A 57,447-nucleotide genomic window follows, 5' to 3' on the forward strand; every position below is an offset into this window, starting at 1 on the left:
TGCCCCTAGGAAGGGGCACGGCGTCAAAGGTATCAAGCAATAACAGATAACTTGAATCGTGCCTTGCCCCTAGGAAGGGGCACGGCGTCAAAGGTATCAAGCAATAACAGATAACTTGAATCGTGCCCTGCCCCTAGGAAGGGGCACGGCGTCAAAGGTATCAAGCAATAACAGATAACTTGAATCCTGCCCTGCCCCTAGGAAGCGTCACGGCGTCAAAGGTATCAAGCAATAACAGATAACTTGAATCCTGCCATGCCCCTAGGAAGGGTCACGGCGTCAAAGGTATCAAGCAATAACAGATAACTTGAATCCTGCCATGCCCCTAGGAAGGGTCACGGCGTCAAAGGTATCAAGCAATAACAGATAACTTGAATCCTGCCGTGCCCCTACATGCACCCAACTTGCCTAAACAGAGACAAAATTCGCCGCCGTCAAAGTAGTAGTATTCACACCATTCAACACCGCTAAAGTTTCAGAGCCAAACATAATACTATTGCCCGACAAAGTTAACTGACTGAAAGTTAAACCGCCCGACAACCCAATCCGATCGATCAACCTGAGGAAGTCCTTCACAGTATCCGTTCCCCATCCCGCACCCAGAACGAAGACATCTCGGTTAAAATCGCCGCCACCCATGAGCAAGTCATTACCAGCACCGCCAACCAGAGTATCGCTGCCACCGCCGCCCCGCAGGGTATCGTTACCCATCCCCTCACCCGACTCGCCATCGCCATACAACAAATCGTTGCCATTTTCCCCTTCCAAGTAATCATTGCCATCGCCGCCAATCGCAGTATCATTGCCACTGCCGCCATAGACGGTATCGTCGCCGCCCAGAGCTTCGATGTTGTCGTTGCCAGCACCACCAAAGAGCAAGTCGTTGCCGCTGGTACCAGTGAGACTCTTTCCGGCAACGGCAGTCACATTTACCGTCACAGTACCCGTACTGGCGAGACTGCCATCGCTCAGAGTGTAGTTAAAGTTAGCGTTGCCGGTAAAATCATTGTTAGGAGAAAACACAATAAAGTCATCGCTACTGATAGTGGCGGTGCCATTATTGTTCAACGTCACCGTACCGCCAACACCAGCCCTAACTGCTGTGATACTGAGGGCATTTGCAGGGCTATCCACATCCGTATCGTTCGCCAGTAAGGTAGCGACTGGAATATTGAGGGGAGTATTTTGAGGTGTGGTGGTGCTGTCGTTCACCGCCACCGGGGGTTGCTGCGCGGCATAGCCAAACCCGCTCTTGCTGCCAAACACTACATAACGCGGCCCCGCATCGCTCTTGCCGTTGGGGGCACCTAATGCCCCGATAATCACGTCATCAATGCCATCGCCGTTGACATCCCCGGCGCTGCTGACCGACCAGCCTGAGAAGTCAGCTACCGCGATGCCGTTAATCGCAAAGCCGTTGCTGCCGTTGAGGGATGACAGGTTGAGGCTCGCACCAAACCCGCTCTTGCTGCCAAACACTACGTAACTCTGCCCCGCCAAATAGCTGCCGTTGGGGTCGGCACCTCTTGCCCCGATAATCAGGTCATCAATGCCATCGCCGTTGACATCCCCGGCGCTGCTGACCGAGTTGCCTGAGAAGTTAAACGCCTTGATGCCGTTAATCGCAAAGCCGTTGCTGCCGTTGAGGGATGACAGGTTGAGGCTCGCACCAAACCCGCTCTTGCTGCCAAACACCACGTAACTCTGCCCCGAATTGCTGCCGTTGGGGTTGGCATTGCTTGCCCCGATAATTACGTCATCAATACCATCGCCGTTGACATCCCCGGCGCTGCTGACCGAGATGCCTGACCAGTCATCCGCCGCGATGCCGTTAATCGCAAAGCCGTTGCTGCCGTTGAGGGATGACAGGTTGAGGCTCGCACCAAACCCGCTCTTGCTGCCAAACACCACATAACTCTGCCCCGAATTGCTGCCGTTGGGGTCGGCAAAGGGTGCCCCGATAATCAGGTCATCAATGCCATCGCCGTTGACGTCCCCGGCGCTGCTGACCGGGTTGCCTGATCTCTCATCCGCCGCGATGCCGTTAATCGCAAAGCCGTTGCTGCCGTTGAGGGTAGAGAGGTTGAGGCTCGCACCAAACCCGCTCTTGCTGCCAAACACCACGTAACTCTGCCCCGAACTGCTGCCGTTGGGGTCGGCACCGGATGCCCCGATAATCAGGTCATCAATGCCATCGCCGTTGACGTCCCCGGCGCTGCTGACCGATTGGCCTGAGAAGTCACCCGCCGCGATGCCGTTAATGACAAAGCCGTTGCTGCCGTTGAGGTCTGAGAGGTTGAGGCTAGGACTAAACCCGCTCTTGTTGCCAAACACCACGTAACTCTGCCCCGAACTGCTGCCGTTGGGGTCGGCACCGGGTGCCCCGATAATCAGGTCATCAATGCCATCGCCGTTGACGTCCCCGGCGCTGCTGACCGAGTTGCCTGAGAAGTCATTCGCCGCGATGCCGTTAATCGCAAAGCCGTTGCTGCCGTTGAGGGATGACAGGTTGAGGCTCGCACCAAACCGGCTCTTGCTGCCAAACACCACATAACTCTGCCCCGAATAGCTGCCGTTGGGGTCGGCATTGCTTGCCCCGATAATTACGTCATCAATACCATCGCCGTTGACATCCCCGGCGCTGCTGACCGAGATGCCGTCCAAGAAACCCGCCGTGATGCCGTTAATGGCAAAGCCGTTGCTGCCGTTGAGGGATGAGAGGTTGAAGGTTGGATTAGACATAGTGTTAGTTATTGGTTGTTAGTTATTAGTTGAAAGTTCTCACATCGGCGACTTCTCAACAGAAGTCAGAATTCTAGCTTTAGCCCATCGTGATGACGCGACGAATCTCGTCTGTTCTAAAACCAATCGCCATCGGACGCCGCACTCCGGGCAACACCTGTACGTCGTATAATTCCTCCACCACTCCTTCCAGGCGCAAGGAGTGAACTACGTCTCCGCTTCGCAAGTCGATGACTAATAATCCGCACCGAGGCGAAGCATTTTTCGCCAACAATTCCCCATCTAGCGGTAATCCGCTAAAGGTTTTGTTGTGCCTGGGTTGAGAAATTCCCACTACCGCAAAGTCGCCGTGAAATGCTAACCCGCGCTGGTATCCCGGACAAAAAGCCACGGGTTCAAATTTGCCTTTGTCTAAGTCTGCATAACCAAATTCCCCCGTTCCTGAGTTGAGCAACCACAGTTTGTCTCGATACCAACGGGGGGAATGAGGCATCGACAGTCCGGTGAGGAGGATTTCGTTACTCTGCACATCGATGACGCAACCCCCATCCACCCGCTTGTCTCGCCACCCATCTGCTACATCCGACTGGCTGACGGCAGTTACGTATCTGGCTTGTCCATCCCGCACCGCTAAACCATTGAGGTGACACCTGTCCTCCGCTGCCAATTTGGAGATAAACGGCGGTTGCCACACTCCGATGAAACTGTGGGTTTCGCTGATAGTTGCGAGACAGCTAAATAAGGTATTGACAAATATCAATTTCTGTGTATTTGAATCTTGCCCTTCTGCCTGAACCAAGGCAATATCGTGGATATCCAAATCCCCCGTGACATAACCCACTTGGGGCAAATAAAGCGCATCGTAATTGTCGTAGATTTGTCCGGGTTGGAGGATGTTTTCCAATCGCCAAAGTTGATAGAGAGAACTCATATATAGGCTGGAACCTTGGGCATATAAGCCCATGCACCGCTCAAATGTGCGCTCGAATACCGACAGTCGCCCGTCAGGTTGCAAGCCGATGAAAAATAGCTTTCCGGCTTGATAGGTGGTAAAGGCGAGGCTGAGATTTTGCTCGAACAGCCAGGGGGTGAATTGGCGGGAAGCGTTGATTTCTAGACCTTTAGCAGGGGCGGTGGGGGTTTGAGTCATGGTTGGTTTTTGGTAAGTTATTAAAGCTGTTTGTAATTTCGCATTATTAGATAACCCCAGTTGCTAGTTATAATTATCGTGGGTTGCACAGCAGAAGCTAATCGCAAGCTTGCTAATTGCTGATGGGAATATTTTTCTGTTCTACCAGCCATTAGCTATTAGCCATTAGCAGTCCTAAAAAGATAACTAGCAACTTGCGTTAGATAGTTAGGTGGCTTTCAGGATACCTAACTGTTTTATTGTTTGTGTTGGGTGGTGCTGTGCTTAACCCAACATCCAGTTCTAGGATTTATATCGTTGACCGTTGCATCGGAATTACGACCTGTAGGGGCTTTTCTTGCAATTAGCAATTAGCAATTACCAATTACCAAGAAAGCCAATCATTCCGATGCAACCGGATTTGATATTATTTATATGCTCGCCAACTTTAACCTAAGTTTTGCTGAAAAGTCTGCCATTTTGGCAATTTTCCTACTTTTCCCACCTTTCCTACTTTTCCTAGCTACTGTTGTTCATGAAAATTTAAAAAATATCTCTATTTTTTACATAATTTGTCCGGATTATTTATATTTGTAAATTAAAAAATATATATTTTAATAACGCAAGTTGCTAGCCATATCGTGTCCGGAAAGCGTGCTGCACGTGCGGGGCGGGTTTATTTATCCTTGGCGCAGCTAGCAACGATCGCATAGGGCGTATTCGCAGATAACGAGATAAAATCTAGGGTTTTAAACATAAATTGTCGCCCAAATGCTAATGCCTCCGGCACGAGTAGATCGAACAACCCTACATCTATAAAACAGCTTAAGATTCTTTTTTGGATAGGTCTATTTGATTTGTGAGAAAGACTTTTTTTAACCCCAGAGGACACAGAGGAATAAAATAGAGAGAGTTTCATAATTAATTTAGCAGCGGTATGACGATGGATATTGTTTTTACTCCTTGATTCGTTCGCGCACCATCTCTTCAGTTGAAGTGCTGGATGCCCATCCAAGGCAAATTGCTAACCATAATTCCAAACTCAATGCTATCTGCACGCTTGATGAAGAACGCGCCCGTCAACACGCTATAAAAGCAGATAAAGCCTTAGCACGCGGTGAAAATTCGGCGTACCTATCACAATTAAAGATGCGCTTGAAACCGCTGGACTCCGCACCACTTCGGGCTACAAACTGCTCAAAGATTACATTCCTAAAGAAGACGCAAAAGCAGTAGAGCGACTGCGTGCGGCTGGAGCTATTATTTTGGGTAAAACAAATCTGGCGAAATTAGCAGGTTACTAACGCAAGTTGCTAGGTAATAGGTTGTGAAATTGGGAATTGGGAATTGGTAATTGGATTCATTGGCAGTCTACTCTTGATATCATGTCCGCGAGAGATCAGTTGTGTATAGTTGATTGTGCGAAAAAGCGTTTTTTCTCCCCCATCCCCTTTGCTCCCCCATCCCCTTTGCTCTCCAAACGCAACCGATGCAACCGGACACGATATGAGTCATCAACCCGGTTTCTGCGTCGATTTCTCCCTGTCAAACCCACGATTTTTCAGAGAAACCGGGTTTCTTTGGCGCGATCAACCCGGTTTCTGAGTAGATTTCTCGCTGTCAAAACCACGATTTTTCGGAGAAACCGGGTTTCTTTAGGGTCAAAACCCCGATTTTTCCCAGAAACCGGCTTTCTTTAGCGTCAAACCCCCGATTTTTCAGCTCGCCAAAGTTTCTGACGCCAGGGATGTAACTAGCAACTTGAGTTACTAAGCTGCTACGCATTTAAATCCAATAAAGAGGCGGGCTTTCCGGCCCACCCCACAAGAAGAAGGGAAAATTTGGCTCTCAAATTAGGTGCGTAGCAGCTGATCAAAGCACCAACGATTTCAGGACTTACGCACCACGAGCCTAGAAACCCGGTTTCGACCGTCGAACGCGAGTGCGGAAGGGAGGCATATCGCTGATTCCCAAACCAACGATTTTTCGGATCGCCCTTTGTTTCTTTGCGTAAGTCCTAGATTTGTTTCCTCGCGTCAACAATCCTTGGAACTTGAATTGTACAGCAGGCGGAAGTTCTGGAGGTAGTGCTGCTGCTGTAGCTGCGGGACTTTCTCCACTCGATATTGGCAGCGATATTTCAGGTTCAATTCGTCAACCTGCTCATTTTTGCGGCGTGTATGGACTCAAACCAACCGAGGGGCGATTGTCTACAAAATCAATGAAATTTTACAAAATCTTGACGGGATCTTTATTTATTTTTTTCCAAAATATGTTTTGAGTTTTTCTAGGTAAATTCCTTGTTTTTTCAATAAAATTTTGATGAAGATTAAGTAAAGACACTAGACAAAAAAAATAAATGCGGAAAAATTAAGTAAATTGTCTAAGGCGGATATTCCATCTAATGGCAGGATAAGGAACTAAATAATCTCGAAAATATCTTGGCAGTTGCCGTAGATAAAGAAAGAGATTTTTAGCAACTGCTGATAGAAGAGTTTTGGCAATTTTTCGGCTCAGATGCTAGCCGCTTAATTGCTATTTTCTAATTGCGGCGATCGTGGGGTTCAGTACAATCGCGCTCTTTGGAGTACACCAACCTTTAACTTTGATCCAGATCGGGAGTGTTGATATGAAACTTCTTTCTCAGACCTTGACCTCAGTAGCTGTTGCTATGACTGCTGCCATCAGCTTGTCAGCGGGGGTAGAGGCAGCTACTTTTGGCTCAAATTCTTCGCGCAGCGTTCCATTTTTTCTCGATATTCCAACAAGCAAGCTCGCCACAGTCGGTGGGAATATTGACAATTCCAACTTGTCAAATTCTACAACCCCCTCTCAACTCGCCATCGGACTCAACTTTACTGCTAGTACGCTTTTTGACAGTGGGTTCATCCCGCCGGACACAATGGGTGCAGTTGGTAGCGATCGCATTGTCGAACTAATCAACGGTAAGTACTCGGTCTACGATAAAGGTACTGGTGCCCTGCTGCAAGCTAGCTCGCTCAACCAGTTTTGGAGCGATGCCGGAGTAACGCCCAGTGGCTTCTTAGCTTTTGACCCAAGAGTAGTATACGACCCCTTCAGTCAGCGCTGGTATGCTGTTTCTGCGGACAATCCCTTTGGGGAGAATAACTTTTTGTTTGCCGTATCAAAGTCTTCCGATCCAATAACGGGGTGGACTGGTTTTGCCATTGATAGCGACTCAACAAACCAGCGCTGGGTAGATTATCCGACGCTGGGTTTCGATCGAGACGGCGTTTATCTGGCGGCGAATATGTTTCCTATCTCTGCTTCTGATTTAAGAACGACTATTGTGGCGCTGCCAAAGAACGATCTGCTGGCAGCAACGCCGACGGTTGCTAATGCGACAAAATTCGAGAATATCTCTGTGGGCGAAACTGGATTTACCCTGCAGCCCGTTGTCAATCTAGACAATACGGGATTGCCAGCTGCTCTATTATCTAGCTTCAATACATTTGCAGGCGAATTCAAGCGCTCAAACATTGTCGGGGATATAACTTCACCCACACTTGATACTTCAAATGGATTGATTTCTGTCCAACCCTTCTTTTCTCGATTCAGCGCTGAGCAACCGGGTGCGAAACAGAATATCGAGATAGCCAACGGCAGCATCTTCCATTCAAATATAATTTTACAGAACGGAGCTTTCTGGGGCGGACAAACTGTTGATAACGGAGGACGTGCAGCGCTTCGCTGGTTCCAAATCGATGCCACCACCAACCAACGCTTGCAAGAAGGTTTAATTGCCGATCCAAATCTGGATTTTTACTATGGTTCCCTTGCTGTAAACGATTTTGGCGATGTTGTAATTGGTTTCAATGGTTCGGGTGAATCGCAATTTGTCAGCAGTTATGCAGTGCTGGGTCAAACTGTCGGGGGTGTCACAACTTTTGGCAATCCTTTGTTGCTCCAAGCTGGTGCTGCTGATTACCAAGTCGGAACTGGTCGCAACCGCTGGGGAGACTACAGCGCCACCGTCCTCGATCCAACCGATCCGTTTACCTTCTGGACGTTCCAAGAGTTTGTTTTCGCTGAAAATGTGTGGGGTACGCAGATCACCCAACTCAGAGTCGTTCCCAACACTCCTAACGCAACAATCATCAACGGTGGCTTTGAAACTGGCAATTTTACTGGATGGACAACAACAGGCAACACTAGCATCCAAACCTCAGCTTTTGGCAGTGGGCCAACTGAAGGAACTTTTCAGGCTTTACTATCAACCGGAGGATTTACAGTTTCTGACTCGGCTTTGGAAACATTCCTTGGGTTAGCACCTGGAAGCTTGGACAATCTTAGCAATGGAAATGCTACCGCAGGCTCCGCAATTCGACAAACGTTCGCAGCCAAAGCGGGAGACATTTTGACTTTTGATTGGAATTTCCTGACGGATGAGTTCACGCCAACCTTTTTTAACGATTTTTCTTTCGTATCAATCAGTTTTCTAGAGGAACTGGCTGACACTACTTTCCCAACTTTCATCAGTTCTCTGACACCATTTAACGAAGAGACTGGCTTGCAAAAGTTTTCTTTCAAGATACCGACGACGGGAACATATACATTGGGACTAGGCGTTATAGATGTGGCAGATAGCATTGTCGATTCGGGATTATTGGTTGATAATGTTAAGCTGGTTTCCGTTCCCGAACCCACTTCTGCGTTCGGCTTCTTGGCATTTGGTGCGTTTGGCGTCGGTTCTCTGCTGAAGCGAAAACAGCAACAGAAAGTGTAAAATAACACTTTTATTGGATTGGGTTTCTTGACCGCTTGACGGGTGCGATCGCACTTCCAGTACTAGATATCAGACTGGTTGCGATCGCCCGTACCAATAAACCAATTGCACAAGATACAAAAGCGATATGCCGACCGCACGCACTCGCGTTCGCATCGCTTCATATAGTTTCCGGTTGCATCGGAATTACGACCTTTAGGGGCAATTAGCAATTAGCCATTAGCAATTACCAATTACCAAGAAAGGCCGCTCATTCCAATGCAACCGGATTTGATATCACCTGGCAATGTTTAGCGGTAAAGGTGGAGTCGGAAAAACCACCCTTGCTTGCGGTTTTGCGCGGCGTTGGGCAAAGTTGTTTCCTAATGAAGAAATCCTCTGTCACGAATGTAGGTTGGGTTTCCTGGCATAAACCCAACCTATGGCAATGGCAGATCCTACTATATCCTCAAGCAAAAATTAGCAGTAGAACCTAACCAAGTTTAACAATTAACGTCGCAAGGCAACGCGCTCTTTTCAGCCATTTTAACCATCCACTGGCTCCATTCCAACAGCTAACAAATTGATTGTATATGCTTGTGGCTTGTGAGCCTGCGTTAACTACACAAGCAGCCAAAGCACTCCAATTTTTGGCAATGGCTAAAGCAACACAAGGCCCTGCTACTGCTGCGTATGCAGGAGGTATCAACGTATCGCTGAGATTTTGCACCATGTCGGAAACAACAATGCCAGCATAATTAGCTGGTGTGATGCGTGTGTTTTCTGGCAAAAAACTTTGGTAGGTTGCAGATGTCTCGTTAACAGATTTTAGCTCTTTTTGAGGTGCGGTTGATACAGATTTAAATAAATCCGGTTGATTTTGCAGATAAATCTGTCTTGCTGGTGCTTGTAGAGAGTCAAACAACTCGCGACGTTCTGCAACTGATAACCTTTCTATAGCACGTCTATCAACTCTGATAGCTCCTGCTTTAATTTTGTTATCGATATTGTTTGCCCTTTGTTCAAGTTGTTCCAAACGCGGCTGATTAGCTTTTTCTGCTTGCTCAAATGTATCGAGAGGAGTGATGCTACCTTGTGTGCCTTGGCTATTTGCTAAAGTCTGAGCATTTTGTAAGGCATTGTCCAAAGCAGCTTTCATTGCTTGTGCGTATTCAAGTGTAGCCTGACTAATTTCCTCCGAGTCTCCCACAGCGAATACATTTTGCCTTTCTATTCGGTTGAATGCCGTTTCAATCCTATTCAATCTGGCTGTGGCATTTCCTAATTGTAGTTGAATTGTTTGCCTTGGAGTTATTGGGATATTTTGTATTGGGATTTGAGCCAAAGCGTTAATACTCGTTAACAAACAGCCCACACTCGCCAAAATCACCCATTTCCATTTGAGCCGATTTAAGTTCCTGAACATTACTTTTCTTCCTTGTTATAAGAATTTTGATGAATTTAAGGGCAGCAAAAAGTCACCCCATTTATCCGAGGATGCGCCCGACTCTGTAATATTAGCCCTGCGGGTTTGTAAATCTTGTGGGCGAATTACTTTGACTTTTGGTCAAACAAGAAATTTGGGGTCGTCAGAATTTACAGCTGCCTGTCATTCATCCTCAACACCCACTGGCAAATTAGACGCAACCTAATGTTTGATTTCTCGCGCTCAGCGCTAAACCGAATTAACCTGGAAAGACTGCCTGCAATCTTGATGCACTTAACCAGGACAGCGCGATCGCACTTCTGCTATCACCTGGCCTCAACCCACAACCATAGCCAGCTAACTGCCTACTATGTTGCACCAGGCGGTTTAATATTTTTATCTTGCCTGTTTTACCTGAGAATAGCGCTTTAACGCTCTGATAATATTAGATTAGCAAGCATTTATTGAAAATGCTAAATTGTTAAGAATACTTAACTAAAGTCGGCTCAGATCGCTGCGATCGCAAGTCCATCTTTTATGTCATGAAAAGCTATGTCATATCAATTCCGTTTATCTAGTCACAATATGGTAGAAAATGTGCAAATAATTTTGCTCCCTACCTCTGGCTCCCCTCTGCACCTGGAGCGGTATGAGTATGAGTAGTAATGCTTCGGGATAAACTAGAGTCAATCCGAGCGCATATGTGATGCTATGCACCCATCCAATCCCCCCCATCCGCCTTCGGAAACCCTGCCGACGATGTATGATATCAAATCCGGTTGCATCGGAATGATTGGCCTTTCTTGGTAATTGCTAATTGCTAATTGCTAATTGCCAGAAAAGCCCCTACAGGTCATAATTCCGATGCAACGGTCAACGATATGATTTGCTCAGAGAAGATCCTCACGATTCCGATCTGCCAGAGCAGCACCCGCGATCGCCTAAAGAAACCATGCCGACGATGTACGATTTGCCTAGTGAATTAGTAGGAGAAACAGGATTACCGGACGAATTTCATCGCATACAAGCTGATAGTCTGAGCGAAACTTGTCAACCGCCTAATTGGCAGCTAGATGAGGTCTTTACTGCTAGCGACCTCAATCTTTATTATGACCCCCGTCATCCCGGCTGGTATAAACGTCCTGATTGGTTTCTAGTTTTAGGTGTTTCCCGTTTCCAAGAACAGCAAAATTTACGCTTAAGCTATCTAGTTTGGCAAGAAGGAGTTAATCCATTTTTAGTAGTTGAATTACTCTCTCCCACAACTGAAGAAGAAGATTTGGGAGAAACAGTTAGAAGAGTCGATCAACCTCGGACAAAGTGGGAAGTATACGAGCGGATTTTAAGGATTCCCTACTACGTTATCTACGATCGCTATCAAAATCAATTACGTGCCTTTCGTTTAAATGGCACTCGTTACGAAGCTTTATCTCTGCCAGATGGACGTTTGTGGCTAGAAGAAATGCAATTGGGATTGGGATTGTGGCAGGGTAGCTATCAGGGAACAACTGGATTGTGGCTGCGTTGGTACGATGAGAATGGTTGGATACCGACGCTAGCAGAACGTGCTGAACAGGAACGCCAACCTGCCCAGGAGGAACGCCAACGTGCCCAGGAGGAACGCCGGCGCGCCGAGCAGATGGAAATGGCTCTAGCTGAGGAACGTCAACGGGTTCAGCAGTTGGTAGAACGGTTGCGATCGCTCGGAATCGATCCACATAGCGTCGATAATTAAACCTAGATATTCAGTTAAGTTACGCAAGTTGCTAGTTATAAACTTTGGCGTTGCAAGCTGGCTAATTGCTAATTGCTAATATAGGATTTTTACTGACATTAGCCATTAGCCTCGTGACCCAGGCGGTCGCCTGGGAACGCCATTAGCTGCTATGGATGAGATAACTAGCAACTTGAGTTAAGTTCCTACCTAGTCTATTTTTAGGCAACCCAAGTTGCTAGTTACATCGAGCCAAAGAAACTTTGGCGATCTGAAAAATCGTGAGTTTGACCCTAAAGAAACTTTGGTGAGCGGAAAAATCGTGGGTTTGACAACGAGAAATCTCCTCTGAAACCGGGTTTCTGACGCCAAGAAACCCGGTTTCAAGGAATTATCGTGGGTTTGACCCTAAAGAAACCCGGTTTCTCTGAAAAATAGTGCGTTTGACAGCGAGAAATATCCTCTGAAACCGGGTTTCTGACAGGGGTAATCGGTAATTGTCAATAGTGCATCGCATTTTAATCCAATTACCAATTAGCTATTAGCCATTAGCACTGGCACAATTTATAACTAGCAACTTGAGTTAGGCAGTATTTTCCACTGTCAATCCTATTTCTTGTCCATAGGATAGTTCTAGTGTGTGACCATCTGGATCTCGCAAGAAAGCCCAATATCCAACCGGATATCCAGAATCTTTTTGTTCCTGAACCAGTACACCTTCCTGTTTTGCTCTTTCGCAAAGCGCATCCATGTCTTCGCGACTTTTACAACCAACCCCAAGATGTGCCAAAGGAGACATAATGGGATGCACTGAGTCTGTCTGAATCAGAACGATCGCAAAAGGACGAGTGCGATCGCACAGCCACACAACAGCCACACCTCTTGCTGCATCAATGCGGCGATGAATCACCTCCATTCCAGCATAGGTGGAGTAAAACTTGATACTTCGCTCAATATCTGAGACGGGGAGTGCTATGTGCGTAAGTCCAATATCAATCATCGCGACGTATATCTCGCATAATATGAAAACTCTTGCTGTGGATGATAGTTGTGTACAGCTATTTATGCAACGGTTGTTGAGCAGTATAACGGCTCTGGCTGGCGCGATATGCCAAAGGCACGCTGCGCCAACGCCCCGTAAATCGATAAAGTAGAGCTAAAGGGCAGTAACAGGGGGAAGGCAATGAGTGACCTATTCAAAGCAACTGGCGAAAACCTGAGAGGAAAAAATTCAAACCGGAGAACTCAAGGCGGATGTGCAATTCGCTACAAGCACTCGTCCGATGAGCAGTATTCCCCGCGCTGGTAATATTCCCCGTCCTAGTAACAGCAATATCGGCACAAGTCCCATTCGCACTCAACCAACTCCTAGTTCTACCCGATCAGATCCAGTTACAGCACCCCAGACAGCAACAAGTCCCTCTCTGAAAGATGTGGGCGGACTTGGGGAAGTTCTCAAAGAACTAAAAGAATTAATCGCGATTCCTTTAAAACGTCCCGAATTACTAGCCAAACTCGGACTAGAACCTAGACGCGGCGTTTTATTAGTTGGCTCTCCCGGTACTGGAAAAACCCTCACCGCTCGCGCTTTAGCTGAAGAATTGGGAGTCAATTACACTGCCATAGTCGGGCCAGAAGTTGTGGGCAAATATTACAGTGAAGCCGAACAAAGATTGCGAGAAATAGTAGATTTACCCAATTTAGAAAGCCGTTTGGCGATTTGGCAAGTTCACAATCACGATCGTCCCTTGCAAGATGTAAATTTGACACACTGGGCAGAAGTGACAGAAAGTTGGAATGGGGCGGATTTGGCGTTGCTGGGCGATCGCGCAGCGGTAGAAGCAATTCGGCGCTATCAGCATCAAGGCATGACAGATCCGGCAGCAATTCGCATTACAACCGATGATTTTGATTGTGCCTATCAAGTTTTGAGCCAACAACGCCCGGTTTAACTTCTGTGGCTAATGGCGGAGTTGACCGTTCACTTTCAATTGATTAGACTTTCCCACCAACTTCGCAACGGGTGGGTTTTCTGGGGCATATAGTGCCCTTTAAGCCGAACAGCATTGAACAAATCCCGTAATGTTTGAGCATCAAGAGCTGCTTCCTCTGACCAATGTTTGATAATCTCTAAGGTAGATAAAACCTGAAGGTAAGGAGCCGTTCGCTGAAAAAACGCGATCGCCTTCTTGTCGTCAGTCGCTATGGCCCATCTTCGGTGAACGGCGATCGCGCAGGTTGCAGATTCGCCGTCACCCAGAATAGTGGAGTAGTTTACAAACGATTCCGCCTCATCTTCTGACTCAAAATCCACGACTGTAAGTAGATTCTGTTCAATCGCTGTCTCGAATTGAGTCGCACCATCGTTTTCCTCTTGCTCAAGACGCTGGAGCGTTTTTAACTCCTGCTCTCGGACAACCTGGGTAACTGCAACCTGAGCAGGAATAGACTTGAGAATTGCCAGCAATTGACCTGAAGCAGAAAAGTTTAGAATGCAGCAAGCATCAAGAAGAATGTGGGAGCCAACAATATGCATAACTTAACTTCTCCCATTATTCCTGCATCTGGATCAGGTTGAAATCAGAGGCTTCCTCCATCATTCCGCTTGAATGTTCCCGCAATTTCTCTGCGATGCGACGAGCCTCCAAGCGGTCAACTAAGAGGAAATCTGCAAAACGCCCTTCAGTAATCAGACCCCGATCCAGCGCCTCAATCGCAAGATGCTGATAGTGAAGCGTAGTTATATCAGTGCGCTGTGGGATTTCCTCTAAACCAAGTTCTTGCTGCACCTTCCTTACCTTTAATCCCCGATCGCGCAATCGCTCCCAAGTTCCGGATGGCACAAGTTCCAGCTCTTCTAATCGATAAACAAGCGCTTCTACCGACACACCGTAGTAATGGGCTAGTGTGAATAAATGAGTTGGAGTAAACTTCCCATGCGAACGGTACATATCGTTGAACCGTTTGAGCAGACTGCTAGTCGGCATCAGGAAATATTTTGGGAAGGTGTCAGCTAGTCGCTCGCTTTCTGGAATTCGCTGGTACTGACCCTCAAAGTCCAATACAGGCTTTCGCCGATGTGCGAGAAAGTGAAGATATTCATGAGCCAGCGACCAACGTCGCCGCTCTTCTGGATGATTAGCATTTATTGCTATGCAACCGCCAAGTCGTTCGTCGTAGCTGTAAACTCCTGAGTATTTTGGTGGCATTTCTAAATAGAAGATGCGGAGTCCAACATCCTGCTCTAGAATGTCCCGCAGACGTGAAATGGGGCTATCTCCTAGTCCAAGTCTTTGACGTTCTGCGATCGCTATGCTTTCCGCAGCAGCTTTGATCGGCATATTCGTCACCTCATACTCACGAGGATAATTCTGCGGGAGTGGTGCATCCATAATTTCCTCAAGTTCCAGATAATTCCGGCAGAACTCCTCTAAAAGCCGAATTGTTGGTTCAATCTGTGCTTCTTCGCCTTCGCTGCGCTGATATGCTGCTCGGAACTGCATCTCGAAAGGCTGAACCACAGGGCGAGGTCGAACAAATTCACTAACAGATCGTCCGTAAGCACGGGCAAGCTTAATTAGTTCAGTTGCCTTAAGACGGCGCTCTCCTTTCTCAATGGCAACAATAGTGGTGCGTGCAACATCAATGACCTTAGCTGCATCAGATTGAGTCATACCGCACTTTTTACGTGCCTGTTGAAGAAGTTCTCCCAGGGTTCGCAGGTCAATGTTGTCAAGGATATTGCTAGTCATAATTTTTCCGTTACATAAAGCCTACCCAAAGTTACCCAAAGTTTGACAATATTGGACTTTGAGCTGCGTTTACTTTCTACTTCAACCTGGCGGTGTCGGCACTCACCAGTCCATAGACTATCCCCGTCTAACTGACGGTTTTTGACAAATTAATTGCCGCATTTAAGTCGCGGTCAATCTTAAATCCGCAATGGCTGCACTCAAACACTCGCTCACCCAAGGAGAGTGTTTCTTTTTTGGTTCCACAGTTAGAGCAATTTTTAGAACTTGGGAACCATCGGTCAACCACGATCAGCGACGAACCGTATAACTTACACTTGTAGGTCAACTGTCTGCGAAACTCAAAGAAACCCATATCGGCTATTGATGCAGCCAGCTTGCGATTAGCCATCATCCCGGATACATTCAAGTCTTCTATGACAACTACACCGTGGTTTTTGGCAAGTAGTGTCGTTAACTTGTGCAAAGTATCTTTGCGGATATTGGCGATTTTTTTGTGCAATCTCGCTATTTTTAGTTTTGCTTTCTTCCTGTTTGAACCGATGACTTTATGGCGATTTAGCCACTGCACTCTTGAGATTTTTGCTGCATATTTTTTGTAGGATTTGGCACCTAAGACAACTTCGCCCGTGCTGAGAGTAGCCAGTGCTTTAATACCTAAGTCAACTCCTACAACACTTGTATTGCCTAATTCCTGTAGTTCTACTTCAAATCTGAAGCTGATAAACCACCTGTCGGCTTGACGAGATATCGTGCAAGATTTAGTTAATACTTGTGGCAGCCTTTCATAAGTTTTAAGAATGCCAATTACGGGAACTTGTATTTGGTTGCTTCCCAAAATTTTGACCGTTCCTTCTAAGGTGAAAGAGTCACGTCGCCCTTTCTTCTTAAATCTCGGCACTCCGGCAGTCTTATTAAAACACCGTTTCCAAGCTTCTCGCAATGCCATTAATGCTTGCTGCGGTGTAGATTTAGAGCATTCGTAGTACCACTGATTTTCTGACTTTACCAAGGCTACTAACAATTTATGCAAGTCAATAGCTGTGGGAAACTTAAGTTTTTCATGAGGATTGGCGTTGTGGTCGAGAATGTTTTTGGTAAGCCACAATCCCCAATTCCAAGCATGACGCGCTACTCCAGAATGCTTAGCTAATAGTATGCGCTGCCCCTGATTCAATTTCAACTCTGTTTTGAAACCTAACAGCATCTTTCTACCTCTTTTGCAACTTGAGTCATGCCGTCAATCAGCTTCTTATTTTTCTGGCTTCTTGAACTATAAAGACGCGCCGAGAATACTGTAATGAGTTCAATCATATCCTGCACTAATTCTTGCTCAAATGTTACCTCTTCGTTGGTTTTTTTGATGATTACAACCTCTGTCTCAAACTCCTCACACATAGCGAATACCAGTTCCGCACCAAAACGTAAAAGTCGGGGTTAGACACCCGGAACTCTTCTCCTAAAAGCTCTGACACAACATCCCCTACCATAAGCAAAGTCAGTGGGTGAACAGAGCGGGAGCGATCCAACCCCACAGCAGATGCACGGTAAGGAAGGTTGGTCGATCGATCTCCATACTTAAAGCCGCCCAATTCACACAGATATTCTTACCAGCATTTTGCATAGCCCGTCCCAACATTTCCCCCATGCCCTTGGCGAGTACAACCGGAGTAGCACCTTTGCTCTTGATGTCTCGCATCAACGCTTCCATCGCCATCCAGGCACATTCGTTGAGATCGCGCTTTCCTTCACACAGCATCCGGTAAGGCTTTTGGTATAGCCCCGAAAGCTGATTGTGAACGATATCTCCGTCAGGCATAGTTTAACCTCCGGAAGTCTGAGCTTGCTTTCATAAGGAATTACGCAAAAAAATCCTGTTTTTATCAAAAATCGTCGGTTTGGTAGCTAAAAATCTCCGAACAAACCTAGTTTCTGGCCTTTTCCTGCGTAAGTTCTATTGATAACAAAGTTAGGCGATTTTTCTGACATTGTCAAATATTAAGCAAAATTTTAGAAAAAAATGTCAAAGTTGGCTCGCCTCTATATAGCGGATTGCAGCCGTATGAGGTATACCAAATGCGAAAGCGGCAGCAAAAATGGCAGCCGCTTTCGCATTCCTGCGCCAAAAGGCTGTACCAATACGAGTTTGCAATCGGCTGTACAGCGGATGGACATCACAGATGTCATCAGATTCTCGGAACAGAAACAGATGTGTCAAAAATTCTTGTCAATCAAAGAGCGATCGCTCGCCCTCCTATGCGATATGCCTCCGGCACGCTGGCGCGATCGCACAATTCACCCATCCAAGTAAATCTAGATGTGGGAATGGGTATTCTCTTAGCGTGCATGGATACGATCGCACCGACTAATTTCCCATTCTAAATTGTCTCAGTAGACGGTATTTTCAGCGCTCTCATCCGAATGCGATCGTCCTCAATGACGCTGAAATTTCCTGCCCAATCATCGCAAGATGAAATCGCAACCAGAACCTTTTGAGCAACGGCTGCACCGCAAGGGGCTTTAATCCGAAACAGGATGATGCCAATTGTGGCGGGTAACTGTACCCGGAAGGCAAGTTCGCCAAAGTCTTTGTCGAAAGTCAGCAGGATACGTTCTTCGGCTTGGGCAGGCTGAAGCACTTGTGCATCGGAAATGCCAGGGGCATCGGTGCGAATCCAACTAACATCGTGTCCAGCTTGCCGTAGGGCTTCTACAGCATCGCCTGGAAAGTTTTCGTTGGCGAGGAAGCGCATAGGTTAGGCAAACAGGGCGTAGACTTTTTCGGCTTTGAGAGCGGCACTAGCCTAGCCCAGACAGGCTTGGATGTCTTCGAGAGTGATGCCGGGGTAGTTGCGGAGGATTTCATCGGTTGTCCAGCCTTGCGCCAGCAGGTCGATGATGAATTCGACCGCAAGGCGGGTGCCTTTGATAATAGGTTTGCCGACGAGGATGTTGGGGTCGAGGGTGATGCGGCTTTGCCAGTCCATAGGTTGAGCTTGAACGCTTTGGTGTCTGTTCTCGTATTTTAAAAGTTGAGTTTTGGCTTTGCACCCGCTCCAGGATTGTTTGCAGTCGATAAACCCGATTCGTGGCAAGGTATCGCTCATCTAAATAAACCCAGATGTGGGAATGGGTATTCGGGTAGCTTACTTCTTTGCGATCGCAATTCCCTTCCAACCCTACAAATCATCAGTTACGCTACTATTTTCCCCCCTGGTTACAAGAGAAGTACCCACATGCGAGCGCTCACAGCAAGCCTACCCCAAAACCACCCAACTAACCCAATCTAACAACTATTTTACTGCTGTATATTGCTGATGATTCCAGCATACAGTTAGGAAATTTGCCGAGTTTATTCGCCTCCACAATTGTATTGCGGCATTCCAGCATACTCGACCCATTTCGCTGGGAAATTTCCCTCAAATTAATTAAAGGGGCGAGCAACAAAATCGGATTCGCCAACTTGATAACTTGCGTCATAGCGTCTACGAAGACCACAAACCCAGTACTCAACAAGCCCGCAAATAATTTTTGCGCTACCAAAACAAATTCCTTAACGAGATGCGTCGCTATTAGACTTCGACCGAATATAAAGTCAAGGGCAGGCAGGATGCCTACCCCACAAGAGATATGGTCGAAGTATATTACAAGCTGCTTTGAGTGCCAACCAGCCCTACCCAATCTAACCGTAAAGGTGGGGCGGGAGCGTCTTTTATATCCTTTCCCCTTGCATCAGAGCAATTAGCAATTAGCCATTAGCAATTACCAATTACCAAGTTTGATATAAACTAAAACTCGCGCCGAGAGAAAACAATAATTGCGATTGACAACAGCATCACAGTATAAAGCAATGCGTAGGCTGCATTTTCCAGTAAAATAACAGGATTAGGTAAAACTCCAACCCCGTATACCGCCTGATTTTTTAAGTCCAATCGCGATAAATCTGGCAAAACAAGGTAAAGTCCTCGCACAAAACCCTCGATATTGGGGTTTTTGGATAGCTGCCCCAATTTAATTAAATCTGGACTTAAATGTCCCATTAAGTAAATCCCAAAAGTGAACAGGGTAGCAAGCAGCGAACTCGTAAAAACGCCAAATAAAATAGCTACAGCAGTGAGTAGGGATAGCTCAAAAAACAGATACAGAACTGCGATTAAAATGCTATCCAAAGGGAAAGAAACGCGCTTGACTAACAGCACTACCAGATAAATTACCGTCATCAAGGCTAATAATACAGCCAGCACCGCTGATAATCCCAAGTGCTTGCCGATAATAAACTCTGCGCGACTGACAGGTTTTGCTATTAAGACTAGGACGGTTTTCTTTTCAATTTCTTTATTAACCAGTCCGGTGCCTACAAATACAGTGACGATTAAGCCCAATACTCCCATAGCAGCCAGACCCAGATCCAGAAGCATTTTATTTTCCGTACCCGTCGCTACTTCTGGGAGTAAGACCATCGCAGCGAGTAATAAAATGGCAAATAAGCCGATTAGGTAGAGGACGCGATCGCGAATCACTTCGCGAAATACGTGAGTTGCGATCGCCAAAGTTCTGCCCAGAATCATATCAATTTGGTAATGGGTAATTGGTAATTAGTAATTGGTACAGCAGATTGTAAGCGAGTAAGGGACAGCGTTTTCGCTTCGTTTGTCAAGCGCGCAGCATTAATGCTGCCGCTACACAAACTTGCGCCTTACCTCATACGGCTGCAATCCGCTATAATTGATTGGCTTTTTTCCCATGACGTATGACCGATTACCCATTACCTAATTTTTCTTCTTTTCTTGGGGTGATTTGAGGTTAAGTAGTCCGCGCGCTGGCTGACTTACAGGACTACATTGTAAATCGCTGAGACTCACAGGCGATTCCGCCGCTGCGCCTCGACGCCTAGATAGAGTAACTCTACAGGATTTTCTCAAATGATAGCCTTCAACTCTGGTACCGGGGCCGCGCCAGTTGGCTAACAGATTCAAATTATATCCTGAGTCTCTTGTGGAAACATCAGCTCCGTATTCCCACAGTGCGTCTTCCTCAACTCTAGGAAGTTCTTTTTGCGTCACTTCTTCCGACAGTTTAACCACCCTATCGTTGGCAGTTAATAACCATCGCTCTACGTCAGGCCAAACTTTACCATCTATCTGATTTTTCAAGCGGGATTCTATGGCGTCGAGGACTAAATTCCCCCTGGGAACCGAATTTGAACCGAAGGCAACTTTGTTCACAAAAAAGCTGCGACCCAACTCATCTGCTGCGATGCTAGGATATTGTTGTAACCAGCCTTGGAGCATAAAGCCAAATAATAGCCAACAACTTAAAAGTAGGTTAATCAAAAGCAAAATAGTCAGGTTTTGGCGCACCCCTGGATTTGGAGTTTTGAGTTTTAAGCCTTCCTGCCAAAATTCAGGGATTGCCGCAACTGCTGCTGATACTATAGGCCAAGCAATAACACCTACTGCTAGCAGTGCTGGATTGCCCCAAAAGCCAAATAAAAGCAGACAAATTAACGCTCCAGTTACCCAAGAACCTATAGAAATTCCCTGAATCGTTATCGGTTCTTTTATTGTGTACCACGCTACGCCAATAATTAATAGTACCCCGCTCACAACAGCCATAATCGGCAGGAATGCTATTGCAGAAATACCCAGAATTACACTCGCTAATATTAGCGTTTGCCAAGACCATATTTTTGGCGGTTTAAAATTCTTGAGTACCTGGAGCAGGTAGGTAATTATTTGGTTTAAAATCTTCGTATCCATAAGCACGCTCGCTGTTTTGTTATTTAATCCCAAACATATTTGTTAAGAACAACATGAATAAAATCCCAGTCCCGCTATAAGCATTGGCTACCAGAATTGTGCTTGAGGTTATGCGTGCCTTAGCAGAATCGTAATATCTTTTGTACAAAGAACTTGTGATTGTGGGGCTATATTTATTCCCCTGTTTTTCTTCTTGTTCTGCCGGTGTTGCTGCTTTCGCTAAGTTTCGCCACACATCTAAAAATACCAATTCAGCGATTAAAATAAATACAAAACATAAAAATACGATTAAAGCAACTTCCCCATATACTAGACCTGTGGGGACAGTTGAATTTTCGACAATGTTATTAAAAAATATGAAGGTGATAATTTGTTTTTTCAGATTGGTGGACAAGAACCGCTGAACGGCAAAGAAAACCAGCCAGCCGAGACAAGTGGAAAATAAATTCAGTCCCAGGGAATATTCTATACTAGCTTTACGGCTGAGTTTCCATTGCTTTTGGAAAACCAAGGCTTCAATCGCGATCGCCAGTGACAAAAATAACATCTGAAATACAATCGCCCGCAGAGGCAACACAAAATAAAACGACATGGATTACCCTCCATACACTCCAACTTGGTGGTTGAGCGGTACCTGCGAATTCTACCATCTCGCAGCAAATTTATAAAAAAGGTTCTAACCCCAACTATAATGAAGATTTATGAGCAGAATCGGCATCGGCATTCGCACGGCGGTGGCGCGGACTGAGCGCATCGCAGGTCAAATTCACGTCTACGACGGTGCGGGGAAAGGCAAGTCAAGGGCGGCGTTGGGTGTGGTATTGCGGTCGATAGGTCTGGGAATCGACGCCACAGCGCCTGCTAGAGTATTGCTGCTGCGTTTTCTCAAAGGGCCGGAACGTACATACGACGAAGATAGCGCGATCGCAGCCCTACAACAAGGTTTTCCCCATCTGATAGACCAGGTTCGCACGGGTAGGGCAGAATATTTTGGTGCAGATGAAATTACTCGCTTTGATCGGCAAGAAGCTCAACGCGGGTGGGATGTAGCTAAAGGCGCGATCGCTTCAGGACTATATTCGGTGATCGTTTTAGACGAACTCAACCCAGTGCTAGACTTGGGCTTGCTGCCGGTGGATGAAGTCGTCCACACCCTCAAGCACAAACCAGAATACTTGGAAATTATCGCCACAGGTCGAGGCGCACCGCAAGCGCTGCTGGAAATTGCCGATCTGCACTCGGAAATGAAACCCCACTTTCACCCAAAAGCGATTGAACGGGGAATCGAAGGGATTGAAATCTATACGGGTGCGGGTAAAGGAAAATCTACCAGCGCCTTGGGGAAAGCGTTGCAGGCAATTGGCAGGGGAATTAGTCAAGACCAGTCGCACCGCGTCTTGATTTTACAATGGCTCAAAGGTGGAAGCGGATATACCGAAGACGCAGCGATCGCCGCACTACAGCAATGCTATCCGAATTTAGTCGATCATCAGCGCTGCGGTGGAGATGCGATCGTTTGGCGGGGACAACAGCAGGAACTAGACTATGTAGAAGCAGAACGAGGCTGGGAAATTGCCAGAGCAGCGATCGCTTCTGGACTCTACAAAACCATTATCCTCGACGAACTCAACCCTACCGTTGACCTGGAACTGCTACCAGTAGAACCAATCGTACAAGCTTTGTTAAGAAAACCCCGCGATACTGAAGTCATTATCACGGGGCGTTGCCTCAATCCACCAGATTACTTCGACCTCGCCAGCGTTCATTCCGAAATGATTTGCCACAAACATTATGCCGATCGAGGCGTTCAACTCAAGCGAGGCGTAGATTTTTAATCGTCGTGTAGGGGCACGGCATTAATAACGTTATCTGTTTTTGCCAGAGATCCTTGTTGCCGTGCCCCTACTGCGTCAATGGCGTCGTCTTGTAGGGGCACGGCATTACTAACGTTATCTGTTTTTGCCAGAGATCCTTGTTGGCGTGCCCCTACATCTAACTAGCGACCTGAAGATCTGTAGTGGGTGTCAGCTGGTTGCGGCTGTAGCACGTCAGCGTTGAACATCACCACAAATGTTGCGTTGGGAATCAGGCGACGCAGAATCTCCAGATGACCGTCTGCATCAGAGCGATTGCGGAACTGACCAACTGTCACCCGTTGCAAGTTGGGCAGCAGGCGAACCAGCACCCAAGCGTTAAGGCGTTCTTTGTAGGGCATAATTAACTTGTCTCCGTGTGTAATTGGAGCCAGAGCCAGCGTCGTTCCCTGCAAAGTTCGGGCGCTGGCTCGTGACATGAACCCATATTACAAATAAACTTAGGGTTTTGTCTACATAGATAAAGTAAAATATAGTGAAGGCAATTGGCAGGCAATGAACTCAAGCCGCGAGCTGATGAGGCTAAGGAAACGACTGGGATTGACCCAAAAACAAGTAGCAGATGCTGTGGGCGTTACAGACCAAACTGTAAGTAATTGGGAAGCTGGCAGATTTGAACCCAGGCTCACTATTAGTCAGATGCAGGCTTTGTGTCGTGTCTTGCAATGTTCCTTAGATGAACTTCCTAGCTTCACTGATGCAGAGAAGTCGGAGTGAGAAGGACATTAGCGATCGCATAGATGACGCCAGCAAAGAAAGAATTTGCTTAAGTAGATGAGGGAATAGGACAGGAATGGCAAGTTTGGGGGAAAAGCTCAAACAAAGAAGAGAATTGCTCAATGTGACTCAGCGGCAAATTGCTCTTGAGTTGGGCGTAACTGTAACTACAGTGCAAAACTGGGAAGCTGGCAGATATATCCCAAAGCTCTCTCCCAATCAAATGAAAGCTTTGTGTGAGCTTCTAAATTTTACACCTAAACAAAGCGGTATACCTGGTAGCCCCGAAGGATGAAGCTCAAGAAATTTAATTTCTTGAGCTTCATCCGGTATTTATATCGGGGCGGAAAGGTTACACGGGCGAATTTATTCGCCGTCTATGTTGTATTCCCTTGCCCAATTTTCTACAAGTTCACTAATGCTTGTAGAGTGCTTTGTTGCTATCCTTTGCAATCTATTCCATGCTGTAGGAGTCAAATATATTCGATGAGATTCTTTAAGCTCTGAATGGATAGCAGGTTGATTTCTTACTCTTTTTTTCCCTTACCTGTTGAAATATTAGAAGTGGTACGCTATTCTAAATACAGAATAGCAAATAAGGAGGTGATTTGAAATGGCTCGGAAGAAAACCCCATCATTCATAACTGAAATCCCATTAATTGTGGATAGCAAGCAAGAAAAAGAGTTGTTGTCAAAGCTTGAGGCATCTAGACAACTATATAACGCTTGCCTTAATGAAGCAATAGTTAGGATGGAGTTGGTACGTAATTCCGAGGCATTTAAGGCTGCTAAAAAAAATATCAAATCAAAGAAAAAAGATTGATGCTTTTAGTGCGGCACGTCAAGCTTACCGTTATTCCGATTACGATATACAAGCCTATGCCACGATAGTAGCAAAATCATCAAAATGGATTGCCGAAAAAATTGATTCCAATACTCAACAGACGATTGCTAAAAGAGCATTCCTAGCATCAGAAAGAGTCATATTTGGACGGGCAAAAAAAGTTCGATTCAAAGTACCCAGCCGTTTCCGTTCTGTTGAGGGTAAAACCAATAAGCAAGGTATACGCTGGAAAGATAATCAATTGTGTTGGGGTAGCTTAAAGCTACGCTCAATCATTGATGAGTTAAATCCAGTTATCATGCATGGGTTGCAATCTCCTATTAAGTATGTCCGCATATTATGGAGGGAATCAAACGGTAAACGTCGTTGGTATGCTCAAATTATCAATGAAGGACAACCATATCAAAAAGAAAAAAATTATGTTTCTGATGGTTTGATTGGGCTTGACCTAAACATTTCTAACATTGCTTTTGTCGGTGATAAAAAAGCAGGCTTGTTACCTGCGGAAAAAGTACCCACATACGAGCAAGAAATTGCTGTAATACAAAGAAAAATGCAGCGCTCCCAACGGGTAAATAATCCAGACAATTACGAGCCAGACTCAGAAATCAAGAGAGGACATCGTACCGTTAAGAAAAAAGGTAAAGTTAAAAAAGGCAAGCGTGAATGGAAGCGTTCTAGAAATTACAAGAAAGCGGCTAGAAAGAAACATGAGTTACAACGCAAAAAGGCAGCATATGCCAAATATAAGAATCGTGAGATAGTAAACGGAATCTTACGATATGGTAAAAATATTAAGACTGAGCGTGTCTCAGTAAAAGGCTGGCAGAAACGATACGGTAAAGCTATTTCTGCCAAATCTCCAGGATTTGTACAATCAGAGCTTTTCCGCAAAGCTGAGAATGCTGGTGGGTCTGTTCACAAGTTCTCTACTCAAAAAACTGCACTATCGCAAACTCATTTAGATGGTAGTCGTACTAAGAAATCGCTATCTGAACGAGTTCATCATGATGCAACTGGTATTGAAATGCATCGCGATCTGTTTAGTGCGTATTTGAGTAGGTACGTTAATCAAGACGATAAACTGTCATTGCAAGATGCCCGTGACGGGTATCGTGGGGCGGAGTCGCTCCTATTGGAGGCATGGCAGGAGTCTCTAAACCGCAAACAAGTAAGCTCGTCTGAAAGTGGGTTGATTGCCCCAGAGCGGCTCTCCGACAAGCTGAAAAACGTTGACCAGATAGCCAACGCGCGGGAGTTCGGGCAACAAGTCAACGCCAACTTTCAGCCAGAATCCACGAGCTTATAGCTCGTGGTGTGGCTCAATAGAGGATTTAGCAGATTGATCCAGTATCCACGCATCAAAATTTGCCTCGAACTAGAATCACCGTACAATCACAACCACGAGCGATCGCACAGGGAATATTCCCCTTAATTGCCTGTTCCAGGAAACCCTCGCGGGAAGCACCCAGCAGAACAACATCGGACCCGTCGAATTGAGCCAGCTGCGTCACCGCTTCTGACACTGAATTGCCTCGGATGTGAGTTCCCAGGACGGGAATGGGTGCCTTTCGCCCAGACTTACCTTTCCAAACACCGGAGTGAGAGTCTAGTTGCTGCCGTAAATTTTGGGCAGCGCGATCGAGTACCGGCGTAATCGGTATGGCTTCAGAGGGTTTGAAAACCTGGCAAAGTCGGATTTTGGGCGCATAACCCAGGGCAACGAGTGCCGGAAGGAGTCGAACAGCGCACTCGGCATTGGGACCACCCCCCATCGGCACCAACCAGCGATCCCATAAGGGAATCGGACATTGGGCATAGGAAGAAGACGCGGTGACAGGGAGACGCGGCGACGCGGTGACATCTTTACTCTCTGCGTCAGAGTGTCCCCGCGCCTCCCTGTCTTCTTCCCCATTACCCCGCGTAGCACCCAATTTGACCAGAACCACCTCGCAGGCGGCTTGCCGAATCGCGGTATCGATCGCACTGCCAAAAATGCGACCGGGGCTGGGGGGTTCGGCATTCCAGCCCATGACGAGTAAATCGATATGCTCAATTTCGATCGTTTCTAAAATCGCAAAAGCCACATCGTGGGCGACGCGCACCTCTGTGTGAACCGGCAAGTGCCACTGGCGCCCGATACTTTCTGCCTTTCGCAGCAAGCGGCGGCTAGAGGTCGTCCGCACGGGGGTTTCTTCCGGAGAGTTATGGCGCCCGACTAAGATAATTTGCAGACAAACGAGTTCGTAGTCGCGATCGCGCGCAATAGCAGCCGCGATTTGCAACAGTGCATCGGCAGTGTGGGGGTTCGCCAACGGCACCAACAGACGACCTTTGCCCACCGATGGGGAACGTGTCTGATAAACTACATAAGAAGGTTGGGGACGCGGCCCAATCTCCATATTTTTACCCCCCAGCCGATCGGCTTCCACTCGAATAATATCGGCACGAGTAATAATTCCAACCAGCTTTCGACCCTCCACTACGGGTAACCGGCTGAGTTGATAGCGGTTGAGCAGATAAAGCACATCTGCCAAAGTCGCTTTAGTTCCCACCGTTACGGGTTTTGGCGTCATGATTGCTTCCAGGAGCGTATCTGGAGGCAGGGCGCGTCGATCGATAGCGGCTAGGTCGCTCTGGGTGATAATTCCTACCAACTTGCCGTTGTCAACGACGGGAAACCCTCGGTGATGCGATCGCGAGAACGCTTGCACCGCTTCATCAACCCTCATCTTGCTGCTGAGGGTTTCCACCCGTTGTTGCATCACATCTGATGCCTTCAGTTGGGTTAAAATCCCTTCCTTGGGGGTAGCTTTATCGAGTTTAATGCCGTTCAATTCCAAGATGCGGTCATAAATTGACCCAGATTTAATCGCGTCGGCAACTAGGTAGGAAGTAACAGAACCGATCATCAGCGGTAGCAGCAAATTAAAATCGGTCGTCATCTCGAATACGATGGCGATCGCCGTGATCGGGGCTTTGGAAACAGCGCCAAAAAATGCTCCCATCCCTGCCAAAGCGTAAGTCGTCGGCGTACCATATCCCACCATATTGGTTTCCAACAGTCCCACCAGGTAACCCAGCGCCGAACCCAACATCAAGGAGGGCGCAAATAAACCCCCCGGTGCGCCAGAACCAAAGGCGATGAGGGTGAGGCCGAATTGGGCGACAAAAGCGATCGCCGCCAACTGTGGGCTAGCTTCACCCGCGAGCAAAAATTCCCGCATTCCCGTGTTATCCCGGAAGAAAACCGGCAACAATGCCACAATGGCGCCAGAAACCATCCCAGCGAGTCCTACCCGGAAAGGCAAACTCAGTCGCACCACGCGCTGATAAAATTTCAAGCTGGCGAAAATCCCCTGACAAAACAGCGCCCCCAACAACCCGCAAGCGACTCCCAGCAACAGGTAAAAAGGGATTTCGGGTATGGAAAAGCTAGTTTGAGAAGCTGTCAATTGCAGGTTAAGTTCGAGCGATCGCCCGCCCAACAGTCGGGAAACCACCCCGCCGATAAACGAAGCCAAAATAGCCGTACCTAGGGTAAAGCTAGAGACATCGTGCAGCAGTTCTTCAATCGCGAACAACACCCCAGCCAGGGGTGCGTTAAACGCAGCGGCTAAACCCGCCCCCGCACCGGCTGCAATCATTTGGCGGCGGTGATCGGGAGAGGTGGGGATCAGGGCGCTGAGTTGTCCGGCTAAAGCCGCTCCCACTTGGACGGTAGGCCCTTGTCTGCCGATAGCCAATCCGGAACCCAGCGCCAAAATGCAGCTGAGTAATTTAACTAAGGCGACCCGTAAATCTAGGGCGATGGGAAAAGAAGCCAGCGCCGCCTTGACTTGGGGAATGCCACTCCCCTTCGCCTCGGTAGCAAAGCGATCCACCAACCAACCAGCCAAAAATCCGAACGAGAAGCCAACTGCTGGCAAGACTATACCAGCGGGTGCGAGGTGAGATACAGACACTCGCCATCCCCCAAGCCATCCCGATGCCACCTTCAGAAATACAGCCGCTAAAGCGGCAACTAAACCGATCAGACAAGCTTCGGCGATCGCCAACCGGCGTCTGGGGCGAAATGTCTGACGCAAGCCTTTGGGAATGGACAGAGGCCACATATTACGTAGTGGCTAATGGCTAATGGCTAATGGGCAATTAGCAATCAGCAATTAGCAATCAGCAATTACCCATTCCATATTAAGAACTTTTACCCGTTACGGATAAACCTTCAACAATCAAAGAGGGTGTAAAACAAGAACCGTTCCACTCCCCATCGCCTCCCAGTGCGACGAGTTGCTTGAGTGCTGCGTAGACGTTACCGGCTACCATCGTATCTTTGACCCGGCCTACAACTTGACCTCGCTGAACCCGATAGCCCAAATCCACGTTAATCGAAAAGTCCCCAGAAATCCCGGCGCCGCCGCCCAACATCTGATCCACGACCAATCCATCATCCAGCTGCTGCATCAAGTCGGGCAAAGTGCCAATACCCGGTTGCACGAGCATGTTATACAAACCAGGGGTGGGATAGCTGCCTAAATCCGGACGGAATCCGTTGCCTGTAGTGCCGCTACTCAGTTGGCGACCTGTGGTACGGTCGGTATAAAACAGCTGCAAAATGCCGTTTTTGATCAAGGTGAGGGGTTGGGTTTGAGTACCTTCATCGTCAAACGGGCAGCTGTAGGGGCCAGCTTCGGGTTGCTGGGAAACCGTGATATGGCGATGGGTGACAGCTAGGCCCAAGCGATCGCTCCAAGGGGAAGCACCTTCCAAAACCCGCTTGCCATTGAGGGCAGCCGAAACCGTTGCCCAGAGCATATCGGCGGCTTTGGCCGTAAACAAAACGGGGACGCGACCGATGGGGGGCGAGATGTTTTCTTTTGCCCAATCCAACCGCTGTAATATTTGCTGCGCTAATACCGCAGGTTCGAGTAGATCCCGTTGGGTTTGACCGTCGGAAACGCTTAAAAAATCCTCACCCCGCACCCATTCTGCTGCCACATAGCAGCTGAGCGTGGTATCCGTATAGCTGTAATCGAGTCCTTCTGAGTTAAGCAGGCGGGTGCTTTCAACTTCGCATTCCCACTCGCTGCTGACTAAGACTTCTGCGTGGACGTCTCGAATCAGCGCGATTGCTTCTTTTCCCCAAGTGACTAACTGTTCTACTGGCACCGCTTCTCCCAAGTCAGGATATGACTTTGTTGAGCCACTGGTCAGTTCCACAGTTTCGGGTTCGTTGAGAGAAGACAGCGCCATCGCTCGTTCTACTAAGGCTTGCGCTTCCAGCGGCCCATAAGCAACTGCTAAACCGGGACGTCCATCCAACCACAGCCGCAGCGCCGTTCCTTCAGATTGAGCGCTTTCTAGCTGCTTGAGACGGTTAGCTTCAAAAAATACTGGTTTAGTATGCGATCGCGACTGATAAACCTCAGCCGCTTGAGCCCCGGCTTTTTTGGCTAATTCGATCAGCTGTTCTGCCTGTGCCTCTTGTGGCAAATCGTGAGACCCCATATCCTGCCGTGGAATAGATTGGTGGAACCGCCAAGACCCTTAGAAAGGATAAAGCTTCAAGGATATAACCAGCCGCAGAAATCCCGCTCGCCCAAGCTTATCCTTGTCTGCTAATACCCCTCTAATGTCTTTCTGGTTAATTTTCCCAGTCTATGGGGATCAACTGAAATAGTTTTTCAACGGGTACTTGTTGAAGAGGACGGGTCGAATGGGAGACAAGGGAGAGCGGTGAGTTCTCCAGAAACATTCCCCCCCTCGACCTGTCCCCGAGTCCCCGAGTCCCCGAGTCCCCGAGTCCCCGAGTCCCCGAGTCCCCCCGTCCCCGAGTCCCCGAGTCCCCGAGTCCCCGAGTCCGTGTCTCGTCACCCATTCCCCAATTCCTGCAACAGCCAAAAACCGGCAAAAGATTCTGCTTGCGGATCGGATTGCACGGCTAAAAAATGCACCCCCTGTGCCTTCTGCTTCGCTTGTTCAAACCCTTTGGCTTCTGCTAGCAGCGCCCGATCTTTTAGATTCGCCAGTATCCAGCGATCGCTCACTCCCGTTTCCAGCAGCAATCGGTCTTTTTCACTGTCAATTTTGATACTTGCTAAATCCAACCCGGAGAGCCACCCAGCCAAGGGCAAGGCTCTAGGCGAGAAAATTATCAAGCCGGGAATCTTCGTATCCGGGGTTATTCCTAGATTTTTCCACGGAAAAGCTTCCCGAAAGTCAATTTCCCACTCGTGCATTTCCTCAAATGCCGATGCCTCTAAAGTTACAAATGCCCACTGCTGTCCCACCAAGGCATCCGGTAAAGATTCGGGTGCTTGGGTTGGCATTTGAACCGAAGGATTGGGGACATTTGCCTGAAAACCGGGATGGTTGGGGTATACTTCCCGCATCCGCGTATCGAGCCACCGATTCAGGGTAAACGTACGCCGACTGGGAGCGACTGAAATACCCAAATCATTGCAGGCTTTGGTAATCATGTTGTTCATTTGGGTGCGGAAAAAGCGGATTTTTTGGGGAGATTGCCCAGATTGAGCCATTGCCTCCTCTAGTGCCTGCCGCAACCACACAGAATTCACCTGCGTATTAGAACAATACTGAGCATAGCGGAAGGTAGACTCCGGCTCGTCCCGCACTTCTAGGGGACTTTCGCATATCAGCACTTCCCATACTTTTTTCTTGTTTTCGTCCAGGATTGGACGGGAATAGAAATCGAGTTCCCAAATTTTACCCATGCCGCGCTGTATCAATCTGGCTTCTGACTTCATCTTACCGCCTTGCGGGTTCATGGTTTCAGCCACTTCAACCGGCAGTATGGGTTGAATTTGATGCTAAATTAGGAAAAATTTCTCAACTCTTTTAGGCATCAGGCAAAATAGTGTTATAAAATCATCAAAAAAATCGTTTATATCATGGGTGCTTTCTTGGCAGTTTATTTCCTTAGAGGCTTAATTTATGTTATGCCAAAATCAGGTTCAAAACATTCATAAAAATTGGGCTTTTTGGATTGTAACCATCCACTTTTTAGCCCTGCTCGTTATAGGTATTTTAACCTCTCGTAGCGCCTTTAGTATTTTTGATATGGCTATATACTTCAGATACTCGACTAATTTGTTAAAAGGCCAGTTACCTTATGTTGACTTTAATCTAGAGTATCCACCCTTGGCTCTGCTAGCATTTGTTTTACCTCGACTCGTCACATTAGGACGTTCTTATTATCTGTATCTAGTTTTATTTATGCTTGAAAATGTAGTACTTAGTACCGCGAATACACTGTTCTTACTACGTTTGATGCGCGGCTTTAATTATTCTAATAATCGAAAAATATTAGCATTGCTATTTTACACATTATTTGCCTTAATTATTTCACCCGTTCTCCTCTGGCGTTATGATTTATTTCCAACGCTCTTCACAGTTTTAGCTTTATTGGCTGTAAGATATAATTATGCTGCATTAGCAGGTATAGCTATAGGATTGGGTATAGCTGCTAAACTTTATCCTGTTGTTTTGCTACCCGTCTTTACGGCTTACTATTTTGCCAATAAAGCCTACCGCTATTTATTAAATTTATGGGTGGGAACATTAAGTGCAGTCGCTCTAACTGTTCTACCATTTTTAATAGCTACCCAGGGCAAGCTATTTTCATTTCTGACTTACCACAAAGAGCGAGGTTTACAGATCGAATCATTGCCAGCTGGCATCATTAGTTTGGCACACAACTGGGGCTTAATCGAAATTACAACAATAAATAGCTACGGTTCGCGAAATATTGTCTCTCCGCTAGATGATACAGTGCTGAAGTTATTGCCTTGGTTGTTGCTATTAACTTACAGTCTTATGTTAATCTGTTGCCTGTACCGTTTTCGAGAAGATCGTTCTCAAAGCGATTTGGTTAAATTTAATAGTTTAATAGCCTATACCCTGAGCGCATTGTTATTATTTATTCTTACCAATAAGGTATTTTCACCGCAATACATAATATGGTTAATTCCTTTGGCCGCACTTTTAAAACCACGTCAAGCCGGTTTAATGCTAGCTATTTGTATTACAACCTTTATCTTCATGTCATACCCAAAAATGCCTTACCTTGATTCTGGTAAGATTCTGTGGCTAAATCTGAGAAATATATTAACCTTAGGATTGAGTCTATGGATATTTTTGGAGTACCTGCCTAGCTCAATTAAGAATATATTAAGACAAAATAAATAGCACCTTCTGTTAAATGAAAAGTCCTGGAAAAGCAGGCATGTTATTCATTTGGGTGCGGAAGAAGCGGATTTTTTGAGGAGATTCGCGGATTGAGCAATGGCTGCCTCTAACGCCTTCCGCAGCCAAACCGACTTGACAGAAGTATTAGAACAACGCTGAGCATACTGGAACATCGACTCTGGCTAGTCCCCCACATCAAGCGGCACAATTCCCTAATTCTGAGTTGGCCTTGATATGGCACTTTGTATCGCCTACTCCAGAACGCTCAGACACTTGCTTGAGAGTCCAAGCTTCGAGAGCAGCTAGTTCTCTCACCCGCAACCTAATCAATCCCATTGTTTCGTCGCAGCTTAGCTTAAGGTTTCATCGCCAGTCCACTCAATCAGTTCATCCAAAGAGCATTCTAAGGCTCGACAAACACGAAACAGCGGATCGGCATCCATGCGTAACAATGGCTGGTTTGCCCATCGATGGATCGTGTTGTAGTTGACTGAACTCAGCCTGGATAACTTCGACATCGTTATCTTTTGGCGATCGCACAATTCCCTGATTCTCAGTTTGGCTTGAAATGGCACTGTTAACCGCTTGTATTCCTATAACTTTACAGTGTATAATATAACAGTTCTAATAAAAAGCGATCGCCACTCCGGAATCTAAAACTGAAGGGCGATCGCAAAGAGTTAGAACTCCCATAATCCAAGATGCATCTCCTTGGTACAGGAACTGATGCATCTGTTTCATACAGGAAAACTTCCTATGTCTATCTTACCAACCTCAGAGCCAAATTCCAAGCCCGTCCATAGACTTGCTCGCTTCGTCACCAAAGCAACAGCCGCCCTACTGTTCAACCTGAAGCCAGAACAGATTAAGCGCGTCGAATGCTGGCGATATGTGGTTTACGTCAACGGCGAGGGAGTCAGTCAATTCGTCAGCTACGCCGATTTTCCGCCCATTGTAGGGGTAGAAGCACCCACAGATTTAGACTTCGCGTACTGGCGCCGCCGCTGCAAAAAGAGCCAAAATCCCGAAAAAAGGAAGCTTGCCCCCGATTTTTGGGCGCAGTTTTATGCTAATAAGTTCCACCATGCTCTCTCAATAGGAGAGTTATTTAATTGGGGCAAAATGGTGAATTTGGTAAAACGAGTATTTGCCGAAACCACATTGCACAAGCTGCGAGAGGTGTACCGCCTGGAAAAATGGGCGATAGAGAACTTTTCAATAGTTACGGGACTTACCCACGACGAGGGCATCACCTTTGTTTCGACCTAGATCTCTAGTTTGCAACCGACGATTTTTCACAGAAACGCGGTTTCTTTAAACTAGGTGTTCGCACTGGAGCGATCGCGCCACCCTAATCTCGCACTACCTCAACCAAGTCTTCAATCATCACATCAAACGCGCGCGCTAATTTCTGAATAGCTGTGAAATCAACCATCGCCATTGCTGGTGAGCGGGCGTATGTTCTAACTGTGCTGTAAATAACTCCAGAACGCTCAGACACTTCCTTGAGCGTCCAACCTTTCTCAGCCGCAAGTTCTCTAACCCGCAACCTAATTAGCCCCATTTTTACCTTTACAAGTGTTGAACTTTAGTCATTATACGTCTATGATAAATAAAGATCGCCGCTCCGGCTTGCAAAACTGAAGGGCGATCGCTTCTATATCTATGTTATCAACATCTATGTTATCAACTTCTCAGCCAAATTCCAAGCCCGTCCATAGACTTGCTCGCTTCGTCACTAAAGCAACAGCCGCCCTACTGTTCAACCTGAAGCCAGAACAGATTAAGCGCGTCGAATGCTGGCGATATGTGGTTTACGTCAACGGCGAGGGAGTCAGTCAATTCGTCAGCTACGCCGATTTTCCGCCCATTGTAGGCGTAGAAGCACCCACAGATTTAGACTTCGCGTACTGGCGCCGCCGCTGCAAAAAGAGCCAAAATCCCGAAAAAAGGAAGCTTGCCCCCGATTTTTGGGCGCAGTTTTATGCTAATAAGTTCCACCATGCTCTCTCAATAGGAGAGTTATTTAATTGGGGCAAAATGGTGAATTTGGTAAAACGAGTATTTGCCGAAACCACATTGCACAAACTGCGAGACGTGTACCGCCTGGAAAAATGGGCGATAGAGAACTTCTGAATACTTAACTAGGCAGATATATAACGCAAGTTGCTAGTTATCTCATGAATAGAAGCTAATGGCTAATGGCTAATGGCTAATGTCAGTAAAAATCCTATATTAGCAATTAGCAATTAGCAATTAGCAATTAGCAACTTCGAAGTTTATAACTAGCAACTTGGGTTATATAGCTAAAGATAGGAGGGAGGCGCATCGTCCTTATTTTCCTCGCTCCAAGATGCGAGCCCATACCTACTCAAAAATAACTACGGCACTTCAATCGGAGATGGCACTAAAAAATTGCTTATGGACTGTCTCCAAATCATTTCTGTATTTGTTCTCTTACCCACTTGCGAAATGCTCTGAGGGTTGCACTTTCTCCCATTGTTATGCTCTGTTGCACAAACTGGGAAATAGCTTCTACAATTGGCAAGTTTGGAAACGTGGGACTAATTTCCGATTCAATGTATTTCCCATCTCGAAGAACATTAATTTGTAGCTTGCCATTTTCATATCGCCACAGTTGAGGTACTCCGAGTGCCTCGTAAGCATCAAGCTGGGTTTTAGAAGTAACATCCACTTCGATAGCTAAATCAGGCGGCGGATCGACGGTCAAGTCAATCCGCTTTTTACCAATCATTATAGCATAATTTTGAATGTAGAAACATTGGTCTGGATCGATGCCTTGATCCATATCTTTTCGTTTAAAAGTCGTCGAGCCGAAACACTGCCGCTCTATCTCCAGTTCTTCGATTAATATCTTTACCATATCACCAATGAATTCTTTATTTACTTCATGTTCTGGCAATGGCATTCTTATCTCCAAAGTTCCTTGACTGTAAGCTATACGACTGGCACGAGCTTCTCCCAATTCTTCTAAAATAGCTTCAAATTCCTGCCAGCTTACATCGTGTAACAATACCCTATGCCCCGGCGGTACACTTATTTGTCTTAATTGCAGCGTTACCATTTCAACCTCCGATTTTAATTTATTTAGTAGCTATATAATATTAATTATAAAATGAGTAAATCATGTATAATTATAATCAATTGTCTCATAAATTAGGCAAATGGGAGAGCGACGGCGTCTTTGAAAAACACAATTATAGACGAGCGAGCGCCTACGCATAATTTTACTTTATCTTAGAGGCGAGCGCTCCCCACCCAACACTAACTATAGCTTGATTCTCTACATAACTCAAGTTGCTAGTTATCTCATGCATAGTAGCTAATGGCGTTACTAGGCAGAGCCCTGGTCACGAGGCTAATGGCGAGATTGGTAAAAATCCAAGATTAGCAATTAGCAATTAGCCAGCTGGCAACGCGCTTGTTTATAACTAGCAACTTGCGTTACATAGCTTAAACTATCCCATCCCTTTTACCTGAAAACCAGCCCAGAAGTAGGGGCGAGTGAATGGTTTCTCTGTGCTTTCCAATTTAATCATGACTTACGCAAAAAAACCCGGTTTCTACCAAAAATCGTGGGTTTAGATCCGAGAGATTGACGCATCACCTTTGTTTTTGGGCCTGCGTGCATAAGTCCTGTTAATGTTGGGTACATTCCCACCCAACAGAAAGAAAAACAGTTAATCAACAGTCGCGAGGAATTCTTATGACCGTAAATTTTCCCGATGATATCCAACCTGAAAATGTTATCGATTTCCGAAGCCATTCCAAAACCAACAATCAAAACAGGTACATCGATCCCATCAAAGCTGATGAATATCGCAGCACGGGTAAATGTGACGACCCAAGATTAAAAAGAGTCCTAAAACGTCTCTATACTGGCGAGCAAGTGCTATCGCCCCAAAGCGCAGAACGGCTAGGTCAGGCTCTTGATCAAGCAGTAGAAGTTATCGAAAAATCAGCTTCCTCTCTTGCGGATTTGAGCAAGGTTTTACAGATTTCCCTGGGTCAATCCCAAAACGACAGCGATCGAACAGCTACCGAAATTAAACAACTCATTGAGTCCGAACAAAAAAATCTCACCCAGGGAATTCATCGCCTATTAAATATCGCTCAAAAGTACGCCAAATCTCCTCGTAACATCAGCAACGCACAACATGCAGGCTACAAACGCTACCAAAAGCTGGTCGATGACATCACCTATATTCATCGATTTCTAGTTGAGCAAGCTCACGTATCCGTAGCAGGTTTTGAGCTAAGTCTTCATCCAAAAGCTTATTTTCGCCGCTGGGATTATCTGGATGTTTTGCCTGGGTACTGTAGAGAATTAGCCAATCTTACTCGCCGCAGTATTTTTGAAAAAGTTCCGGGAACACAATCTGACGCTTTAGAACTTTAATTTGATTGGAGATGTATTATGTTAGACAAATTATGCAAAAGCCTTGCAACAATTTTGGGCATTGATTCGGCTCCAACGACACCGCAACGCCCTAAACTGCTAACTATTAGGGATGGAGATTTTTATCGAGATTACCAAAATGGTAGAAGAGATTTTCGCAATTTAATCTTCGAGAATGTTGATTTACGAGAAATCAATCTATGCGGAATTGATTTCCGCAAGTCTGATTTGAGAATGGTCGAGTTACATAACGGAGTCCAGTTGCAAGGTGCTGACTTAAGCGGGGTGATGCTTAGTGGCATGAATTTACGGGGACTTGACCTCAGTAACGCTAATCTATATGAAGCGGTACTGGTGGGGACTGACTTAAGGGGTGCAAATCTAAATGGGGCGAACCTCAGTAAAGCTAATTTGAGCTATGTCAATTTCTACCATGCCTTCCTAGTAGGAGCCGAATTGCCTGATTCTCAGTTATACGCTGCTGACTTGAGCAAAGCTGACCTAAAAGGGGTCAATCTCAGCCGTGCTAACCTGAGTCGAGCTAACCTAACATGGGCTGACCTAAGTTATACCAATTTGGGTGAAGCTGACCTAACGATGGCGAATCTGAGCTATGCTGACTTGGAAGGTTCTAACCCGGAACTTGCCCACACGCTGTTTACGACCCTTACAGGCGTGCGGTTGCCTGAAAATGTTTTTATTGGTAGGGGTAGGGGTAAAACTTAGCAATTTAGAACTTAGGCAAAGAAACCGGGTTTCTATGAAAAATCAGAGATCTACGCAGAAACAAAGGTGATAGGTTCGTCGTGCCTAAGTCCTGCAATTATTACCCATAAAAATAGACGCTAGAGAACTTTGAGGAAGAGGTAAAATTCTCTCACTACCTCTTCCTTCGCGCCCTTTGCGTCTAATTCGCTACCCTTGAATCGCTCTTGCGCATCCGCGCCGCTGCGCGAACGCTAACGCGGTTCAATTAAATCTACCTTCTTACGGCACTTCAATCGGAATCAAAGCATTCTCCGGCAAATAACTGCGATAACGCTCTCCCTCCGACAAAACCAAAATCAGCCGCAAAGGATAATCTGGTTCAACATTCAAATCAGCCCAAGGCACAGCCAATTCCAAACACTTATTTAAAGCCAATTGGGCGCGACTGGTACGAGGATGCCATTGATAATGCTCCCCAGCTTCTTGAAACCAAATTGATTTCGTCAGTAAATTAACCCCCAAATGATGGTGAAAATGATAATTTAGCGGTGCTTCATCGGGTAACTCAGCCAGCGGCACCGGACTATTATTCATTGTCCTATCTGGATAAAACCAAAGCAAATTTAACTCTGGCGGACAATCTTTTCCTGGTTGAATGCCACTTTTGAAATCTAACCTGACATAGAAATTCAAGTGATCGACCCCATACCAAAGCCGCTGGACTGCAATGCTGTTGTGCATCGTACCCCGCGCGCCGCCAATTTCGATTCGCCCTGCTTTATCCCAGTCTTGTTCGTCACCCACACCATCGATAATCGGATGAATAAAGCTTTCTGGTCGATGATCGCCTCGCGCTTCGTGAATCTCAACTGGCTTGAGAATATTTTCTGGAATGGGTGCGTTTAATGCTTGATAAAGCGCGCACAAATGTTCGCGAAATAACTGGTCAAAAATGGCATCTTGGTTAGAAGAATGACCTTCACCAAACCACCAAAACCAGTCAGAACCTTCAGCAGCATAAAGCGCTTCCCAGGCTTCAGGATTATTTTCTTCCGTCGCTTCTGGATGATTTGCTAATACTATTCTTGCTTCTGTTAGCAAATCCCAAGCGCGGTTTTTAGCCTGGTCGCCGATCCAAGTGGTAAGATTACCATCGACCCAGGAACCCGTATGCAGTTGCTCGGCGGGGATAGTCGCCGTTGGGGGGAACTGGTCGATAAATTCCGATACGGTGACGAGTTTAATGTCCGGAGAGTCGCTCAGGGTGGCGTAGAGGGCTTCCAGGAAGGGTTTACCGTCTAATTGGTAATATTCCCAGCAATTTTCCCCATCCAGGGCAATGGTGACCAACCAAGGCTGTTCTAGGGCTGTTCCGTCCCCTGGCTGCCTGTGTTTGAGGGTACGAGCGATCGCTTCCAAGTGTCCCACCAATTCCGCCGCCGCCCGCTGCGGTTCCATCGACCCATAAGTAAATCCAATCAAATCGGATAATCTATGGTCGCGAAACACAATCGCTAAGTCACCCGCTGGCGTTTCTAAGCGATAGGGACGATACAATAACTCCGGTTCTTCCACATTTCCAGAACCATCCCGGTGGAAGAAGTGCTTCAGGGTCCAACCTAAAATAGCTTCATCCGAGCAAATCCAGTTAAACCCCTGTTTGACAATGTGTGGTAAAATCTGGGTGCCAACTGCCTGTTCCGAAGGCCACAACCCGCGAGGGGCACAGCCGAATCGCTTTTCGTACATATCCCGCGCTTTTTGCAAGTGGCGGGGAATATCTTCTTCCCACTGAAAGCGGTGCTGGGGTAAATTCATATTCGACACCGCTACCCGCCCGACGTTTGTATCTGCCAGCAAGGGCAAGATTGGGTGGGTGTAGGGCGAAGTTGTGACTTCCAACTGCCCAGCTTCCTGCATTTTCCGATGCTGGGGGACAATGCGGCCCAGAATTTCTTGCTGTTTGGCGTAAATTTTGCGGCGATCGCTTAAATTAAAATTTCTCCCCCGTTCGATCCACGCCGCAATTTCCGGGTCGTCCCAAAATAACGGATCGATCCAAGCCAGATTATGCCAAGCCATGACATCGCCGTAATCTCCCGACTGCCAATTTTCCAGACACCAGGAGCGTCCATTTTCCTGCCGTTGCTGGTACAATTCGGCGTAGCGCGGATGCGGGTCGATCAGCGTGTGGTGGTTGGCGTCAAAAAAATGCTCGATAATAAATCGACGCTGTTGATCGTTAAGCTTTTCGGCTGGGGTTAAAGCCACCGCCAGATAAGGGTCTACCCCCGTTCCAGCAATGTAATCTTCCAGTTGCAGAATTAGCGAGGGGACTAAGTTTACGGTTTGATGCAATTTGGGATAGCGTTCCAACAGCAGCACCAAATCCAGGTAATCTTTTGTTCCGTGCAGCCTTACCCAAGGTAAGCGGTACTCACTTGTAGCGAGGACATCGGCATCGCCATCAGACAGCGGGGTGTTGTTGCGACTTTTATACAAAGGTTGATGCTGATGCCAGATAAACGCGACGTATAGAGGATGGGTCATGGGTAATAGGTAATGGGTCATGGGTCATGGGTAATGGGTCATGGGTAGTCAGGTAGCCAATGACCAATTACCCATTACCCATTACCAGTCCTTATATCACTTGTTCCACTTCGGCGATTTCCGGGATGGATTCCTTGAGTCTGCGTTCAATTCCCATTCTTAAGGTCATCGTCGAGCTGGGGCAAGAACCGCAAGCACCTTGCAAGCGCAGTTTGACGATGGGGCCGTCGATATCGACTAATTCCACGTTACCGCCATCGGACATCAAGTAAGGCCGCATTTCATCCAAAACAGTTTCGACGTTGTCAACTGTCAGTTCCATGATGTCAAACCTCGTTAAATCGCAGCTAAGTTTATCGTAGATCTTTTGAGGGAAAAAACCGCGAGCCATGTTACGGAAAATTGGCTATTGCGTTTCTGGACATCGAGACGCGCGCTACTGGTTTTTCCTTAAACTGCTGCTACTTCCAGCAGTTTCACGTTGGCAAAATTAAATTCGGTGGCGATAATTTGACCATTTTCGCGGGAACGCACCACTTGGCGATTCATCACGTAATAATCGCCAATTTTCTGGTAATTATCCTCAAATTCCAGTTCTCTGGTCATTTCATTCGTCTGCGCGTTGCGGAAAACAGCGTCGTAGCGTTTTGATAGGTAACCCTCGCCAGTATCTAAACTTTCGTGGGTATCGATAACGAACGCCATCCTTCCCATGACGCGACTGACTTGGCAAATTTCCGTGCCTCGGATCTTATAGTTAGACCCCATCGCATCGCCTTTGACCAGAATTTCCATAGCACCCGTCAAGTCTTGTTCTCCCAGGTTAAACTGGTTTTTCCCGTGGGACTGCTCAAAACTAGACCGCTTGCGGTGGGTCACCACATCCCGCAACTGAGTGTAGATGCTTTGTTTGACCTCTTCGTCCTCGATTCCGGTAACTTCTACGCTGAGGTCGCCGTTAATGCGAATTTTGCCAGTGTAGACTTCATCACCTTGCTTGAGTTCCACATCTGCACTGTAACCCGGAAAGTTCGCATCCCAGGTATAGCGGTTTTCGTAGGCCGCTTTGAATAATTCGCGAGCGTTAGTTTGCTCAGTCACAGAATTCTCCAAAAATCACCTTTCTCTAGTTTAATTAAACTTGTTAACTCGGTAAGCTCATTTTTTTTCATAAAACTTACGCGCGAAGATCCAAGAAACCGGGTTTCTGTGTATATCTTTCGTTGCCAGCCACAATTTTTCCCTGAAACCCGGTTTCTTGGCTTTCTGTGTATATCTTTCCTTGCCAGCCACAATTTTTCCCTGAAACCCGGTTTCTTGGCTTTCTGTGTATATCTTTCCTTGCCAGCCACAATTTTTCCCTGAAACCCGGTTTCTTGGCGTCAGTCCTGGGTTGTTATTTTTTTTACAACCCAGCAATAACTTTCGGCATTATCTATGCTGCCATAAAATTAGTTTACGAGTATTCAACCCAATTTGCTAAGGGTAATTGTCAGGATTCGACAGCATTTTAATCCAATTACCAATGACCAATTACCAATGACCAATTACGTTATTTGGATGAAACTATTAATGGTTCTTGGTACAGTGGGATGGTAAACGTAACTGTCGATCCCAGTCCTTCGCCCATGCTGTAAAAGTTTACTTGACCGCCCATTGTTTCCACTAATTTTTGCGAAATAGTCAATCCCAAACCCGTCCCGCCGTACTTGCGGTTGAGGCCGCCATCGACTTGAGTGAATTTTTGGAACAGCCTGTCTTGTTTTTCCAGCGATACCCCAATTCCCGTATCTGCCACGCGTACTACTACCATTCCTGGTAATTCTTGGTCTTTAAATAATAATTTCTTTTTCTGAACTTCGGCGGTAATTGTCACTCCACCTTCATGGGTGAATTTGATGGCATTGCCTACCAGATTTAACATCACTTGCAACAGCCGTTGGTAGTTGCCGTAGACGATCACTTCATCGTGGGCCGCTGGTAGTTGAAAGCGCAGGCTCAAATTCTTTTGCTGTGCCTGAGTTCGGGCAAAGTCATCGACCCGAGCGAACAATTCTTTCAACTTGACCGAGCCTAACTCCAGCTCCATTTTACCTGCTTCGATTTTGGCGATATCCAGAATATCGTTGATAATGTTAAGCAGGTGCAGCGCCGAGCGGTATGCTTCTTGGATAAATTCTTGCTGTTCTTCGGGGTCTTCTGCCATTCCCTCTAGGATCAGTTTGAGGAATCCGATCATCCCGTTGAGGGGGGTACGCAGTTCGTGGGAGGTGTTGGCGAGAAATTCGCTTTTGAGGCGAGAAGATTCTTCTGCTTGCTGACGCGCTTCTTCTAATTCTTCGTAGAGGGTGGCGTGAGCGATTGCCGTCCCCACTTGTTCGGCTATTTCCCGCACCAGTTCGATTTCTGCTGGTTCCCACCCACTGCGTCCGCACTGATACAAGCTAATCAACCCGTTGGGTTCGTTTTTATAATAAGTTGCCACCACCAGCCTTGACTTTTGGTTGCAAGATTCCTGGGGTTCTTCTACCACTGTTCCCAGGGTGGCTAATGCCTTCGTTAGACAAGGGTCATCTTTAACTGCTAATGTTTTTCCCAACAGCGAGGGACATTGTTCTTGGCGATACTCTGCGACGACTCTTACTTCCGGATCGCTCTTTTTATAACCACTGATGATGCAGCGACTCACGCACAACGCTTTTCCCAGTCCATCCACCGTTTGCTGCCTAATCGTATCCAGATCCAGCGTGCGACGAATATTTCTGGCTATTTGGGTCAGCAGTTTTTGGTAGTCTTGAGGATTGCAGCTCAGCGCACCGTTTTCTGTTACTTTGGCTGGAGCGTGACCTGAATGATTCCCCTCTAACTCGTGCGACGGGCTTCCCATTACCAGTACGGTTGTTGCCGTCCCATCTGGCCTCAAAATTGGGCTGATCGCTAAATCGAAGCGAAAACTATGTTCTTTATATCGAAATTTACAGCTCAACCGTTCTGGAACTTTACTCTCTATAATTTGCCGCACCCGTTGTCTATAAGCCGCCGGATCGGCTGGTTCTATTGTCTCTTCACTCCCCGCCGCCATTTCGGCTGCGGATATACCGTAGCGTTCTGCTTCCTGCCAATAAAATGACAGATACCGTCCCGAAACCTCTTGGGTATATACCAGTTCTGATCCTATATCTTGCAGACTGGCAACATGACTTGCGCTCAAAGCAGATTCCAATTTATTGTTAGCTTCTGGTAACGTGCGTTGCAGATGGGTGGACAGGGTCATGAGCGTCTATTTTTTCGCAACAGCTATTGTTATTAATAATGGTAGTAGCGCCTGAGACAATTAGACACAAACGCCACTTCTGATGCTACCCGACTCTATAATCCAATGACTACAATACCAACACAGTCAATCGTTCCACTCGCCACGGGGAGGTACTGGCGTTCGCTGCATGGTACGAGTTAATTCGTCATCTCGTTGCGAGCCACCTTTAAGCCATTGCCGAATGGCTACTTCTACAATTTTACTAGGGTCATTGGTCAAATGCCGTAGTTGCTCAAATAATTCTGCGTCGATCTGGATGGAAACTTCCACCTGATCGGCTGCACGCTGGGTTTCAATTGCTGATTCGTTCATAGACCGTTAAAAATCCGCTGGTTTTTGGGCCAAGCCCGTTAACAGTAGAGGCATCCTCAGTTTAAACTGACCATTATTGCAGGCCAAGCTGTCTTTGACACTCTGCGGGATATGCGCCGCGCAGATTCTTAATTCACCGAGCGCTCTTACTATGAAACAGTTACCCATTCCATACCAGAGGAGCATCTCTCCAAAAGCTTTTTGCTCCTTAACAGAAGCGAGTTCCCGGCTGCCCGACGGTACTCTAAATGCTTGATGCTTAAGCCTTTTACCCAGGCAAGCATTTCTGCCTGGAACTCCCTAAGCTCAGTTTTCAAGGTGCGTTGCCCTTGGGCTACTGGGTGTTTAAACGGGTTCAATACCCTAACCTCTATATTAAATACTACCCTGAAACTGACTTTAGCGCCCGCCCAGACGGCGAATTTATTCCCAGATGTCCGCTTTCATCCACGCAATAAATTGACGTGGCTTTCAGCGTCCTGATTTTTTAGGTAATTGCTATCGTTAGCGAATGTAGACGTTTTTGGATTATTTTGCTTGCCCTTATACTTAAGATCCGATGCTACCCTGAGGAATAATCAAATGCAGCCTTCATTATAGCGCGCTTCGCGCCACGATTTTTCCCCCTGTCATCGGGTTTGCCAAGCTGGAAAACGCGATTCGCCCTAGGGAAACATTAAAATATTTTAAGCTTGGTGTATTTTCTGTTTCAGATGGATTCGCTGCTCGATCTATAAGCAAAAAATTTATGACTGACGCGCCCGTATCTCGCATTCGCAACTTTTCTATCATTGCCCACATCGACCACGGGAAGTCAACCCTGGCTGACCGTTTGTTGCAGACCACCGGGACGGTGGCGGCAAGGGAGATGAAAGAACAGTTTCTAGACAACATGGAGTTAGAAAGGGAACGCGGCATTACAATTAAGCTGCAAGCGGCCCGGATGAACTATACGGCTAAAGATGGTCAGCAGTACGTACTGAACTTGATCGACACTCCCGGACACGTGGATTTTTCCTATGAAGTGTCGCGCAGTCTGGTCGCCTGCGAGGGGGCGCTTTTGGTGGTGGATGCCTCCCAAGGGGTAGAAGCGCAGACTTTAGCCAATGTCTACTTAGCCCTAGAGCATAATCTAGAAATTATCCCGGTTTTGAATAAAATAGACTTGCCCGGTGCCGAACCCGACCGGATAAAGCGGGAAATCGAAGAAATTATCGGGTTAGATTGCAGCGGTGCGATTTTAGCATCGGCGAAAGAAGGCATCGGCGTGGATGAAATCTTAGAATCGATCGTCCACCTGATTCCCCCGCCCAAAGATACTGTAGACCAACGGTTGCGGGCGTTGATTTTTGACAGCTATTACGACAGCTACCGAGGCGTAATCGTCTATTTCCGCGTGATGGATGGTACGGTGAAAAAGGGCGATCGCATCCGCTTGATGGCAGCTGGAAAAGAATACGAGATCGATGAGTTGGGGGTACTTTCTCCCAACCAAGTCCAGGTCGAGTCTCTCCACGCCGGGGAAGTCGGTTATCTAGCTGCATCGATTAAAGCCGTATCCGATGCCCGCGTTGGCGATACGATTACTCTAGCTAGCGCACCCGCCGCCGAACCGTTATCCGGTTATACCGAAGCTAAACCAATGGTGTTTTGCGGCATGTTTCCCACCGATGCCGACCAATATCCAGATTTAAAGGAAGCGCTGGAAAAACTCAAGCTCAACGACGCCGCGTTAAACTACGAACCAGAAACTTCCAGCGCGATGGGTTTTGGCTTCCGCTGCGGTTTCTTGGGTTTGCTGCACATGGAAATCGTCCAGGAACGTTTAGAACGAGAATACGACCTGGATTTGGTGATTACAGCGCCTTCGGTAGTTTACCGCGTCACGACGAATAAGGGAGAAGTTCTCTTAATCGATAATCCCAGCACCTTGCCCGATCCGCAACATCGGGAAAAAATCGAAGAACCCTATGTCCAGGTAGACATTATCACGCCGGAAGAATACGTCGGGACGTTGATGGAGTTGTCGCAAAATCGCCGGGGTACGTTCAAAGATATGAAGTACCTGACGGTGGGACGTACTAACTTGACTTACGAGTTACCTTTAGCGGAAGTCGTGACCGACTTTTTCGACCAGATGAAATCGCGCTCGCGCGGTTACGCCAGTATGGAGTACCATCTGATCGGTTACCGGGAAAATCCCCTCGTGCGCCTGGATATTATGATTAACGGCGATCCGGTAGATTCCCTGGCGATGATCGTCCACCGCGATAAAGCTTACTACGTAGGGCGCAGTCTGGCAGAAAAACTCAAGGAACTGATCCCGCGTCACCAATTCAAGGTTCCCATACAGGCGGCGATTGGCAGCAAAATTATTGCCAGCGAACATATTCCGGCGTTGCGGAAGGACGTATTGGCGAAATGCTACGGCGGTGACATCTCCCGCAAGAAAAAGTTGCTGCAAAAGCAAGCAAAAGGCAAGAAGCGCATGAAAGCTATCGGGACTGTCGATGTGCCTCAAGAAGCATTTATGGCTGTTTTGCGCTTGGATAAGGAATAGGGATGCGCTGATTCAAAGGTGGCTGAAATAGCTGCTTTTCCCTGTAGAACCCCGACTTCTCTGGTGAAGTCGGGGTTCTGGGTATAGAGACTTCTCTGGGAAGTCGCGCTTCTGGGTATAGATCCGTAGATGTGCGGTTAAAGGCGGTGCCTTGGTCAAGTTATTGTAAAGCCAGGATCGAATCGAGTAATTTCTTACCGTGAAGTTTTATCAAGAAATGTCAAGGAAATTTATGGGAGCGCGGGCTAGAGAATAAAGATTTGATGAATTATAAGGCTAGAAGTTTCGTTTGGCAGCATTCTTTGCTAACTTGCTAGTTGAGTAGTAAGTAAATAGTCTAACCCAGATATCCCAGCTGACTATTCAAAAGCAATGCTTTTAAATCCCAATCGGATATCAACTGACAACGGAACATTCAAAGGATATAGTTGTTAAAGGCAACCTTGCCAGCTTGAAATAACGTATCGCTTGCATAAAACCTATGAGAATTTTGGTCACTGGTGGTGCTGGATTTATTGGTTCCCATCTGATCGATCGCTTGATGGAACAGGGGCATGAAGTGATTTGTTTGGATAACTTTTATACAGGACACAAGCGAAATATCCTCAAATGGTTAGACCATCCCTACTTTGAATTTATCCGCCACGACATCACCGAACCAATCAGATTAGAAGTAGATCAAATTTATCACCTGGCTTGTCCCGCTTCTCCGGTTCATTACCAGTACAACCCCATCAAAACTGTCAAAACCAACGTGATGGGAACGATCAACATGCTGGGGTTAGCCAAGCGGATAAAAGCCAGATTTTTACTCGCTTCTACTTCGGAAGTTTATGGCGATCCAGAAGTGCATCCCCAGCCAGAAGAATATAGGGGAAACGTGAATCCAATCGGGATCAGATCGTGCTACGATGAAGGGAAGCGAATGGCAGAAACTTTAAGTTTTGACTACCACAGAGAAAATAAAGTAGATATTCGCGTCGCCCGGATTTTTAACAGTTTAACAGGTGACCAAAAAGTAGTTTATTACAAGGGAGATAAACTTTACTACGAAACATTTGCAGAATGCTATAACCGCATTCATCAAGATATATCAGATGTATCAGTTCCTTGTTTCGCTCAAAATAACGGCATTGCCGCTATCCGCCCAATTTCAGCAATTTGGAAACATCACGTCACCAAAACAGGGTATGAAATTACTACCACTTGGGGCAAACGAGTAAAAGTTACAGAAGATCACAGCTTATTTACTCGCGATGAACAAGGATTGCCCAAAGCAGTATTTGGCAAAGACTTGAAGGTAGGGGATGAGATTGCAGTTCCTAACTATTTACCCTTCGTAGACAAGGCACTGGAACCTTTCTACATTTCGGATGTAACGACAATCAAAGGTTTATCCGTTGCCAATGAAGATGTAGTGTCTCACCTGGAAAATCATAATCGCGAAATTCGCAACTATCTAACGCAAAAAGGAATCAGTTCTCGGCAACATTTCAGTAAGCTGAGAAGGTATGAGGCAATGAACCGCATACCGCTGGATATTTGGCAACATTTAAGACTGCCTTTATCGGCGAAGGATAAGATTGCGATCGCTTACTCCAATAACCAGGTAAACAACTATATTGAGGATATCAATAGCCTGCTGTGGTTTTTGGGCTTTTACCTGGCAGAGGGTTGCCTAATTTACAGAGATAAACCAGCAGATTATCAACTGCTGTTTAGCTCAAACGTCAAATATTTGGAGAAGTTGATTAAAATCGCTGAAGATTTATTTGGCTGCAAGAGCGAGATTCAATTTGACAAAACAGGAAAGAGAGCGCCCGCAGTTCACATCCGCTCTAGAATTATCGTTGATCTAGTTGTGAACGTCTTTGGGTTCGGTAAGAATCTCAGCACCCAAAAAGATATTCCAGATTGGATCGTACAACTTCCCAAAGAACAGTTAGTCCATTTCTTACAAGGATTTTGGGAAGGCGACGGAAACCACGATGCCAAAACAACGGGTTCCTTACTCGTGTTCAATAGTTCCAGCCAAAACATTATCGAAAAACTGACATTGATTCTGGCAAAATTTGGCATGATTGGCAGCGTGTCAGAGTTTGACACAACTGTCCCTAAGGGAGACGAACAACAGTACAAATCTTACCGCATTACGGTACAAGGATTAGACAATTACTCGATTTTAGAATTGAGTAATGCTAAACAAACTCTGGAAGCAAAAACTACGGAACATATTGCTTGGGCGAAGGTCAAAAACATCGCAGCATTCGAGATAGACGACTACGTGTACGATTTTTCCGTGCCAGATTACGAAAACTTTGTAGGTGGTACATATTGTATATATTGCCACAATACATATGGCCCTCGGATGTTAGAAAATGATGGGCGCGTCGTCAGCAATTTTGTAGTGCAAGCTTTGCGGGGAGTTCCCCTAACCGTATACGGAGATGGGTCGCAGACTCGTAGTTTTTGCTACGTATCCGACCTAGTGGAAGGACTTATGCGGTTGATGAACGGGGAACATGTCGGCCCGATAAATTTGGGTAATCCCGGTGAATATACGATCTTAGAACTGGCGCAAATTATTCAGGAAATGGTGAATCCAGACGCACAATTGAAGTACGAACCGTTGCCCCAAGATGACCCCAAACAACGACAGCCGGATATTACAAAGGCTAAAACCTGGCTGGGGTGGGAACCTACGGTTCCTTTGAGAGAAGGGCTAAAGTTGACTATAGAGGATTTTCGCTCTCGGATGAATAACCCGCAGCCTTAAAATACAAGCTTTTTCAGGGTGTGGAAAATTAGGTTTGCGGACGTGGTAATTCCACGGTGGAATTGGGGTACTACTACTAATGGTTGCTCATTCTTTAACCGCAAACCCTTGCAATAGCTGAGAAACTCGACCAAAACCAATTAGATTGAGGATTTGAACATGCGTGTTTGTGTCATCGGTACGGGATATGTAGGCTTAGTAACTGGCGTATGTCTGGCACATATCGGACATCACGTCATCTGCGTAGACAACAATGAAGAAAAAGTAAAGTTAATGAAAGCCGGACAATCCCCGATTTTTGAACCGGGATTGTCTGAACTGATGCAGTCTAGCACGGCGGCGGGACTGCTAGAGTTTAGTTCCGACATTGCGGAAGGGGTAAAGCACGGAGATATTTTGTTTATCGCTGTGGGAACTCCGCCTTTACCTACGGGTGAAAGCGATACCCGCTATGTGGAAGCTGTGGCGCGGGGAATCGGTGCCAATCTTAAAGATGGCTATAAAGTAATCGTAAATAAATCTACCGTGCCAATCGGTTCGGGCGACTGGGTGCGGATGATTGTGATGGATGGTATCGCCGAACGGCAAAAAGTATTGGTAGGTGCGGGTGGCGTTGTCAATGAGGAAACGGTGGAAAAGATTGCCGCCGAGTTTGATGTGGTGAGCAACCCAGAGTTTTTACGGGAAGGGTCGGCAATTTTTGATACCTTTAACCCGGATCGGATCGTTTTGGGCAGCAACAGCCAAAAAGCGATCGCCATGATGCAGCAACTATATACCCCGATTGTCGAGCGCAAGTTCGCCGAAGACAAGTCTTTACCACCCGTCCCTGTGGTAGTTACAGATCTCAATTCGGCAGAAATGATTAAGTATGCCGCTAATGCGTTCCTGGCGACTAAGATTAGCTTTATTAATGAAGTTGCCAATATTTGCGATCGCGTCGGTGCAGATGTAACCCAAGTCGCCAAAGGAATTGGTTTAGACTCCCGCATCGGTAGCAAGTTCTTAAACGCCGGTATTGGTTGGGGTGGTTCTTGTTTCCCCAAAGATGTTTCCGCGTTAATCCACACCGCCGATGACTACGGTTACGAAGCTCAACTGATGAAAGCCGCCGTCAGCGTTAACCAGCGCCAGCGCTTAATCGCTGTAGAAAAATTACAGCAAGAACTGAAAATCCTCAAGGGTAAAACAGTTGGTTTGTTGGGTTTAACCTTCAAACCCGATACCGATGACATGCGCGACGCGCCAGCTTTGAATTTAATCGAACAACTCAACCGCTTGGGAACTAAAGTAAAAGCCTACGACCCAATTGTGTCTCAAAGTGGCATGGCGCACGGTTTATCTGGAGTTTATGTCGAAAGCGATCCAGAACGGTTGGCAGATGGCTGCGATGCTTTGGTATTAGTCACCGAGTGGGCACAGTTCCAAACCTTAGATTATGTCAAAATGGCGAAGTTGATGAACAACCCCGTGATGATTGATGGTCGCAATTTCCTCGATCGCAAGGAACTGGAAAACGCCGGGTTCCGTTACGTTGGGATTGGGCATTAATAATGCAGATTGCAGATTTTAGATGGCAGATTTGATGAAATTTTCAATCTTAAATCTAAAATCTTCAATCTAAAATCACCTCGCCTGTTGTGCAACAAAATGCCAGATTAGTCCGGCAAGAATTAAGCCTAAACCTGTCAGCCAGATTTGTTGTTCTACCCAGAAAGCTAGGAACAAACAAGCGGCTAAACCCAACAAAGCTAACCATTTAGGATATAAGCGATCCCTCTCTGGCAGCTGCAAAGCTGCCAGATTTGTTATGGCGTAATAAATTAAAACGGTAAAAGCGCTAAAAGACCAAGTGGTTTTGACGTTACCGATTAGGACTAGGGAAGCGATCGCAATTCCCATCACCCACACCGCTACATCCGGCGTCGTTCCTGTCTGGTTTAATCTTGCCACAATTCTCGGCATATCCCGCCTTCTTCCCATTGCCAGCAAGACGCGGGATAATCCTAAAATTAAGTTCAGCAATACCCCCAGCATCGCGGTCATCGCGCCAATTGCGAGTATTTGCGTCCCGCCGGGAATACCTAAGCGACTCATTACCACTTCCAAAGGCGCAGCAGTTGCTTTACCCAATACATCTGCACCCACTGCACTAACGGCAACTATTGCTACGGCAATATAAAGTAGCATCGTCAGCACCATCGCCGTAATAATTGCTTTCGGGATAGTGCGACGGGGGTTTCTCGCTTCTTCTCCCATTGTGGCGATGCGTCCGTAACCTGTATAGGCGACAAACATTAAAGCGCTGGCGTGGAGTAAATCGCCGATAGAATTAGGGAAAAATCGAGTTAAATTATCAATTCCCGATGTTGCTGCGGTGGGTAAACCGGCAAGAATAAAAAAACATAAAGATAGTAAGGTAATAGAAACAATTGCGATATTGGCGAAATTCGAGCGACGAATGCCAGTCCAAACGATTATAGTGAGGATGAGGACGGATAAAAGAGCGATCGCAACCAGCAATCCCTGTCCAAATAGTCCAAAAAACCTTTGCAGATAACCCGCAAAACCCAACGCCGCCGTCGCAGCAGAAGCAGTTTTAGCCAACATAAACATCCACCCGGCGGTAAAACCCAACCAAGGCGTCAGATATCGGTAACCATATTCGTAAGTACCGCCGCTGACGGGATGACTAGCAGCAAGTTGAGCGCTATTGAGGCCGTTACAGATTGCCACAATAGCACCAATTGCCACCGCTAGAATTACCCCAGAACCGGCAATACCCGCCGCGATACCGATACTGACAAATACTCCCGTACCGATAATCGAACCGAGTCCCATCATCGTTGCGCCTAATACACCCAATTCTCGCTGGAGTTGCCGGGATGTTGACATTGGGAGTGAACCTGTAAGCAAAGGCTATTTTACATGCTACGACTGGCGGGTTAAGGTTTGATTGTGCTGTGGTGAGGTGCAGCTATTGTTTTTCTTTTTAGTCCCCTTGCGGGGATGAAGTAATTGAAAGCTGCATACGCCAAGTATCAGTTAAATTCCAAGTTCAGCCTGTTTCAATCCCCTTGCGGGGAGTAGGTAAGTGCGACTTCCCCAGCAACTGCTGATGAATTTAAGGAATACATTATGTTTCAATCCCCTTGCGGGGAGTAGGTAAGTGCGACTCGTAAGGACGTCAAGTCCGAAACGACCGAGCGCGTCGAGTTTCAATCCCCTTGCGGGGAGTAGGCAAGTGCGACTGTTTATTAAGAGTACGGGTTGTTTAAGACAACTCCAAGAGTTTCAATCCCCTTGCGGGGAGTAGGTAAGTGCGACCATTTTTGTTAATTTGGTTTGGCTTTCCCAGTATGCTGTTTCAATCCCCTTGCGGGGAGTATGTAAGTGCGACCTTGACAACGCCAGAGGAAAGGCAAAAATTTTACAATTAGTTTCAATCCCCTTGCGGGGAGTAGGTAAGTGCGACTGGTGATGAAGTAGTAGACAAGATTGAAGTCTTCAGGTTTCAATCCCCTTGCGGGGAGTAGGTAAGTGCGACCACAAATATGCTGTTCAAGCCGGTCCATATATTATAATTTGTTTCAATCCCCTTGCGGGGAGTAAGTAAGTGCGACCCCTCGCTTTGAAGCCCTTACCTTGTATGGCTTCCAGAGGCCATTTCCGACAGCCTACAATTTTGTGGCTACAAACTCTAAAAAATCTGTTGGAATAAAATCTGAAACCCTTACAGGGCAAAGAACCGACCGCCTCGACGAAAGAATGGGCTTTTCAGCCATTTTGCGCGATCGCCGGAAATTTTTATAATTGGCGGCAAAATATTAAATTGTCATGGTTCTGAAAGTTAGATTAATTATTTCCCATCAATCCCCAATTGTCAAGCAGTTTTGCTGGGGACAGGGGTGGATTAGTGCGATCGCCCTCGTTCGTAGTAGGCGCTTGAGTGCCGTTCGAGAATGAATTAGGGAGTGCGATCGCACCCGCGCCGCAAACAACATCATCACCAGTTTTCATCGGTTGTGTAGGGAAGATGGAATAACGGTTGATTTTTGCCACAGATGATCGGATGCCGTGCCCCTACAACCAAAAATCGATTTGGTTGTGATTGGTTGGTGTATCGGCAAGGCGTGGCATAACCAGATGGTTGTGTAGGGGCACGGCGTCGATAACGGTTGATTTTTACCACAGATTGCAGAATGCCGTGCCCCTACAACCAAAAATCGATTTGGTTGTGATTGGTTGGTGTATCGGCAAGGCGTGGCATAACCAGATGGTTGTGTAGGGGCACGGCGTCGATAACGGTTGATTTCCACCACAGATTGCAGAATGCCGTGCCCCTACAACCAAAAATCGATTTGGTTGTGATTGGTTGGTGTATCGGCAAGGCGTGGCATAACCAGATCGGTTGTGTAGGGGCACGGCGTCGATAACGGTTGATTTCCACCACAGATTGCAGAATGCCGTGCCCCCAAAGTTTTAGATTGATATGGTGTTGATTGGTCGCGTAGGGAACATCGAATAATTGTTGATTTCTACCACAGATTATCGAATGCCATAGCCCTACAATATGTCCAGACTTTAAATCTGCAATCTCAAATCTAAAATCTGCGATCGCCTCAGCCGGATTTAGGAAAATGATCGATTTGAGCGTAACCGCTAAACAGCAACTTTTTCCCTTGAACTTGCAAGCGATTTAGCCGCAATTTCACCCCATCGAGATCGAAGCGGTCGAGGTCAACCATACTATCCAACAACTCAGCCAAGGCCGACGCCAAAGCTTGAGAAACTTCCCGCAAAGCTTCTGGAACCGCATCCGGTTCAAATTGAGGGTCTTTAAACGCAACGCGGCGGCGACGTTCAATCGACAGTGTCATCCTCATGCTGACGGGAACAGTACCGTAATTCGGTAAATCTGCTTTGGCTAGGATGCGAATTTTGTTCCCGCTTTCCAGTTGGACGTGAACTTCAGTAAAAGAAACGGGTTGACCCCCCGATAAATGATTCAACGAGTCCAAAGAAAGATTAACCAAACGCTTTTTCACCAGTTCGGCTTGGAAGGCTTCGTTAATCCCCGCTTCCGATAAAATAACTTCGGCAAGCGCTTGGGTAGGCTGCTTGAGGCGAATCTGACCGCTCAAAATCGAGCCGAAGTCGAGAGAGACAGCATCCGTTTCAAACGACATCTCTTCCACGGGGAACTGGCGGCGAATCACCAAACCGCGACCGCTCATCTTGAAGCTGTCAATCGATCCCTGCAATAATTTGCTGGAAGGATAGCAGCGGACAGCGACTTCTACCGACTCGCTCTGGGAGAACAAGTGGCGAATTGCTTGAGTCGCGGCTGTGTTGAGCAGGCGCTCTCCCCAGTCCGTTTCAGTAGGATTGAAACCAGTCAGACCACCAAACATAAAGTTCTGTGTCAATATTCCTTTACTTTTTTTAACAAAATTTGCAAAACTCAGCAATTAGTTTTCCATATAGATTGTCAATCACATCCATAAGCGTTCACCCAGGGTAGGTTGGGCGGCTGTAAGAAACCCGGTTTTGCCAAAAAACCGGGTTTCTGCCAGGACTGAGGCGCGACGAGCCTATCACCTTTGTTTTTGGGTAGATCTCTCGTTCCCTTTCCCGACGATTTTTCATAGAAACCCGGTTTGTTTGGGTAAGTCGTGTGGTTTTGGATGGGCGACTCGGAATCAATTTGAGGAATTGGCTAGTCAGGGGAATCCCCAGGGATTTAACTACCGGGGATAGACTTGCCACGGCACAGGGTAGGACAGCGGCAAGTTATTGGGGAGGAAACTTCAGGGGGACTCTTTGGAGAATCGATCGATCGATTTGAGCTTTGGCTTGACACCACCGATAATTTACGTGAGGTTTCAACCCAAAGCGCCCAGTATGAAAGCAGGAAAACCAGTGCAGCCCAAAGATACCCCTGTACTTAACTATGACGAGCAAAAGGAAGCCTCAAACCTGATTCTGCCCAAGTCACCTGCGCTATCTAGCTTCCATTGGCATCACTGGCATTTTGAAGTGCAACAGCAGCCCGCACACGATACAGGCGACCATCGCCATCAAATGCACATTGTCACAATGGTTACATCTGGTACTGCAATTAATCAATCGATCGATGGGCAGCGTCAATCGAATCTAGTCGGACAAAACAACGCATTTATTCTTCCCGCAGGGGCGCTGCATCGCTGCGATTGGCAGCAGGATATCGAATTCATGTTTGTGGGAATCGATCCCCATGTGTTTGTGCAAGTCGGACAGGAACTGGTTAATCCCGATCGCATCGAACTCATCCCTCATTTTGCCACGCTTCAAGATCCACTCATTCAAGGAATTTTGCTCACTCTCAAACAGGAATTAATCACTCCCGGCATTAACACAAACCTATTTGTCGCTCGGCTTAAAACAACGCTCGTGGAACACTTACTGCGAAGTTATGGCGTGCAGAAAGTGCAAATTGCAACTTATGCCGATGGCTTGCCCCGTCACAAGTTAAATCAAATCCTGGACTATATTGAGGCGCATCTGGACTGTGACTTGGAACTCGAAGAACTTGCCCAACAGATTGGGATGAGCCAATTTTATTTCAGTCGGCTGTTCAAGCAATCTCTACACATTACGCCGCATCAATACGTGATTCAGAGGCGGGTGGAACGAGCGAAGCAACTGTTGCAAAAGAGTGAGTTGAACTTAGCAGAAATCGCTCTGGAGTGTGGATTTGCCAATCAGGGGCATCTGAATCGGCACTTTAAGCGGCTGACAGGCGCAACTCCAAAAGAAATGGCAAGAATGTATAAAACGAGCAAGACTGTGTAAGAAAAACTATTGGGGCGATCGCTAGACTATAAAACAGTTCAGGCAGTGCCTCGAATTTGAGTGAATTCAAACCAAGCAAAGTCTTATGAAAGCCCTAAAAATTCAAAAATTTGCCGATCGATCTGCCATGCAAGTGCAGGAAGTTGCCGATGTTCAGCCGAGTGTCGATCGAGTTGTCGTCCGAGTTAGAGCAGCAGGTGTAAATCCGGCGGATTGGTACGTCGTCAATGGACTGTTTCAAATTCCCCCGGCATTGCCCTTCACGCCTGGGTTTGAAGCGGCAGGTGAAGTCATTTCTGTTGGGGAAAGGGTGACTGATATACAACCCGGAACTCGCGTTCTGATCGCCTTGCCCTACTTGAATAATGGTACGGCTGATTTTGGTGCTTTTGCCGAGCAGGCGGTCGTGCCAGCTAAAAATGTAGTGCCGATTCCCGATGGGGTCGATTTTGCGATCGCCGCCGCCATTCCAGTCATGTATGGAACTGCCTATGTCGCCCTCAAGCATCGCGCCCAATTGCAAGCGGGTGAAACTGTATTAGTCACGGGTGCAACGGGAGCAACGGGAACGGCGGCAGTACAAATTGCCAAACATTTGGGAGCAACCGTTATCGCCACGACGAGCGGTGCGGAAAAAGTCCAGCGAGTGAAAGAATTGGGCGCAGATTATGCGATCGATTATCGACAGGAAGATATTGCGACTCGGCTGAAAGAAATTACCCAAGGTAAGGGCGTAAATGTTGCCTTTGAAACCGTGGGAGGAGACATCTTTGAGGCAGTCGTGCAATCGATGGCATCGGAGGGACGTTTATTGCCGATTGGCATGGCAAGTGGTGTTATTCCCGAAGTGAGTACGATTCGTTTGTTGGCTGGCAATTTCTCGATCGTCGGGATAGATTTTGCCCACTATACAGTTCATCAATTGGATTTAGTCCGACAGGGATTAGCTGAGATTTTGAGTAGGCATCAATCCGGAATTTTTAAGGATTTGAAATTGAAAACGATGCCGTTGGACGAGGCGGTTGAAGCGATCGATCGGGTACATCAAGGTGCTGGATCTAAAGTTGTTCTGACGATAAA

52 protein-coding genes and 7 pseudogenes (1 of these 59 only partly in view) are annotated in these 57,447 nt (G+C 46.8%); 24 read left to right on the forward strand and 35 right to left on the reverse strand.

All coding sequences use genetic code 11. The features are described 5' to 3' along the window. Positions 1–408: 408 nt before the first annotated feature. The 3 genes from MiSe_RS12050 to MiSe_RS12060 form a co-directional block, all read right to left on the reverse strand. A complete protein-coding gene (locus MiSe_RS12050) occupies positions 409–2,742 on the reverse strand; it encodes a beta strand repeat-containing protein (RefSeq protein WP_264196454.1) in 2,334 nt (777 codons plus the stop codon). Between the two features lie 79 nt (positions 2,743–2,821). Then, complete coding sequence (locus MiSe_RS12055) at positions 2,822–3,892, reverse strand: TIGR03032 family protein (RefSeq protein WP_226579326.1); 1,071 nt, start codon at positions 3,890–3,892, stop codon at positions 2,822–2,824. Between the two features lie 655 nt (positions 3,893–4,547). Further along, complete coding sequence (locus MiSe_RS12060; protein WP_226579327.1) at positions 4,548–4,790, reverse strand: hypothetical protein; 243 nt, start codon at positions 4,788–4,790, stop codon at positions 4,548–4,550. Between the two features lie 44 nt (positions 4,791–4,834). Between MiSe_RS12060 and MiSe_RS53750 the strand changes: the two are divergent. The 4 genes and pseudogenes from MiSe_RS53750 to MiSe_RS12080 all read left to right on the forward strand — a co-directional run. Continuing rightward, positions 4,835–5,169, forward strand: a pseudogene (locus tag MiSe_RS53750) (amidase family protein); the annotation flags it as partial. 725 nt (positions 5,170–5,894) lie between these two features. Beyond that, positions 5,895–6,086, forward strand: a pseudogene (locus MiSe_RS12070) (amidase family protein); the annotation flags it as partial. 414 nt (positions 6,087–6,500) lie between these two features. Further along, positions 6,501–8,618 carry a PEP-CTERM sorting domain-containing protein gene (locus MiSe_RS12075; protein ID WP_226579329.1) on the forward strand — a complete coding sequence of 706 codons (2,118 nt, stop codon included), beginning with the start codon at positions 6,501–6,503 and terminating at the stop codon, positions 8,616–8,618. 286 nt (positions 8,619–8,904) lie between these two features. Continuing rightward, a pseudogene (locus tag MiSe_RS12080) lies at positions 8,905–8,997 on the forward strand (ArsA-related P-loop ATPase); the annotation flags it as partial. A 93-nt stretch (positions 8,998–9,090) separates the two neighbouring features. On the opposite strand, the gene MiSe_RS12085 reads toward MiSe_RS12080, so the two are convergent. Further along, positions 9,091–10,023, reverse strand: a complete 933-nt coding sequence (locus tag MiSe_RS12085; protein WP_226579331.1) for a hypothetical protein — start codon at positions 10,021–10,023, stop codon at positions 9,091–9,093. 952 nt (positions 10,024–10,975) lie between these two features. On the opposite strand from MiSe_RS12085, the gene MiSe_RS12090 reads away from it, so the two are divergent. Beyond that, the gene (locus tag MiSe_RS12090) at positions 10,976–11,758 is read left to right on the forward strand and encodes a Uma2 family endonuclease (RefSeq protein WP_444980488.1); all 783 of its coding nucleotides are present in this window, start codon (positions 10,976–10,978) and stop codon (positions 11,756–11,758) included. A gap of 562 nt (positions 11,759–12,320) precedes the next feature. On the opposite strand, the gene MiSe_RS12095 is transcribed toward MiSe_RS12090, so the two are convergent. Then, positions 12,321–12,737 carry a VOC family protein gene (locus tag MiSe_RS12095; RefSeq protein ID WP_226579333.1) on the reverse strand — a complete coding sequence of 139 codons (417 nt, stop codon included), beginning with the start codon at positions 12,735–12,737 and terminating at the stop codon, positions 12,321–12,323. A 220-nt stretch (positions 12,738–12,957) separates the two neighbouring features. Here MiSe_RS12095 and MiSe_RS52635 point away from each other — a divergent pair. Both MiSe_RS52635 and MiSe_RS52640 read left to right on the forward strand, forming a co-directional pair. Further along, positions 12,958–13,428 (forward strand): annotated as a pseudogene (locus MiSe_RS52635) (AAA family ATPase); the annotation flags it as partial. A gap of 72 nt (positions 13,429–13,500) precedes the next feature. Continuing rightward, a complete protein-coding gene (locus MiSe_RS52640) occupies positions 13,501–13,689 on the forward strand; it encodes a hypothetical protein (protein ID WP_373872782.1) in 189 nt (62 codons plus the stop codon). A gap of 35 nt (positions 13,690–13,724) precedes the next feature. On the opposite strand, the gene MiSe_RS12105 is transcribed toward MiSe_RS52640, so the two are convergent. The 5 genes and pseudogenes from MiSe_RS12105 to MiSe_RS12125 all read right to left on the reverse strand — a co-directional run bounded on the left by MiSe_RS12105 (position 13,725) and on the right by MiSe_RS12125 (position 17,308). Next, entirely contained in the window at positions 13,725–14,273 is a 549-nt protein-coding gene (locus MiSe_RS12105; protein ID WP_226579337.1) for a hypothetical protein, read from the reverse strand. A gap of 16 nt (positions 14,274–14,289) precedes the next feature. Next, positions 14,290–15,489, reverse strand: a complete 1,200-nt coding sequence (locus MiSe_RS12110) for an XRE family transcriptional regulator (RefSeq protein ID WP_226579340.1) — start codon at positions 15,487–15,489, stop codon at positions 14,290–14,292. A gap of 127 nt (positions 15,490–15,616) precedes the next feature. Next, positions 15,617–16,696 (reverse strand): RNA-guided endonuclease InsQ/TnpB family protein, encoded by a 1,080-nt coding sequence (locus MiSe_RS12115; protein WP_226579343.1) that lies wholly within the window; start codon positions 16,694–16,696, stop codon positions 15,617–15,619. Then, positions 16,687–16,923 (reverse strand): annotated as a pseudogene (locus MiSe_RS12120) (recombinase family protein); the annotation flags it as partial. The gene MiSe_RS12115 and the pseudogene MiSe_RS12120, both read right to left, overlap by 10 nt. Positions 16,924–16,987: 64 nt before the next feature. Continuing rightward, entirely contained in the window at positions 16,988–17,308 is a 321-nt protein-coding gene (locus tag MiSe_RS12125) for a hypothetical protein (RefSeq protein ID WP_226579346.1), read from the reverse strand. A 243-nt stretch (positions 17,309–17,551) separates the two neighbouring features. Between MiSe_RS12125 and MiSe_RS12130 the strand changes: the two genes are divergently transcribed. Next, on the forward strand, positions 17,552–17,800 hold the full coding sequence (locus tag MiSe_RS12130) for a hypothetical protein (RefSeq protein ID WP_226579348.1): 249 nt from the start codon (positions 17,552–17,554) through the stop codon (positions 17,798–17,800). Positions 17,801–17,867: 67 nt separating this feature from the next. Here the strand turns inward: MiSe_RS12130 and MiSe_RS12135 are convergent, their stop codons facing one another. From MiSe_RS12135 to fraC, 6 genes are all read right to left on the reverse strand, one after another. Then, positions 17,868–18,242 carry a DUF5615 family PIN-like protein gene (locus tag MiSe_RS12135; protein ID WP_226579351.1) on the reverse strand — a complete coding sequence of 125 codons (375 nt, stop codon included), beginning with the start codon at positions 18,240–18,242 and terminating at the stop codon, positions 17,868–17,870. Between the two features lie 51 nt (positions 18,243–18,293). Beyond that, positions 18,294–18,476, reverse strand: a complete 183-nt coding sequence (locus MiSe_RS53755) for a DUF433 domain-containing protein (protein ID WP_444980489.1) — start codon at positions 18,474–18,476, stop codon at positions 18,294–18,296. A 289-nt stretch (positions 18,477–18,765) separates the two neighbouring features. Further along, positions 18,766–18,969, reverse strand: coding sequence for a hypothetical protein (locus MiSe_RS12145; protein WP_226579358.1), 204 nt, complete (start codon positions 18,967–18,969; stop codon positions 18,766–18,768). 308 nt (positions 18,970–19,277) lie between these two features. Next, a complete protein-coding gene (locus MiSe_RS12150) occupies positions 19,278–20,057 on the reverse strand; it encodes an ABC transporter permease (protein ID WP_226579360.1) in 780 nt (259 codons plus the stop codon). A 201-nt stretch (positions 20,058–20,258) separates the two neighbouring features. Next, complete coding sequence (locus MiSe_RS12155; protein WP_226579362.1) at positions 20,259–21,248, reverse strand: DUF5357 family protein; 990 nt, start codon at positions 21,246–21,248, stop codon at positions 20,259–20,261. Positions 21,249–21,267: 19 nt separating this feature from the next. After that, positions 21,268–21,840 (reverse strand): filament integrity protein FraC, encoded by a 573-nt coding sequence (gene fraC / locus MiSe_RS12160; RefSeq protein ID WP_226579365.1) that lies wholly within the window; start codon positions 21,838–21,840, stop codon positions 21,268–21,270. Between the two features lie 109 nt (positions 21,841–21,949). On the opposite strand from fraC, the gene MiSe_RS12165 reads away from it, so the two are divergent. Next, positions 21,950–23,083 (forward strand): cob(I)yrinic acid a,c-diamide adenosyltransferase, encoded by a 1,134-nt coding sequence (locus tag MiSe_RS12165; protein ID WP_226579367.1) that lies wholly within the window; start codon positions 21,950–21,952, stop codon positions 23,081–23,083. 161 nt (positions 23,084–23,244) lie between these two features. Here MiSe_RS12165 and MiSe_RS12170 read toward each other — a convergent pair whose 3' ends face one another. After that, positions 23,245–23,463: a hypothetical protein gene (locus MiSe_RS12170; protein ID WP_226579371.1), complete on the reverse strand. Its 219-nt coding sequence runs from the start codon at positions 23,461–23,463 to the stop codon at positions 23,245–23,247. 175 nt (positions 23,464–23,638) lie between these two features. On the opposite strand from MiSe_RS12170, the gene MiSe_RS12175 reads away from it, so the two are divergent. The 4 genes from MiSe_RS12175 to MiSe_RS12190 all read left to right on the forward strand — a co-directional run bounded on the left by MiSe_RS12175 (position 23,639) and on the right by MiSe_RS12190 (position 25,992). Continuing rightward, the gene (locus tag MiSe_RS12175) at positions 23,639–23,839 is read left to right on the forward strand and encodes a helix-turn-helix transcriptional regulator (RefSeq protein ID WP_307731357.1); all 201 of its coding nucleotides are present in this window, start codon (positions 23,639–23,641) and stop codon (positions 23,837–23,839) included. Positions 23,840–23,915: 76 nt separating this feature from the next. Further along, positions 23,916–24,134, forward strand: coding sequence for a helix-turn-helix transcriptional regulator (locus MiSe_RS12180; RefSeq protein WP_226579376.1), 219 nt, complete (start codon positions 23,916–23,918; stop codon positions 24,132–24,134). Positions 24,135–24,452: 318 nt separating this feature from the next. Then, positions 24,453–24,662, forward strand: a complete 210-nt coding sequence (locus MiSe_RS12185) for a hypothetical protein (protein WP_226579379.1) — start codon at positions 24,453–24,455, stop codon at positions 24,660–24,662. A gap of 328 nt (positions 24,663–24,990) precedes the next feature. Further along, positions 24,991–25,992: a hypothetical protein gene (locus tag MiSe_RS12190; RefSeq protein ID WP_226579382.1), complete on the forward strand. Its 1,002-nt coding sequence runs from the start codon at positions 24,991–24,993 to the stop codon at positions 25,990–25,992. Positions 25,993–26,044: 52 nt separating this feature from the next. Here the strand turns inward: MiSe_RS12190 and MiSe_RS12195 are convergent, their stop codons facing one another. The 3 genes from MiSe_RS12195 to MiSe_RS12205 all read right to left on the reverse strand — a co-directional run bounded on the left by MiSe_RS12195 (position 26,045) and on the right by MiSe_RS12205 (position 31,417). Continuing rightward, on the reverse strand, positions 26,045–28,798 hold the full coding sequence (locus tag MiSe_RS12195; RefSeq protein WP_226579385.1) for a chloride channel protein: 2,754 nt from the start codon (positions 28,796–28,798) through the stop codon (positions 26,045–26,047). 79 nt (positions 28,799–28,877) lie between these two features. Continuing rightward, the gene (locus MiSe_RS12200; RefSeq protein WP_226579388.1) at positions 28,878–30,191 is read right to left on the reverse strand and encodes a TldD/PmbA family protein; all 1,314 of its coding nucleotides are present in this window, start codon (positions 30,189–30,191) and stop codon (positions 28,878–28,880) included. A 362-nt stretch (positions 30,192–30,553) separates the two neighbouring features. Further along, complete coding sequence (locus tag MiSe_RS12205) at positions 30,554–31,417, reverse strand: Tab2/Atab2 family RNA-binding protein (protein WP_226579490.1); 864 nt, start codon at positions 31,415–31,417, stop codon at positions 30,554–30,556. Positions 31,418–31,637: 220 nt separating this feature from the next. On the opposite strand from MiSe_RS12205, the gene MiSe_RS12210 reads away from it, so the two are divergent. Beyond that, positions 31,638–32,891, forward strand: coding sequence for a glycosyltransferase 87 family protein (locus MiSe_RS12210; protein ID WP_226579392.1), 1,254 nt, complete (start codon positions 31,638–31,640; stop codon positions 32,889–32,891). A 252-nt stretch (positions 32,892–33,143) separates the two neighbouring features. On the opposite strand, the pseudogene MiSe_RS12215 reads toward MiSe_RS12210, so the two are convergent. Both MiSe_RS12215 and MiSe_RS12220 read right to left on the reverse strand, forming a co-directional pair. Further along, a pseudogene (locus MiSe_RS12215) lies at positions 33,144–33,227 on the reverse strand (helix-turn-helix domain-containing protein); the annotation flags it as partial. 14 nt (positions 33,228–33,241) lie between these two features. After that, on the reverse strand, positions 33,242–33,466 hold the full coding sequence (locus tag MiSe_RS12220) for a helix-turn-helix domain-containing protein (protein ID WP_226579394.1): 225 nt from the start codon (positions 33,464–33,466) through the stop codon (positions 33,242–33,244). Between the two features lie 181 nt (positions 33,467–33,647). Here MiSe_RS12220 and MiSe_RS12225 point away from each other — a divergent pair, with 181 nt between their 5' ends. Continuing rightward, positions 33,648–34,160, forward strand: coding sequence for a hypothetical protein (locus MiSe_RS12225; RefSeq protein WP_226579397.1), 513 nt, complete (start codon positions 33,648–33,650; stop codon positions 34,158–34,160). A gap of 82 nt (positions 34,161–34,242) precedes the next feature. Here the strand turns inward: MiSe_RS12225 and MiSe_RS12230 are convergent, their stop codons facing one another. Beyond that, entirely contained in the window at positions 34,243–34,455 is a 213-nt protein-coding gene (locus tag MiSe_RS12230) for a helix-turn-helix domain-containing protein (protein WP_226579400.1), read from the reverse strand. A 116-nt stretch (positions 34,456–34,571) separates the two neighbouring features. Between MiSe_RS12230 and MiSe_RS12235 the strand changes: the two genes are divergently transcribed. Then, the gene (locus MiSe_RS12235; protein WP_226579403.1) at positions 34,572–35,027 is read left to right on the forward strand and encodes a hypothetical protein; all 456 of its coding nucleotides are present in this window, start codon (positions 34,572–34,574) and stop codon (positions 35,025–35,027) included. A gap of 301 nt (positions 35,028–35,328) precedes the next feature. On the opposite strand, the gene MiSe_RS12240 is transcribed toward MiSe_RS12235, so the two are convergent. After that, positions 35,329–35,976 carry a Uma2 family endonuclease gene (locus tag MiSe_RS12240; protein ID WP_226579405.1) on the reverse strand — a complete coding sequence of 216 codons (648 nt, stop codon included), beginning with the start codon at positions 35,974–35,976 and terminating at the stop codon, positions 35,329–35,331. A gap of 642 nt (positions 35,977–36,618) precedes the next feature. Between MiSe_RS12240 and MiSe_RS12245 the strand changes: the two genes are divergently transcribed. Further along, on the forward strand, positions 36,619–37,311 hold the full coding sequence (locus MiSe_RS12245) for a hypothetical protein (protein WP_226579407.1): 693 nt from the start codon (positions 36,619–36,621) through the stop codon (positions 37,309–37,311). An 18-nt stretch (positions 37,312–37,329) separates the two neighbouring features. Continuing rightward, the gene (locus MiSe_RS12250; RefSeq protein ID WP_226579409.1) at positions 37,330–38,037 is read left to right on the forward strand and encodes a pentapeptide repeat-containing protein; all 708 of its coding nucleotides are present in this window, start codon (positions 37,330–37,332) and stop codon (positions 38,035–38,037) included. A gap of 261 nt (positions 38,038–38,298) precedes the next feature. Here MiSe_RS12250 and MiSe_RS12255 read toward each other — a convergent pair whose 3' ends face one another. The 6 genes from MiSe_RS12255 to MiSe_RS12280 all read right to left on the reverse strand — a co-directional run bounded on the left by MiSe_RS12255 (position 38,299) and on the right by MiSe_RS12280 (position 44,197). Continuing rightward, a complete protein-coding gene (locus MiSe_RS12255) occupies positions 38,299–40,569 on the reverse strand; it encodes a glycoside hydrolase family 57 protein (RefSeq protein ID WP_226579493.1) in 2,271 nt (756 codons plus the stop codon). A gap of 91 nt (positions 40,570–40,660) precedes the next feature. Continuing rightward, positions 40,661–40,891, reverse strand: a complete 231-nt coding sequence (locus MiSe_RS12260) for a NifU family protein (RefSeq protein WP_226579414.1) — start codon at positions 40,889–40,891, stop codon at positions 40,661–40,663. A 128-nt stretch (positions 40,892–41,019) separates the two neighbouring features. After that, positions 41,020–41,670 (reverse strand): DUF3386 domain-containing protein, encoded by a 651-nt coding sequence (locus MiSe_RS12265; protein ID WP_226579417.1) that lies wholly within the window; start codon positions 41,668–41,670, stop codon positions 41,020–41,022. 57 nt (positions 41,671–41,727) lie between these two features. Continuing rightward, entirely contained in the window at positions 41,728–41,988 is a 261-nt protein-coding gene (locus tag MiSe_RS12270) for a hypothetical protein (RefSeq protein ID WP_226579419.1), read from the reverse strand. Between the two features lie 133 nt (positions 41,989–42,121). After that, positions 42,122–43,843, reverse strand: coding sequence for a GAF domain-containing sensor histidine kinase (locus MiSe_RS12275; protein WP_226579422.1), 1,722 nt, complete (start codon positions 43,841–43,843; stop codon positions 42,122–42,124). A gap of 126 nt (positions 43,844–43,969) precedes the next feature. Continuing rightward, the gene (locus MiSe_RS12280) at positions 43,970–44,197 is read right to left on the reverse strand and encodes a hypothetical protein (protein ID WP_226579424.1); all 228 of its coding nucleotides are present in this window, start codon (positions 44,195–44,197) and stop codon (positions 43,970–43,972) included. A gap of 748 nt (positions 44,198–44,945) precedes the next feature. On the opposite strand from MiSe_RS12280, the gene lepA reads away from it, so the two are divergent. From lepA to MiSe_RS12295, 4 genes and pseudogenes are all read left to right on the forward strand, one after another. Further along, the gene (gene lepA / locus MiSe_RS12285; RefSeq protein ID WP_226579426.1) at positions 44,946–46,757 is read left to right on the forward strand and encodes a translation elongation factor 4; all 1,812 of its coding nucleotides are present in this window, start codon (positions 44,946–44,948) and stop codon (positions 46,755–46,757) included. Between the two features lie 481 nt (positions 46,758–47,238). Then, positions 47,239–49,098, forward strand: a pseudogene (locus MiSe_RS12290) (GDP-mannose 4,6-dehydratase); the annotation flags it as partial. After that, a complete protein-coding gene (locus tag MiSe_RS54445; protein WP_507770129.1) occupies positions 49,096–49,533 on the forward strand; it encodes a GDP-mannose 4,6-dehydratase in 438 nt (145 codons plus the stop codon). The pseudogene MiSe_RS12290 and the gene MiSe_RS54445, both read left to right, overlap by 3 nt. Before the next feature lie 159 nt (positions 49,534–49,692). Then, the gene (locus MiSe_RS12295) at positions 49,693–51,084 is read left to right on the forward strand and encodes a UDP-glucose dehydrogenase family protein (protein ID WP_226579430.1); all 1,392 of its coding nucleotides are present in this window, start codon (positions 49,693–49,695) and stop codon (positions 51,082–51,084) included. A gap of 75 nt (positions 51,085–51,159) precedes the next feature. Here MiSe_RS12295 and MiSe_RS12300 read toward each other — a convergent pair whose 3' ends face one another. The 5 genes from MiSe_RS12300 to MiSe_RS12315 all read right to left on the reverse strand — a co-directional run bounded on the left by MiSe_RS12300 (position 51,160) and on the right by MiSe_RS12315 (position 54,947). Next, positions 51,160–52,428: an APC family permease gene (locus MiSe_RS12300; protein WP_226579432.1), complete on the reverse strand. Its 1,269-nt coding sequence runs from the start codon at positions 52,426–52,428 to the stop codon at positions 51,160–51,162. A gap of 440 nt (positions 52,429–52,868) precedes the next feature. Next, positions 52,869–53,108 carry a hypothetical protein gene (locus MiSe_RS53760; protein WP_444980487.1) on the reverse strand — a complete coding sequence of 80 codons (240 nt, stop codon included), beginning with the start codon at positions 53,106–53,108 and terminating at the stop codon, positions 52,869–52,871. 280 nt (positions 53,109–53,388) lie between these two features. After that, positions 53,389–53,553 carry a hypothetical protein gene (locus tag MiSe_RS12305; RefSeq protein ID WP_226579434.1) on the reverse strand — a complete coding sequence of 55 codons (165 nt, stop codon included), beginning with the start codon at positions 53,551–53,553 and terminating at the stop codon, positions 53,389–53,391. Then, positions 53,550–53,852 (reverse strand): hypothetical protein, encoded by a 303-nt coding sequence (locus MiSe_RS12310; RefSeq protein WP_226579437.1) that lies wholly within the window; start codon positions 53,850–53,852, stop codon positions 53,550–53,552. Before MiSe_RS12310 ends, MiSe_RS12305 begins: the two co-directional genes overlap by 4 nt. A 303-nt stretch (positions 53,853–54,155) precedes the next feature. Beyond that, a complete protein-coding gene (locus MiSe_RS12315; RefSeq protein WP_226579496.1) occupies positions 54,156–54,947 on the reverse strand; it encodes an LmeA family phospholipid-binding protein in 792 nt (263 codons plus the stop codon). A 409-nt stretch (positions 54,948–55,356) separates the two neighbouring features. Here MiSe_RS12315 and MiSe_RS12320 point away from each other — a divergent pair, with 409 nt between their 5' ends. Next, positions 55,357–56,367 carry a helix-turn-helix domain-containing protein gene (locus MiSe_RS12320; protein ID WP_226579439.1) on the forward strand — a complete coding sequence of 337 codons (1,011 nt, stop codon included), beginning with the start codon at positions 55,357–55,359 and terminating at the stop codon, positions 56,365–56,367. Positions 56,368–56,452: 85 nt separating this feature from the next. Then, positions 56,453–57,447: the 5' portion of an NADPH:quinone oxidoreductase family protein gene (locus tag MiSe_RS12325; RefSeq protein WP_226579442.1), read on the forward strand. The gene runs 4 nt beyond the window's last position; 995 of the gene's 999 nt are visible here — the first part of the coding sequence; the start codon lies at positions 56,453–56,455; its stop codon lies beyond the right edge, outside the window.

Source organism: Microseira wollei NIES-4236 (assembly GCF_020521235.1).
Lineage (GTDB): Bacteria > Cyanobacteriota > Cyanobacteriia > Cyanobacteriales > Aerosakkonemataceae > Microseira > Microseira wollei.

Bases quoted from the DNA above. Each gene is read 5' to 3' on its own strand.
- MiSe_RS12050 (WP_264196454.1), bottom strand. From the start codon at position 2,742: ATGTCTAATCCAACCTTCAACCTCTCATCCCTCAACGGCAGCAACGGC.
- MiSe_RS12055 (WP_226579326.1), bottom strand. From the start codon at position 3,892: ATGACTCAAACCCCCACCGCCCCTGCTAAAGGTCTAGAAATCAACGCT.
- MiSe_RS12060 (WP_226579327.1), bottom strand. From the start codon at position 4,790: ATGAAACTCTCTCTATTTTATTCCTCTGTGTCCTCTGGGGTTAAAAAA.
- MiSe_RS12075 (WP_226579329.1), top strand. From the start codon at position 6,501: ATGAAACTTCTTTCTCAGACCTTGACCTCAGTAGCTGTTGCTATGACT.
- MiSe_RS12085 (WP_226579331.1), bottom strand. From the start codon at position 10,023: ATGTTCAGGAACTTAAATCGGCTCAAATGGAAATGGGTGATTTTGGCG.
- MiSe_RS12090 (WP_444980488.1), top strand. From the start codon at position 10,976: ATGCCGACGATGTACGATTTGCCTAGTGAATTAGTAGGAGAAACAGGA.
- MiSe_RS12095 (WP_226579333.1), bottom strand. From the start codon at position 12,737: ATGATTGATATTGGACTTACGCACATAGCACTCCCCGTCTCAGATATT.
- MiSe_RS12105 (WP_226579337.1), bottom strand. From the start codon at position 14,273: ATGCATATTGTTGGCTCCCACATTCTTCTTGATGCTTGCTGCATTCTA.
- MiSe_RS12110 (WP_226579340.1), bottom strand. From the start codon at position 15,489: ATGACTAGCAATATCCTTGACAACATTGACCTGCGAACCCTGGGAGAA.
- MiSe_RS12115 (WP_226579343.1), bottom strand. From the start codon at position 16,696: ATGCTGTTAGGTTTCAAAACAGAGTTGAAATTGAATCAGGGGCAGCGC.
- MiSe_RS12125 (WP_226579346.1), bottom strand. From the start codon at position 17,308: ATGCCTGACGGAGATATCGTTCACAATCAGCTTTCGGGGCTATACCAA.
- MiSe_RS12130 (WP_226579348.1), top strand. From the start codon at position 17,552: ATGAGGTATACCAAATGCGAAAGCGGCAGCAAAAATGGCAGCCGCTTT.
- MiSe_RS12135 (WP_226579351.1), bottom strand. From the start codon at position 18,242: ATGCGCTTCCTCGCCAACGAAAACTTTCCAGGCGATGCTGTAGAAGCC.
- MiSe_RS53755 (WP_444980489.1), bottom strand. From the start codon at position 18,476: ATGGACTGGCAAAGCCGCATCACCCTCGACCCCAACATCCTCGTCGGC.
- MiSe_RS12145 (WP_226579358.1), bottom strand. From the start codon at position 18,969: ATGACGCAAGTTATCAAGTTGGCGAATCCGATTTTGTTGCTCGCCCCT.
- MiSe_RS12150 (WP_226579360.1), bottom strand. From the start codon at position 20,057: ATGATTCTGGGCAGAACTTTGGCGATCGCAACTCACGTATTTCGCGAA.
- MiSe_RS12155 (WP_226579362.1), bottom strand. From the start codon at position 21,248: ATGGATACGAAGATTTTAAACCAAATAATTACCTACCTGCTCCAGGTA.
- fraC (WP_226579365.1), bottom strand. From the start codon at position 21,840: ATGTCGTTTTATTTTGTGTTGCCTCTGCGGGCGATTGTATTTCAGATG.
- MiSe_RS12165 (WP_226579367.1), top strand. From the start codon at position 21,950: ATGAGCAGAATCGGCATCGGCATTCGCACGGCGGTGGCGCGGACTGAG.
- MiSe_RS12170 (WP_226579371.1), bottom strand. From the start codon at position 23,463: ATGCCCTACAAAGAACGCCTTAACGCTTGGGTGCTGGTTCGCCTGCTG.
- MiSe_RS12175 (WP_307731357.1), top strand. From the start codon at position 23,639: ATGAGGCTAAGGAAACGACTGGGATTGACCCAAAAACAAGTAGCAGAT.
- MiSe_RS12180 (WP_226579376.1), top strand. From the start codon at position 23,916: ATGGCAAGTTTGGGGGAAAAGCTCAAACAAAGAAGAGAATTGCTCAAT.
- MiSe_RS12185 (WP_226579379.1), top strand. From the start codon at position 24,453: ATGGCTCGGAAGAAAACCCCATCATTCATAACTGAAATCCCATTAATT.
- MiSe_RS12195 (WP_226579385.1), bottom strand. From the start codon at position 28,798: ATGTGGCCTCTGTCCATTCCCAAAGGCTTGCGTCAGACATTTCGCCCC.
- MiSe_RS12200 (WP_226579388.1), bottom strand. From the start codon at position 30,191: ATGGGGTCTCACGATTTGCCACAAGAGGCACAGGCAGAACAGCTGATC.
- MiSe_RS12205 (WP_226579490.1), bottom strand. From the start codon at position 31,417: ATGGGTAAAATTTGGGAACTCGATTTCTATTCCCGTCCAATCCTGGAC.
- MiSe_RS12210 (WP_226579392.1), top strand. From the start codon at position 31,638: ATGTTATGCCAAAATCAGGTTCAAAACATTCATAAAAATTGGGCTTTT.
- MiSe_RS12225 (WP_226579397.1), top strand. From the start codon at position 33,648: ATGTCTATCTTACCAACCTCAGAGCCAAATTCCAAGCCCGTCCATAGA.
- MiSe_RS12230 (WP_226579400.1), bottom strand. From the start codon at position 34,455: ATGGGGCTAATTAGGTTGCGGGTTAGAGAACTTGCGGCTGAGAAAGGT.
- MiSe_RS12235 (WP_226579403.1), top strand. From the start codon at position 34,572: ATGTTATCAACTTCTCAGCCAAATTCCAAGCCCGTCCATAGACTTGCT.
- MiSe_RS12240 (WP_226579405.1), bottom strand. From the start codon at position 35,976: ATGGTAACGCTGCAATTAAGACAAATAAGTGTACCGCCGGGGCATAGG.
- MiSe_RS12245 (WP_226579407.1), top strand. From the start codon at position 36,619: ATGACCGTAAATTTTCCCGATGATATCCAACCTGAAAATGTTATCGAT.
- MiSe_RS12250 (WP_226579409.1), top strand. From the start codon at position 37,330: ATGTTAGACAAATTATGCAAAAGCCTTGCAACAATTTTGGGCATTGAT.
- MiSe_RS12255 (WP_226579493.1), bottom strand. From the start codon at position 40,569: ATGACCCATCCTCTATACGTCGCGTTTATCTGGCATCAGCATCAACCT.
- MiSe_RS12260 (WP_226579414.1), bottom strand. From the start codon at position 40,891: ATGGAACTGACAGTTGACAACGTCGAAACTGTTTTGGATGAAATGCGG.
- MiSe_RS12275 (WP_226579422.1), bottom strand. From the start codon at position 43,843: ATGACCCTGTCCACCCATCTGCAACGCACGTTACCAGAAGCTAACAAT.
- MiSe_RS12280 (WP_226579424.1), bottom strand. From the start codon at position 44,197: ATGAACGAATCAGCAATTGAAACCCAGCGTGCAGCCGATCAGGTGGAA.
- lepA (WP_226579426.1), top strand. From the start codon at position 44,946: ATGACTGACGCGCCCGTATCTCGCATTCGCAACTTTTCTATCATTGCC.
- MiSe_RS12295 (WP_226579430.1), top strand. From the start codon at position 49,693: ATGCGTGTTTGTGTCATCGGTACGGGATATGTAGGCTTAGTAACTGGC.
- MiSe_RS12300 (WP_226579432.1), bottom strand. From the start codon at position 52,428: ATGTCAACATCCCGGCAACTCCAGCGAGAATTGGGTGTATTAGGCGCA.
- MiSe_RS53760 (WP_444980487.1), bottom strand. From the start codon at position 53,108: ATGGACCGGCTTGAACAGCATATTTGTGGTCGCACTTACCTACTCCCC.
- MiSe_RS12305 (WP_226579434.1), bottom strand. From the start codon at position 53,553: ATGAAAACTGGTGATGATGTTGTTTGCGGCGCGGGTGCGATCGCACTC.
- MiSe_RS12315 (WP_226579496.1), bottom strand. From the start codon at position 54,947: ATGTTTGGTGGTCTGACTGGTTTCAATCCTACTGAAACGGACTGGGGA.